Origin of the sequence: Streptomyces sp. NPDC060232 (genome assembly GCF_042726555.1) — a bacterium.
Classification (GTDB): domain Bacteria; phylum Actinomycetota; class Actinomycetes; order Streptomycetales; family Streptomycetaceae; genus Streptomyces.
In genome coordinates this window covers 2,846-44,963 of record NZ_JBHXAG010000009.1, presented here as the reverse complement: position 1 = coordinate 44,963, position 42,118 = coordinate 2,846, and the positions used below count along the sequence as shown (strand labels likewise).

Genomic DNA, 42,118 nt, shown 5'->3' with positions numbered 1-42,118 from the left:
GCGGCGGGCCCCGGCGGCCGCGCTGGGCGGGGCGGGGGCGGTGGGGGGGGGGGGGGGTTGGGGGGGGGGGGGGGGCCGGGGGGCGCCGGGGGGGGGGGGGGGGGGGGGGGGGGGGGGGGGGGGCCCCCCCCCCCCCCACCCCCGGCGCCGTCACCTCCGCGGCACCTCCACGGGAAGCCCCCGGGACATCTCTGATCCTGCCCGACGCGGACGCCGCCTCGCGAAGCTCCCGCCGCGCCCTTCCGGGCCCGCCCGAGTGCCTCCCGCCGTCCGGAGCCGCCCCGCGCCTCCCGTGCCCGCCCCCCCCCGCGTCTCCCGCTCTCCGAAGCCCCACCCCGAAGCCCCGCCGCTGCGTGCCCTCCTGTCAGGCCGTGCCGGAAGGCTGGCCCCCGTAGGTGATTCTGACGTACCGTCATATCCGCCCGCGCCGCCCCATGCCAACCCCCGTGCCTGCCGCCCATGTCAGCCGCCCCGGAGGTCCGCCGTGCCCGTAGACCGGCCCGTCGCACTTGACGAATACCCCATCCACCAGGCTCCCTTGTCGATGAAGCACCTCGTCAGCGGCGACCGGAACGCCTACGACCGGTGCATCTTCCACGTCTTCGACCACGCCGGGCGCGCGCTCCTGGTCCTCGGCCTCGGCGTCTACCCCAACGCCGGCGTCATCGACGCCTACGCCACCCTCCGCATCGGAGACGAGCTCCTCGCGGTCCGTGCCTCCGACGCCCTCACCGACGACCGGATGAACCTCTCGGTCGGACCCCTCTCGATCGTCGTCGACGTGCCGCTCAAGCAGCTCACGCTGCGCTGCGCCCCCGACTCCGACGACCCGCACGGGCTCTCGTACGACATCACCTGGACCGCGGAGTTCCCCGCAGTGTGGGAGCCCCACCACATCCAGCGGCGCGGCGACCGCCTCATGCTGGAAGGGCGCCGCTTCGTCCAGGCCGGCAACGTCACCGGCACGATCCGCGCCAAGGGTGAGGACTCCACCCTGACGGCGGGGGAGTGGACCGGTACGCGGGACCGGAGTTGGGGCGTACGGCCGATCCCCGGTGAGGAAGGCGGCCGGGCGGCCGAGGAGTACCGCCCCGACGGCTTCCACTGGCTCTGGATACCGGTCCGGTTCGCGGACCGCTTCGTCATGGTCATCGCACAGGAGGACGCCGACGGCCACCGCACCCTGAACGAGGCCGTGCAGGTCTTCCCCGAGGACAGCGGACGCGCGGACGTCCAACTCGGCTGGCCGCACACCGAGATCCGCTACCGCCCCGGCAGTCGGCACCCCCAGAGCGCCGTCGTCCACCTCACCGACCCGTCCCGCAAACCCCTCGAACTGGGCGTGGAGATACTGAACTCCTCCCCGCTCGCCGTCGGCGCCGGCTACCCGCCCGCCGGCGACTGGCAGCACGGCACCTGGCAGGGCCGCGGCTGGAGCGACCGGCGCGTCTACGACCTCTCCCACCCCGCCGCCCACCCCATGGCCGCCTTCGGGGTCACCGACCACTCGGCCCGCTTCACGCTCGACGGGCAGACCGGGCACGGCATCTTCGAACACGGCAGCTTCGGCCGCCACGACCCGAGCGGCTTCGCCGACCACTCCTCCGTCGCCCCGTAAAGCCCCGTCGGTCAGTCCCCGCCGGTCAGTCCCCGCAGGTCCAGGTCCGAGCGAAGGGGTATCCATGGCAGCCGCACCACGTCCGCGCACCTCCACCCGAGAGCCCGAGGAGCTCGTCCGCCGCCTTGCCGCATGGCTCGACACCCGGCTCCCCGGGGCGAAGGTCACCAACGTCGCCGTCCCCGGCTCGAACGGGATGTCCAGCGAGACCCTGCTTTTCGACATAGAGCACCCGGACACCCCGCTGCGTGCCTGCGCGCTGCGGCTCGCCGCCGACCCGGCGGCCTACACCGTCTTCCCGACGTACGACATGCCGCGCCAGCACCGCGTGATGAGCCTCGTCGCCGAGCACACCGACCTGCCCGTCCCGCGCGTGCAGTGGCTGGAGGAGGACCCCGGGCCGCTGGGGGCGCCGTTCTTCGTGATGGCCCGCGCAGAGGGCCGGGTCCCGCCCGACGTCATGCCCTACACCTACGAGGGCAACTGGCTGCACGCGGCGACGGACGCCCAACGCCGTGCGCTGCAGGAGGCGAGCATCTCGCTGCTGGCCCGGCTGCACGACCAGTTCCCCGCCAAGGAGGCCGAGTTCCTTCTGCCCGAGGGTGAGGGCGGCCCGCTGCGCCGGCACGTGGACGCCCAACGCGCCTACTACGCCTGGGTGGTGGACCGACTCGCGCCGTCCCCGCTGATCGAGCGGGCCTTCGCCCGCCTGGAGGAGCTGTGGCCCGCCGACGAGGGCCCCGCCGTCCTGAACTGGGGCGACGCCCGCATCGGCAACGTCGTCTACGACGGCTTCACACCGGTGGCGGTCCTGGACTGGGAGATGGCGGCGTACGCCCCGCGCGAGGTGGACCTCGGCTGGAGCGTCTACCTCCACCGGTTCTTCCAGGACCTCACCGTGAGTTTCGGCCAGCCCGGCCTGCCGGACTTCCTGCGCCGCGACGACCTGGAGCGCCGCTACGCCGAACTGACCGGCCATACCCCGCGGGACATGGAGTTCCACACCCTCTACGCCGCTCTGCGGCACGCGATCGTGATGCTGCGCATCGCCTACCGGCAGGTCCACTTCGGCGAGGTCGAGGTCCCGGGGGATTCGGACGGCCTGATCCTGCACCACGCCAGCCTGGCCGCCATGGTGCAGGGAACGTACTGGTAGCGGAGCAGGGCCGCGGGAAGCGGACGGGCGGCGCGGGACCGGCGGAGCGCTGAGGCGCTCCCGGTGCTCAGGCCGCCTGCGCGTGTTGCTGGCGCGTCTGCGCCTGCGGCTGCGGCAGGACCGGGCGCACGACACCGATCGGGCGCGAGCCAGGCCCGCCGACGTGCGAGAACGGCTGCGTACGCCAGTCCAGGCCCTGGGGCAGGGCCGACAGGGCGATGGGGTCGAGTTCCTGCGCCTCGGACGGCTGGAGCGTGCCGACGGAGGGGAGGGCGTCGGCGGCGGGCCGGCCGGTACCGGCGCACACGGTGAGCCCGAAGGGGTTCCACGGGGTCAGGCAGAGCGCGTGCTGCGGCAGGTACTCCTCGTCGGCGACGAGGGCGATCGACTGGCCGCAGTCGGGGCAGATCGCGTGGTGGATCTCGAACCCCCCGCTGTCGTCGAGGTATTCGCCGTCCCCGGGGTAGGCGTCGTCCCCGGAGTCGAGCTGTTCGAGAGGCTCCGGTTCGGTGCGACCGGCGCGCTTGCTGTTCGGCATGGATGTACTCCCCCTTGGGTGGGCCGGGCGGGCTGGTACTTCGGCCTCGGCCACAGCAACCATTTCCCGTCGAGCGTCACGAGTAACCACAAGAGACCGGCCTCCCCCTGCATACCCCTGTGGCCTTGGTCACATGCCTGGCGCAGATGCCTCCAGTGGGCGGACAGCACTGGGCCTGGAGTGCCTTTGGCCGTAAGTTGAGCGGCTATGAGCGCAATGGAGGAGCTGGACCGCCAGATCGTTGATCTGCTCGTGCGGGACGGGCGGATGAGCTACACGGATCTGGGCAAGGCCACGGGACTGTCGACGTCGGCGGTCCATCAGCGGGTACGCCGTCTGGAACAGCGCGGGGTGATCCGCGGCTACGCGGCCGTGGTCGACCCGGAGGCCGTCGGCCTGCCGCTGACCGCATTCATCTCGGTCAAGCCCTTCGACCCGAGCGCCCCGGACGACATCGCCGACCGGCTGGCCGGCGTACCCGAGATCGAGGCGTGCCACAGCGTCGCGGGCGACGAGAACTACATCCTCAAGGTGCGCGTCGCCACGCCCCTGGAGCTGGAGGACCTCCTGGGCCGGCTGCGCGCCCTCGCCCACGTCGCGACCCGGACGACCGTGGTCCTCTCCACCCCCTACGAGGCGCGCCCGCCCCGCGTGTAACCCCGCGGTGGTGTCCCCGGGGGTACCCGGCGGTCGGGAGGGGTGGGGCGACGCGGGACACTGGTCGGCATGACTGACCGCACCGCCCACTCCGCCGAAGCCGCCGGAGCACCGACCAGAACCGTCCTCCTGCGCGGGGGCGAGGTACACAGCCCCGCCGACCCCTTCGCCACGGCGATGGTCGTCGAACGCGGCCACATCGCCTGGGTCGGCTCCGAAGGCGCGGCCGACGCCTTCGCGCAGGGTGTCGACGAGGTCGTCGATCTCGGCGGCGCGCTCGTCACGCCCGCTTTCACCGACGCCCACGTCCACACGACCTCCGCGGGTCTGGCCCTGACCGGGCTGGACCTCACCGGAGCGGGCTCGCTGGCCGCCGCGCTGGACCTGGTACGGGCGTACGCCGCGAGGCGGCCCGGCGACCGGGTGCTGCTCGGGCACGGCTGGGACGCCGCCCGCTGGCCCGAGCGCCGCGCCCCGCGCCGCGCCGAGCTCGACGAGGCCGCCGGCGGCCGTCCCCTCTATCTCAGCCGCATCGACGTCCACTCGGCCGTGGTCACCACCGCCCTGCTCGACCTGGTCCCCGGGGTGCGCCCCGACGGGGACCGGCCGCTGACCGCCGGCGACCACCACGCCGTACGGCGTGCCGCGCTCGCCGCGGTCACCCCCGCCCAGCGCGCCGAGGCGCAGCGGGCCGCGCTGGACCGGGCGGCCTCCCTGGGTATCGGTGCCCTGCACGAGTGCGGCGGGCCCGACATCTCCTCCGCCGAGGACTTCACGAGCCTGCTCGCCCTGGCGGCCGAGCGCCCCGGGCCGCGCGTGTTCGGCTACTGGGCCGACCGGGACCTGGACCTGGCCAGGGAGCTGGGGGCCGTCGGGGCCGCGGGCGACCTGTTCGTGGACGGCGCCCTCGGTTCGCACACCGCCTGCCTGCACGCCCCGTACGCCGACGCCTCGCACACCGGTACGGAGTACCTGGACGCGGCCGCCGTCGCCGAGCACGTGGCGGCCTGCACCGAGGAGGGGCTCCAGGCGGGCTTCCACGCCATCGGCGACGCGGCGATCACCGCGGTGGTCGAGGGTGTCCGGGCGGCCGCCGAGAAGGTCGGCCTGGCCCGGGTCCGAGCGGCCCGGCACCGGGTCGAGCACGCCGAGATGATGACCCCGGCCACCATCGCCGCCTTCGCGGAGCTGGGGCTCACCGCCTCCGTGCAGCCCGCGTTCGACGCGGCCTGGGGCGGCGAGGACGGGATGTACGCCGACCGGCTCGGGGCCGACCGCGCCCGCACGCTCAATCCGTACGCGGCCATGCTGAAGGCGGGGGTGCCGCTGGCCTTCGGTTCGGACGCGCCGGTGACCCCGCTCGACCCGTGGGGCACCGTCCGTGCGGCCGCCTTCCACCGGACCGCGGAGCACCGGGTGTCGGTGCGGGCCGCCTTCACCGCCCACACCCGGGGCGGCTGGCGGGCGCTGGGCCGCGACGACGCGGGGATCCTCGTCCCGGGCGCCCCGGCCGACTACGCGGTCTGGCAGACCGGCGAACTGGTCGTCCAGGCACCGGACGACCGGGTGGCGCGCTGGTCCACCGACCCCCGCTCGGGCACCCCGGGACTGCCCGATCTGACCCCCGGATCCGAACTGCCGGTGTGCCTCGCCACGGTCGTCGGCGGGCGGGAGGTATTCGTACGCCCACAGGGGTGATCCGGTCGGCCTCGGTTCGGTGCGGGCACTCAGACCCGGATAGGTTCGGCCGGGTCCACCACAGGACGTCGTGCCGGACGGATCCGTCTGCTCAGCGCGCCCGCGCCTCGGGGGCGAGGGAAGGTTCGCCGGGCGGCGGGTGGCCCCAGGTCGGGGTCCGGCGGTCCAGTAGACAACGGTCACGGCGGCCCGCAGCCAGCGGGAGTCTGATCGGCCCGAAGGACCGCGGGCCCCGATCACCCGACCGGGCCCGCCGGGGAGGCCCACCGCCACCGCACCGCCGGGGCGGGCCGCGCCCGATGTTCTAAAGTCATCCTCTGCGACCAGACGTACAGGACGTGCCACGAGCACAAAAGGGGACTCAGTGAGCGACGGCGGACAGCGGGCCTACGGGCCGCTCGGTACAGCCTTGGTGATCATTCCGACCTACAACGAGGCGGAGAACATCGGGCTGATCGTCGGCCGTGTCCGGGCGGCGGTGCCCGAGGCCCACATCCTGGTCGCCGACGACAACAGCCCCGACGGCACCGGCAAGCTCGCCGACGAGCTCGCGGCCGGTGACGACCACGTGCACGTCCTGCACCGCAAGGGCAAGGAGGGCCTGGGCGCCGCCTACCTCGCGGGCTTCGTGTGGGGCCTGGAGGAGGGCTACGGCGTCATCGTCGAGATGGACGCCGACGGCTCGCACCAGCCCGAGGAGCTGCCCCGCCTGCTGACCGCGCTGGCCGGCGCGGACCTGGTCCTGGGCTCCCGCTGGGTGCCGGGCGGCCGTGTCGTCAACTGGCCCAAGACGCGGGAGTTCCTCTCGCGCGGCGGTTCCACGTACTCCCGGCTGATGCTGGACGTCCCGATCAGGGACGTGACCGGCGGCTACCGCGCCTTCCGGCGCGAGACCCTGGAGGGCCTGGGCCTGGAGGAGGTGGCCTCCGCGGGCTACTGCTTCCAGGTGGACCTGGCCCGCAGGGCCGTGCAGAAGGGTTTCCGCGTGGTGGAGGTCCCCATCACGTTCGTCGAGCGTGAGTTCGGCGACAGCAAGATGAGCAAGGACATCGTCGTGGAGGCCCTGTGGCGGGTCACCCAGTGGGGCCTCAAGACCCAGGCGGCCAAGCTCCTCGGCAAGGACCCCGGCAAGCGCGGCGGCACGGCCTGATCCGCGCCCGGTCGGGCCCGGCCGCCCCTTGGGGGGGCCGGCGGATCGAGGCCGGGCCCGGGTCGTCCGGTGCGCCGGGCCCCCTACGGTCTGTATCGAGTTGCCCCGCGGCGTCGCGACGCCCGGCACGCACTCTCGGCGCACGAGCCATGCCCTAGTAGCTCCGCTACGAGGACATTCGTCCCGCACGCCGAGGGCACGCACCGAACGCCGCTCCTTGCTGCACGGGGCAACCCGATACAGACCCTAGGGGGTGTCCCGTCCCTCCGGCTGAGGACACTTTTATCCGGCCCCAGGCACACTGGGTGCTATGACGACCGGCACTGGATCCCTGCGAACGGGCACCCCGACGGCTCCCCGTCGGCGCTCGCCCGCCCGAACCTTCCTCCCCCTGGCCCTCGCCGCCTGGCTGATCCTGGAGATCTGGCTGCTCGGCGTGGTCGCCGAAGCGGCCGGCGGTCTGGCCGTGGCCGCGCTGATCGTCGGCGGACTGGTGCTGGGCGCGGTGGTCATCAAGCGCGCCGGGCGCCGGGCCTTCAAGAACCTGACGGACACCTTCCAGCAGGCGCAGCAGGGCGTGCAGCCCACCCCGCAGCAGCCGGGCCAGGGCAACGGCCTGACCATGCTGGCCGGGCTCCTCCTGATGCTGCCGGGCCTGCTCTCCGACGTGGCGGGCCTGCTCCTGCTGCTGCCGCCCGTCCGGGCCCTGGTCGGCCGCAGGGCCTCGCGTTCCCTGGAGCGGAAGATGGCCTCGGCCTCCGCAGGCAGCTTCGGCGGCGCCTTCCAGCAGGCCCGTATCCACTACCCCGACGGCAAGGTCGTCCAGGGTGAGGTCATCCGGGACGACCGGCCGGGCCCGCAGCCCGGCCCGGACAGCACATACCGCCCGCCCCTGGCGCCGTAGGGGGGCAGGGAGCACGCCGAGGGGCCCCGCCACACGATGTGTGGCGGGGCCCCTCGGCTTGTGCGTTCGTCCGGCTGTCAGGCGGACTTGCGGCTGTCCCGCGGATGCACGGCAATGTTCATGGCGCCGGAGCGCAGGACCGCCAGCCTTTCGGCCAGCACTTCCTCCAGCTCCTCGCGAGTGCGTCGCTCCATGAGCATGTCCCAGTGCGTTCGCGCAGGCTTGCCCTTCTTCTCTTCGGGCCCGTCCCCGTCAACCAGGAGTGCCATGGCGCCGCACGCCTTGCACTCCCACTCCGGCGGAATCTCTGCCTCAACCGAGAACGGCATCTCAAAACGATGTCCGTTCTGGCATGCGTACTCCACCGCCTGGCGCGGGGCCAGATCGATGCCGCGGTCCGTCTCGTAGCTGGTAACCACGAGGCGCGTACCGCGGAGAGCTCGCTCACTCATGAATCGTGCCTCCCGGGCTTTGTCGCCCACAGGACAGGTGTCGCTGTCGTCGTCATCCGGTCAACGTCCGGTCGGCGGTATAGATTCCCGCTCCGGGTGATGCGTCGCCCGTCGTACCGCCCCTTGTTGTACCCACCAGTGCCCGTTTTGTCACATCTGGCAGCAGATGTCACCCAACGTCTAGACTTCTTTGGCGCGCAGTAACGGTCCGCCTGGCAGGCCAAAGGCGTACACTACCGGCCCTTTGCCGCAACGTCTAAATCCGTTCGGAATTCGTTCGTGGATCCGGACCGGGAGCGGGTGCGCACCCGGCTCAGATCCGCTCCGGTACAGGATTGCCCGCCGCCTCCACCGCGCGCCGCACCGGCACTCGGGCGAGCAGCAGGAACCCCAGTGCGAAGAAGGCCACCAGCGAGATGATCGCGTCCCGATAGCTGCCCGTCACCTGGTAGGTCAGGCCGAAGACGAGCGGCCCCACCCAGCTCAGACCGCGGTCGCTCATCTCGTACGCCGAGAAGTACTCGGCCTCCTTGCCCGCGGGCACCAGGTGCGAGAAGAGCGAGCGCGACAGCGCCTGGCTGCCGCCCAGCACCAGGCCGATCATGGCGGCGAGGACGAAGAACCACACCGGCGTCCGGGCGGGCAGGAAGTAGCCGACCCCCAGTGTCACCGCCCACGCGGCCAGCGAGCCCAGGATCGTCCGCTTGGCGCCGTAGATCCGGGCCAGCCGCCCCATGCCCAGCGCCCCGCCGACCGCCAGGACCTGCACCAGCAGCACCGCCCCGATGAGGGTGCCCTGGTCCAGCTCCAGCTCTTCCGAGCCGTAGATGGAGGCCTGGGAGATCACCGTCTGCACGCCGTCGTTGTAGATCAGGTACGCCAGCAGGAACGACAGGGTCAGCGGATAGCGCCGCATGTCCTTGAAGGTGGCGACCAGCTGCCTCCAGCCGCTGACGGCCACGCCCGCCCCCGGCTCCCGGACCACGGCCCGGTCCCGCAGCCGGCGCAGCGGGATCAGCGCGAAGGCGCCCCACCACAGGCCCGACGCCGCGAGGCAGATCCGCACCGCGGTCCCCTCGGAGACGCCGAAGGAGTCGTGTCCCAGGTAGAGGGCCAGGTTCGCGATCAGCATCAGAGAGCCGGCGGTGTAGCCGAAGGCCCAGCCGCGCGAGGACACGGTGTCCCGCTCGTCCGGGGTGGAGATCTGTGGCAGGTAGGCGTTGTAGAGCACCATCGACACCGACAGCGAGGCGTTCGCCACGACCAGCAGGAACCCGCCCAGCAGGTAGCGCTCGCCGCCCAGGAGGAACATCGCGGTCGTCGCCGCGGCCCCGGTGTACGCGGCCACCGCCAGCAGCGGCTTCTTGCGGCCCGTCCGGTCCGCGATCGCGCCCGCGATCGGCATCAGCAGGACGGCCAGGATCACCGAGGCCGAGACCGAGTAGGCGAAGAAGGACCCGGCCCGCACGGGTATCCCCAGCGGGTGCACGAAGCCCTCGGCGTCCGCGGCGGCCTTGGCCACCGAGGTGAGGTACGGCCCGAGGAACACCGTCAGCACGCTCGCCGAGTACACCGACACGGCGAAGTCGTAGAAGTACCAGCCGCGCTGCTCGCGCTTGCGCTCGGCGGCCGAAGGCGCCGGGGCCTTCTCGGCCGCGGTGGATCTGCCGTCCTCCGCTCCCGGTTCCGCTTCCCCGGCCCGGCTGCTTTTGTCCACGCTCACTCGTCGTCCCCCTAGGTGGTCCCGTACCGCAACGGCCGCCGCGCCCGCCGCGGCGGCCGGGAGCGGGTCAGGCCCAGGCGCCGCGCCGGTCCAGCACCGCGCGCAACAAGTCGATGTGGTCGGTCATGATGCCATCGACACCCAGGTCGAGGAGAGCCTCCATACGTTCCGGTTCGTTCACGGTCCACACGTGGACCTGCAGGCCCCGCTCATGCGCGGTCCGGACGAAGCGCCGGTCGACCACGCGGATGCCCGCCTGGGTCTCCGGCACCTGGGCCGCCACCGCGCCGACGCGCAGCGCCGCCGGGATGGCATACGAGCGCAGCCGCAGCCCGACCACCCCGCGCACGCCGTACGAGGTCGCCAGTCGCGGGCCGGCGATCTTCTGGGCGCGGGCCACCCGGCCCTCAGAGAAGGACCCCACGCAGACCCGGTCCCAGATCCCGGACCGCGAGATCAGGTCGACCAGCGGGTACAGCGCCGACTCGGCCTTGACGTCGATGTTCCACCGGGCGTCCGGGAACTCCTCCAGCAGTTCCGCGAAGAGCGGCAGGGGCTCGGTGCCGCCCACCCGGGCCTCGCGGACCTGCGCCCACGGCAGCTCGGCGATCCGCCCCCGGCCGTCGGTGACCCGGTCCAGCGTGGAGTCGTGGAAGGCGACGAGCTTGCCGTCGGCCGTGGCGTGCACATCGGTCTCGAAGTACCGGTAGCCCGCCTCGGCGGCCCGGCGGAACGCCGCGGCCGTGTTCTCCAGCCCGTCCGCGGCACCTCCCCGGTGCGCGAAGGGGATCGGAGCCGGGTGGTCCAGATACGGATGGCGAAGGCGTACGTGCGTCACGGCGGCAGTATCCCCCGTGACGTCAGGGACTGGTGGTATGCGAGATGAACGGGATGCGGGAGGGCCGCGTACGCCCCTGGTGCGAGTGGACTGACTCGTGGCACGCTGTGCCCCAGAGAACAATCCAATCCAGGCTTCCTTCGAGGCCAATCGGACGAAAGTGGACCGACGCCATGGCCGAATGGACCTCAGCGGTCGGTGCCGCACAGCTCGCCCGTCTCATCACCTCGCAGCAGGAGCGGACCGCCGTGCCCGGCGCCCGCAAGCCGCCCGCCTACCGCACCCTCGCCGACGGGATCCGGCTGCTCGTCCTCGAAGGGCGCATCCCGGTCGCCGCCCGGCTGCCCGCCGAGCGGGAACTCGCCGTCGCACTGTCGCTCAGCCGCACCACCGTCGCCGCCGCCTACGAGGCGCTGCGCGGGGAGGGCTTCCTGGAATCCCGCCGGGGCGCCGGCAGCTGGACCTCCGTCCCCGCGGGGAACCCGCTGCCCGCCCGGGGCCTGGAGCCGCTGCCGCCCGAGTCCCTCGGCTCGATGATCGACCTCGGCTGCGCCGCCCTGCCCGCCCCCGAACCGTGGCTCACCAGGGCCGTCCAGGGCGCCCTGGAGGAACTGCCCCCGTACGCGCACACGCACGGGGACTACCCGGCGGGGCTGCCGGCGCTGCGCCGGATGCTCGCCGACCGCTACACCGAGCAGGGCATCCCCACCATGCCCGAGCAGATCATGGTGACCACCGGGGCGATGGGCGCCATCGACGCCATCTGCAGCCTGTTCGCCGGGCGCGGCGAGCGCATCGCCGTCGAGTCCCCCTCCTACGCCAACATCCTCCAGCTGATGCGCGCCGCCGGGGTCCGGCTCGTACCGGTGGCCATGGCCGACGGACTGGCCGGCTGGGACATGGACGTCTGGCGCCAGGTCCTGCGGGACTCCGCGCCGCGCCTCGCCTATGTCGTCGCCGACTTCCACAACCCCACCGGAGCCCTCGCCTCCGAGGACCAGCGCCGCGCGATGGTCGAGGCGGCCCGCTCCGCGGGAACCGTCCTCGTCGCCGACGAGACCATGCTCGAACTCCAGCTGGAGCCGGAGCTGGAGATGCCCCGCCCGGTCTGCTCCTTCGACCCGGCCGGCAGCACGGTGATCACCGTGGGCTCCGCCAGCAAGGCCTTCTGGGCGGGCATGCGGATCGGCTGGGTCCGGGCGGCCCCCGACGTGATCCGCAGCCTGGTCGCGGCCCGCGCCTACGCCGACCTGGGCACCCCGGTGCTGGAACAGCTGGCCGTGAACTGGCTGATGCGGACAGGCGGCTGGCAGGAGGCGGTGGAGATCCGCAGGCAGCAGGCCCGCGAGAACCGCGACGCGCTGGTCTCGGCGGTCCGGCGGGAGCTCCCGGACTGGGAGTTCGAGGTCCCCGCCGGCGGCCTGACGCTGTGGGCCCGCGCGGGCGGACTCTCCGGCTCCCGCCTGGCCGAGGTGGGCGAGCGCGTCGGCGTACGGGTCCCCTCGGGCCCGAGGTTCGGCGTGGACGGAGCCTTCGAGGGCTACGTCCGACTGCCGTTCACGGTGGGCGGCCCGGTGGCGGAGGAAGCCGCCGCCCGCCTGGCAGCGGCGGCCCGTCTGGTGGGCAAGGGCGCGGGCGACAGCACGGGGGAACCCCCGCGCACGTTCGTGGCGTAGGTCCTGTCGTCGAAGGAGCGCCGGTGAGGCCCGCGGTGTCCGGCGCCGTGCAGCGCAAGGCGGAGGGGCGCCCGCGTACTGGACGTACGGGGCGCCCCGACAACGCGGCGAGGTGCGGTGCCGGACACCGCGGGCCAGGCAGGACCTGGACGACAGGACCTTAAGACGGCACCGCCCCGGCGCTACGACGGTTCCGGAGCGTCGAGGACCTTGACCAGCGCCGGGCCGGCCGGCCCCACCGCCCCCGCCGGAGCCGCAGTCGCGGACGCCGCCCCCGCGGGCCCCTGCTGCCGCTCCGGGAGCAGTTCCAGCACGGCCTGCCGGTACGCCGGATGCGTCGCCTCGTCGTACGGGTCCGGCGTGGCCGGCACCTGGAGCCGGTGCACGGAGCCGGTCCCGAGCCGCGCGTACCCCCGCCCCGGCGGCACCTGGCTCGTGGGCGTGGTGTGCGGCGGCAGTCCGAGGACGTCGGTGATCTGCTGGAGCCCGGCGGGCCCGAGCACGATCCGCGCCCGGGTGTGCTGCCACACCGCGTCGTGCAGCAGCTCCAGGTGGTCGAGGTGTTCGGCGACGACCACCGTGACGTGCGCGGGCCGCCCGTGCCGCAGCGGCACCTGCAGGTGGGCCATGGGGTCGGGCCCGCCCTCGGCGACCGCGAGGTGCGCGAGCACGCTCGGCTGGTCCAGCAGGATCCACAGCGGGCGCCGGGTGTCCTGCGGCGCGGGCCGTCCGGCCTCGCGGGCCCGGTGGGTGGAGATGAGCCGCCGTTCCGTCTCCTGCGCGGCCCACTCCAGGGTGGCCACCGCGCCGACCGGCCCGCACTCCACGGCCAGGACGCCGGCCCGGCCGGTCAGGCAGGCGTACTCGCCGCTGCCGCCGCCGTCGACGATCAGTACGTCGGCGCCGTGCCGCAGGGCCTGGAGGGCAAGGGAGCGCAGCAGGGTGGAGGTGCCGCTGCCGGGCTGCCCGACGGCGAGCAGGTGGGGTTCGGTGGAGCGGGGCCCGGTGCGCCAGATGACCGGCGGGACGTCGCGGGGCTGCTCGCCGTCCAGCACGGGCAGGGTGCGCTGCACGCTCGCGGAGTCGGTGAAGCCGAGCACGCTCTCGCCGGGGGAGGTGACGAACGGCTGGGCGGCGATGCCCGTCGGCAGCGCCGCCAGCACGCTCAGGTCGAGCTGGTTGCCCTCCTCGTCCCAGTCGAAGAGGTACTCCCGTCCGCGCCCGGACTTGGCGTGCAGCAGTGCCTCGATCCGGGCCCGTGAGGCGGCCTCGCCGTCGGTGAAGTAGGCCGGGTAGCGGATGTGGAGCCGGGTGAGCCGGCCCGCCTCGTCGAACTCGTAGCCGCTGAAGGCCTTGTCCCACTCGCCGCCGTGGGCGAAGAGCGGACTCGGATCCTCCGGGATGGAGAAGTACGGCACGAGGGCTTCGTAGAGGGCACCGAGCCGTTCGGCCTCGGCATCGCTGGGTCCGGTCCTCACCGGCGTGCGGTCGCGTCCCCGCCAGGCCGCCGCCGCCATGAGGGAGATCAGGGCGAGGAGCGGGCCGTAGGGGACGAGCGCGACCACGAGGACGCAGGCCGCGCCCAGGAACAGGGCGGGGCCGCGCTTGTCCTTGGGCGTCTCGGACCATCTGCGCCGCCCGGCCGCGGCCAGGAGGCGCACGCCGCGTCCGATGACGAGGAGCGGATGGAGGACGTCCGTGGCGCTGTCGGCGGCCGTGCGAGCGAGGTCGCGGCCCCGGGCCAGCGACGTGGTGCCGCTGCTGAGGATGCGGGGGAGTGGGCGCCGGGCCACGGGCGTCTCCTGGAGTTGTGGTGAGCGTGTTCCGGGTGGGGCTGGTGTTGCTGCTCGGCGGCGGCTAGAGCTTGATCCCGCCGAGCAGGCTGGCAAGGCTCGCGGTGCTCGCCGTGATGCTCGGCGCGATGGCGGAGCCGGCGAGGAAGAAGCCGAAGAGCGAGCAGACGAACGCGTGCGTCAGCTTCATCCCGTCCTTCTTGAAGAACAGGAAGCAGATGATGCCGAGCAGGACCACGCCTGAGATGGACAGGACCATGAGAGGTTCTCCTGGTTGGTGGGGACAGTCACCATCAGTTGTTCCAGGCTCACAGGAAGTATCAATGCGAAAAAAGGTGCATACGGGTGAATCTGGTGTTTTTTCACTTGACCGGCTCAGCCCGGCTGGCGCGGCCGCCCCACACCGGTCCCGGGTGATCCCTGCCTCGGCCCGACCCGGACATGCCCAGGCCAGGGCGCTACTCTGGCGATTCACCCGTACGGACGCAGCGCCGTGCGCACCCCTGCCCCGCACGGCCTGGGGAAGCTTCATGCCAGCAGCGAGTGAAAGGCGGTACGCACGATGAGCGAGCACCCCGAAGGCGCCTCCCCGGAAGGGCCCGACGAGGACGTCATCGAACTGGCGACCAAGATCTTCGACCTCGCCCGCCAGGGTGAGAGCGCCCGGCTCGCCGCGTACCTCGACGCCGGGGTCCCGGCGAACCTCACCAACGACCGCGGCGACACCCTCGTCATGCTCGCGGCCTACCACGGCCACGCCGGCACCGTCACGGCCCTGCTGGCCCGCGGCGCCGAGGCCGACCGCGCCAACGACCGCGGCCAGACCCCGCTCGCCGGCGCGGTCTTCAAGGGGGAGGAGGCGGTGATCCGCGCGCTGCTCGCCGGAGGGGCCGACCCGAACGCCGGAACCCCCTCCGCCGTGGACACGGCGCGCATGTTCAACAAGGCCGACCTGCTGGAACTCTTCGGAGCCAAGTAGTCCGCTTTTTGCCGGGCGGAGACCGGTACAGACCTCACAGGTTGATCACGGCGGCCGTAAATGTGGTCGCGGTGCACAAACCGGCTGGGCCATCATGGCGTCGGATTCGATTCGCGAGCACGGGGGACGGGCAGACGGCCAGGACACGAAGCGTGTCCCGGCCCGGTCCGGCCAACCCTGGTCACGAACCACCGACGAGAGTGAGAAGGCAATGGTCTACATCGAGCGGAACAAGACGGCGGACGTCCTCACATGCTGTTACGCGGCCCTGTGAATCCCGATTCCCGGTTGCGTCCCCAGCTTGATTTGAGGCCATTCCCATGTTCGAACCAGTCATAGCGCCGAGCGGTACCCTGCTCGGCCTCCTCCAGCGGGGCCGTGGCGACGGCACGCTGCACGCACTCGCGGCGCCCAGGGCGGAGGCCCTCGCGGCCCTCAACCAGTGCGTGCTCCGCGATCCGCGCCAGGACTGGCAGGTCGAGAACCGCTCGCTGTACTACGCCAGGCTCTACCTCGACCTCGACGGCCCCCTCGGCGAGATCGAGAGCCACCTCTTCGGCGCCGACGACCTCGTCGACGACACCGACCACCGCACGGGCCTCGCCCTGTCCGTCCTGGGCCACCTGGCCTCGTACGGCCGCGACGACGCGCTCATGCTGCTGCGCCGCTACGCCGCCTCCGGGGCGAACTGGTCCTGGGCCCTCGACGAGCTCGCCCTGCGCGACGACGACGAGGGACTGCGGTCCCTGGCCGCACCCGTCCTCGCCCGATTCCCCGCCACCGCGGAGGGCGAGGCGCGGCTGGCCGCCGCCGTCCGCGACGCCTACGAACCCCGGCCGTGGTGCCTGTGGGAGGAGTCGCCGCTGTACGGGGAGCGCCTGAGCGCCGCCCGCCGGCAGGGCTCCTTCGACCGCTGGCAGCGCCAGCTGACCCCGAGCGGCCCCCAGCCCGGCTGGGGCGTCCAGGCCGTCTTCGACTGGGCCGCCGACGGCCTGCGCCGCGGCACCCCCCTGCACGTGCCCGCCGCCCGCTGTCTCGCCGCCGTGGCCCAGCCCGAGGACCGCTCCGCCATCCTCGCGGCCGCCGCCGGCGCGGACGGCGAGGCCGCCCGGGCCACCGCCCTGCACCACCTGGCCCTCGCCGAACCGGACAACCCGGCCGTGCTGGACCTCATCGAAGCCGCCGCCGATGAGCCCGCCGTGGCCGCGTACGAGCGCATGTGCGGCCCGGACGCCGTCGAACGCGCCCGGCGCTGGGTCCACCGGCCCGACGCCCTCGGCGAGGCCGCCGCGGCCACCCTGGCCGCCCGTGGCGGAGCCGAGGACGCACCCCTGGTCCTGAGCGCGCTGCGCTCCACCGTCCGCGGCTCGGGCCCCGACACGCAGCGACTGTTCGCCCTGGTCGACGGAGCCGGCCGGCTCGCCATCGGCTGCGCGGCCCCTGTCCTGCGCCACATCTACCGCGAGACGTCCTCGTCCCATCTGCGCGGCCGGGCCGCGCGGGCCCTCGCCAGCACCGACCCCTCCTTCGCGGCCGGCTTCGCGGTCGAATGCCTCTGGGACTGCGAGGAGACCACCCGCGAGGTGGCCGCCCGCCACGCCGAGACGGCCGACGCCCGCGTGGCCCCACGCCTGCGCCGCCTGGCGGCGGACCCGGCGGAGGAGGAGGACGTCCAGTCCGCCGTCCGCAGCCGCATCGCCCCGGAGTCGGCGGTGTAGCGCCCCCGGAACGCCGACATCGACGCGCCCGGGCCCCGCGACGACGGAGCCCGGGCGCGTGGCGTTCCCGCCCGTGGACACCGGTCCGCCCCGGCCTCCGCGCTGGGGCCGGGCGGAAGGACCGTCCCGCCGGGTCCGGCGCGAAGGCGGTCGGCGCAGCGTCGGGGGAGGGCCGACGAGTGGTCGATCTCGCAGGGCGTGGCCTTCCCCTCCGACACCGGTAGGTCCGGCCGAACCCATCGCCGCGGGGAAGGTGTCGCCGTCAGACCGGCCGCCCGCTGCGGATCGGCGACCCGGTGGGTGACGAAGCCAGGTGGCGTCGAGGTGGTTATTGCAGAACGTCCCGAATCCCTCGGCCGTCGTGAGATCCGGCGGCCCGGTCTCGTGTCGTGGGCTGCGCACCCGGTTCCTCCCCTGCACAGGGGACCCGGTCGGTCCCCTCACCCGGTACGTGGCGGCAGCCCCGGAAAACGTTTCATCGGGCCCGCACGAACCTGACCGGAGTCCCCGGCCGGGCCTGCGCCGCCGCGTCCAGGGCCGGGCCCGGCCCGACCACGCCCACCACCGGGTAGCCGCCGGTCACCGGATGGTCGGCCAGGAACACCACCGGCAGCCCGTCCGGGGGCACCTGGACCGCGCCCAGCACCATGCCCTCGCTCGGCAGCTCCCCCGCCCGGGCGCGGACCAGCGCGGGACCGCCCTCCGTGCGCAGCCCGATCCGGTTGGACCTCGGCGACACCCGGAACGCCGAGCGCCACAACCCGGCCAGGGACGCCGCCGTGAACCAGCCCGCCCGCGGCCCCGGACGCAGCGGGAGCAACAGTTCCGTCGGCGCCGCGGGCAGCCCGTACGCGTCCGCCCCGGGCACCGGGTCCGGCCCGGCCGGACCCACCGGCAGCGTCATCCCGGCCGACAGGGCCGGCGGCCCGAGGCCCGACAGCAGGTCCGTGGAGCGACTGCCCAGGACCGGCGGGACGGCCAGGCCTCCCCGCACCGCGACGTAGCTGCGCAGCCCCGACCCCGCCCGGCCCACCTCCAGCTCCGCCCCGGCCGGCAGCCCGACCGGCGCCCCCCAGGCCACCGGGCGCCCGGATATCCGCACCGGACAGGGCGCGCCCGTGACCGCCACGACCACCGGGGCCGCCGCGCGCAGCGACACCCCGTCCAGGGTCGTCTCCAGGACGGCGGCGTCCGGCGGGTTGCCGAGCAGGCGGTTCGCCAGCGCGTACGCCGCCGTGTCCAGCGCCCCCGAGCGGGGGACCCCCAGGTGCGCGTGCCCGGGGCGGCCCAGGTCCTGGACCGTGGTCAGCGCCCCCGGCCGCACCACCAGCAGCTCAGTCACGGCCGGCCTCCGTGAACCGCACCCGGACGCCCGGGGAGAACAGCGCCGCCGACTGCCGCTGCGGGTCCCAGAGCACCGCGTCGGTGGAGCCGATCAGCTGCCAGCCGCCGGGGGAGGAGCGCGGGTACACCCCCGCGTACTCGCCGGCCAGCGCCAGCGAGCCCGCGGGAACGGCCGTGCGCGGCGTGTCCCGGCGCGGGACGCGGAGACGCTCCGGCAGGCCCGTCAGATAGCCGAAGCCCGGCGCGAACCCGCAGAACGCCACCCGGAAGCGGGTGGCGCCGACGATGCCCGGCACCTCCCCGGGGTCCACCCCCCACAGCCGGGCCACCTCCGCCAGGTCCGGCCCGTCGTACCGCACCGGGACGGTGACCTGCGGCCCCTCGGCGGCCGCGAGCGGCGGTACCTCCCAGCCGGCGATCCGTGCGCCGAGCGCGGCCGGATCCCGTACACCGTCCAGCAGTACGGTCCGCGCCGCGGGCACCAGGTCCCGTACGGGGCCCAGCGCGCCCGCGTCCCGGCGGCGCAGCAGCTCGGCGTGGAGCGCGGCGACCTCGTCCGCCGAGTCCACCTCGATCAGCAGCGCCCGCGAGCCCACCACCAGCGTCCTCACGCGAAGGACTCCACCCGCACCCCGGCGGCGCCCAGCGCCTCCCTGACGCGCAGGGCCAGCCCGGCCGCCCCGGGGGTGTCCCCGTGCAGGCAGAGCGAGCGCGCGGCCACGGGCACGGCGGAGCCGTCGGCGGCCGTCACCGTGCCGCCGGCCGCCATCCCGACGGCCCGCGCCACCACCGCGTCTGGGTCGTGCACGACCGATCCGGACTCGGCGCGCGGCACCAGCGTCCCGGCCGGGGTGTAGGCGCGGTCGGCGAACGCCTCCGGTACGGGAGCCAGCCCGGCCTCCTCGGCGGCGGCGAGCAGGAGCGAGCCGGGCAGCCCCAGGACGGGCAGGCCGCCGGTCGCCCCGGAACCGGCCGCCAGCCGGACGCCCGCGACGACGGCGGCGGCCTGGCAGGCGTCGTGCACGGTCCGGTTGTAGAGCGCGCCGTGCGGTTTCACGTAGGACACCCGGGAGCCGGCCGCCCGCGCGAAGACCTCCAACGCGCCGATCTGGTAGGCCACCTCGTCGGCGAGCTCGCCGGGCGGCACGTCCATGGAGCGCCGGCCGAAGCCGGCCAGGTCGCGGTAGGAGACCTGCGCGCCGATCCGTACGCCCCGCTCGGCGGCCAGTTCGCAGACCTGGCGCATGATGGACGGGTCCCCGGCGTGGAAGCCGCAGGCGACGTTGGCGCTCGTGACGACGGAGAGCAGGGCCTCGTCGTCGGTGAGCGTCCAGCGCCCGAATCCCTCGCCGAGATCGGCGTTGAGGTCGATCACCGCAGTGGATGCGATCATGGAATCCATGCGCTGAGCGTAGAGCAGGCGACCGGACCGGATGCCGAAACGGAATCCCGTGCGGAATCCCGTGCGGAAGCCGGTGTGCACGCCGGCGCGGATGCCGGGACGATCCGGCCGAACCATGCCGTTTGGGATGTTGTCCGGGTCAGCGCCTAGTCTTTGCCCGTGACTCTCCCAGCCCCGGCGAAGACCCTTCCCTCCCCGGCGCCGGGCCCGGCTGCCGACGAGGGCCTGGCCCGGCGGCTGCGCGCCCTCGCCTGCACCGCCCCGCTGCACGACCTCGACGTACGCAAGGCCAACCTGGCGGGCGAGTACGGGATCTACGCCATGGCGGAGGTCGCGCTCGCCGCGATCGACCTCGTCACCCTCAACATGGACTTCGACACGGGCGCCGACCACGAGCAGATAGTGGCCAGGCTGCTGCCGCGCGTCGCGGCCCAGGCCCCCTCCCGCCCGGCGGCCGAGCACGAGCGGGTGGCCCGCTGGGTGCTGGAGAACCTGATCAACGTCGGAAGCGTGGACCGCGGCTTCCGCGCGATCTACGGCACCTTCGGCCCGGACGGCGTCTACGTGCGCCGCGACTACGACTTCAAGCTGATCGAAGAGGTCCCCTACGGCGGCGCGGTCTACCTGCGCACCACCGACGAGGCCGTCAACGTCCTCGTCGGCGCCCTCGACACCGATGTCACCAGCGCCCAGATCGCCGCCGAGGTCAAGCTGGAGGTGCTGATCAGCCGCGGGCGGCTGGCGGACGCCCAGCTGGCCGCCGAGCAGGCCCGCTACCGGACCGTGCAGTACGCCGAGACCCTGCGCCGCACCCTGGACGCGACCCGGCGCAACGTCCGGGCGGTGGACTGGCTCCAGGCCGTCCCCGACATGATCGCCGAGGCCCTCGACCACGTCGCCGACCGCTACCGTCACGAGAACGCGATCCTGACCAACATCCGCAAGGCGCGCGACGAGGCCGAGGAGCCTGAGAACAAACGCCGCGCCGCCGAGCTCGTCGACATCGTCAAGGACTGCATCCGCCGCCACACCCAGCTGCAGTCCCGACTGCTGGACGCGGGCCCGCTCTTCCGTGCCGAGCAGGACCGCCAGGCCTTCGCCGCCCCCGCGCCGCGCACCGGCATCGACCTGTACGGCCAGCTGGTCGCCCCGCTGCTGCCGCTGCCCGTGGAGCAGGCACGCCGGGTGACCGACGCCTTCTTCGCCGCCGGAGCGGGGCTGCGCACGCCCGTCTCGGTGCGGGTGGCCGACCTCGTCGAGATCCTGCTCACCCCGCCGGTGGAGCGCGAGCACCTCGGCGCGCAGATGCCGGAGCCGGACCTGATCGCCACCCCGGACGACAGCCGCTTCACCGAGGAGCAGCTCGCCGCCGCGATGGGGCTCCTGGACCTGCCGCACGACGCCCCGCGCCGGCTGTCCGGGCTGCTCGCGGAGGCCCGCCGCAGCGATCCCGACCTGCCGTACCTGGTGGCCCTGCTGGCCGTGCACGCCGCGAGCCCGGCTGTGGGCACCGCGTACCGCCAGGGCGAGGAGCGCCTGCTCTTCGCCGTGGACGACGGCACGCAGCTCGACGACCCCGAGTTCGGCGGCGCCGACCTCATCGTCGGCACCGCCCTCCTCGACGCCGCCGGCATGGCCGCCGACCGCGCGGAGGCGTCGTGACGGCGCTCGCCATGACCGGCCTCGCGCATCAGGCTCCGCCGGCCCCACATCCAGCCCCGCCGGCGTTTGAGGCGCGGGGTCCGGGGCGGAGCCCCGGGGAACCCGGCTCCGCCGGACACCCGGCCCTGCCCGGCTACCCCGCGGTGCACCCCGCTGTCACGCCCGCGCAGCCCAACCGCATCACCCGTACGCCCCGTACCACCCGCACCGCCGAGGAGACCCACCCGTGAGCGACCACCACGCCGAGCACCCCGCGTGGAGCGAAGCGGCGCAGGCGGTGCCGGCCGCCCCGGTCCAGGCCGCCGCGCCCGTGACGCCCGCGGACGCCGCCGACGCGGCCCGGCTCGTGGCCTTCGGGCTCCAGCCCAAGCTGGCGCCCGCCCGTGACGCCGAGTACGCCGAACTGCTGCGCCGCTACCGCGAGGAGCCCGCCTTCGGCCGTCTCGCCGATGCCGTGGCGACCGGACTGGGCCTCGTCGTCCTGGAAGTGTCCCCGCGCGCCGGGATGGCCGTGGCCGCCGACGAGGACTCCGTCTTCGCCGTCCGGATGGGCGACTACGCCCGCCGCACCGCCGCGGACTCCGCCGACCGGTTCCTGCACGGGCTCGCCCACCTCGCCGTCGCCGCCCTCGCCTTCCCGCGCCCCGAGGACCTCGCGGACGACGGCTACATCGGCCGCGTCACCGTCAACGGCGTCGACGCCTTCGTCCGGCAGACCTGCCGCCGCCTGGAGGAGCGCGCCGAGGAGCTCGGTGAGAACACCGACCCGGCGTCCCACGCCCCCGGCCTGGAGGCCGCCTGGCGCGTCTACGCCCGCCGCAGCGCGACCGGCGCCACCAAGGACGCCCGCCGCCTCGCCGGGTCCACCACAGGCATCGTCGGCAAGGCCGCCGCCTTCCTCACCGACTCCGGTTTCCTCCAGCGCACCGGCGACGAGGCCGGCGGCACCTACCGCACCACCCCCCGCTACCAGCTCCAGGTCCGCGACATGGCGGGCAGTTCGGCCATGGCCGAACTCCTGGAACTCGGCGTGGTCCCCGTGAGCGACGGCTCCGCCACCCTCCTGCCGCCGCCCGAGGGCGACGACCTGGAGCTGGCTGCCGACGCCGGGCTGCCCTTCCACGCCTGAGTCCTCAAACCCGTAGACCCTGCCTCACCCAGACACCACGAGAGTCCGCCGCCATGTACGAGCTGTCCCGGATCCGCCTCTACTCCATCGGGCCCGCCGGCGCGCGCTACGCCGACACCGTGCTCGACCTGCGCGGAGTCGGCGAGCCGGTGCCCCATCCGGCGCCGGCCCAGGCGGAGTTCTTCGAGGAGGAGCCGACCGGACCGCCGCGCCGCCCCGCGCCCGCCGGCGTGCTCTTCCTGGAGAACGGCGGCGGCAAGTCCGTCCTCCTCAAGCTGATCTTCTCGGTGATGCTCCCCGGCCACCGCAACACCCTCGGCGGCGCCAGCTCCGGCGTCCTGCGCAAGTTCCTGCTCGCCGACGACTGCGGACACGTCGCCCTGGAGTGGCAGCACACCCAGACCGGCGAGTGCGTGGTCGTCGGCAAGGTCAGCGAATGGCGCGGCCGACAGGTCTCCAACGACCCCCGCAAGTTCGCCGAGGCCTGGTACTCCTTCCGCCCCGGCCCCGGTCTGAGCCTCGACAGCCTGCCTGTCGCCGAGTCGACCGCCGTGCGCCCGCCCGTCGAAGGCGCCTCCGGTGCCCAGGGCCGCCGCCGCACGATGAAGGGCTTCCGCGACGCCCTCACCGACGCGGGCAAGGCGTACCCGCACCTGGAGGTCTGCTTCGAGGAGATCCACGACCGCTGGAACGAGCACCTCACCGAGCTGGGCCTGGATCCCGAACTCTTCCGCTACCAGCGCGAGATGAACGCCGACGAGGGCGAGGCGGCCGGTCTCTTCGCGGTCAAGAAGGACTCCGACTTCACCGACCTGCTGCTGCGCGCCGTCACCGACACCCGCGACACGGACGGCCTCGCCGACCTCGTCCACGGCTTCGGCAACAAGCTCGGCCGCCGCGCCGAGCTCATGGCCGAACGCGACTTCACCGCCGGCTCGGTGGACCTCCTCACCAGGATCGTCGAAGCCGCCGCGACCCGCTCCCGGCTGCGCGACGTCCACGCGGGCGCCGAACGCCGCACGCGCACCCTCGCCCGCAGGCTGTCCGCCCGCGCCGCCGAGGAGCGCGGCCGGGCCGCCGACCTCGCCCAGCGCGTCACCGCCGCCGCCCACGACGTCACCACCGCCGAGTCCGCCCGCACCCGCAGCGCGGCCGTCTCCGCCGAACTCGCCTACCGGCACGCCTCCCTGGCACTGGCCGTCGCCGACAAGGCCGCCGCCGCCCAGCGCCGCGAACTCCTCGAAGCCCGCACCCTGCACTCCGCCTGGCAGGCCGCCGAGACCGTGCTGCGCCACCGCGCGGCCGCCGACCGCTCCGCCCGCGTCGCCGCCGCGATCCTGGAGGCCGAGCGCGACGCCGCCCCGGCCCTGGCCGCCCGCGCCACGGCCGCGGGCGAACTCGTACGGGCCCTGCACACCGCCGCCGAGGAGGGGGAGCGGCTCGCCAATGAGGAGGAGGAGCGTTCCGCGGCGCTCCAGGCCGTCGGCGAGGACTCCCATCGCGACGCCACCGCCGCGGCCACGGCCGCCCAGCGGGCCCGCAGTGAGGCCGAACACCTCAGGGCCAGGCTCAGCGAGGTCCAGCAGGAGACCGCCGAGGCCGTCCGCGCCGGCTGGCTCGACGACTCCGCCCCCGACGCCGACCCGGCCCGCGCCGCCCTCGCCGCCGCCGACGCCGAGAAGGCCGCCGTGGCCGCCTGGGACGAGTCCCGCGAGGCCGCCCGTGCCGCCACCGAAGCCGCCCGTGAGGCCGCCGCAGCGGAATCCAGGGCCGAGCTGACCGCCGCCCGCGCCGCGGACGCCGCCGAGGCCGCGGAAGCCGCCCACGACGCCGAGCACCGCGCCGCCGTCTCGCTCGCCGCGTCCCCGCGCCTCGCCGAACTCCTCGGGCTGCCCTCGGCCGCGGACCCCGCCGACGTGTCCGTCCCCTCGCCCCGCACGGGCGACGGCTCCACCGGCCCGTCCGCCGCCGGCGGCACGTCCGCCGCCGGCGGCCCGCACGGCGAAGCGCAGGGGCCCTCCCGCGTCGCGGTGGCCACCGCCGTCGGCCAGCTCACCGCCGATGACCTCGACCGGGGCGCCGACGACCTGCGCGCACTGCTCGCCGACGGCGTCGCCTCGGCCGAGCGCCAGCTGTTCGAGCTGCGCACCGCCGCGGCCGACGACTCCCGCATCCTCGGCGCGCTCGGCGACGGCGGGCTGCTCCCGCCCGGCCCGGACGTCCTCGCCACCGTCGAGTACCTCGGCGAACACGGCATCCCCGCACTCCCCGGCTGGCGCTACCTCGCCCAGGCCGTGGACCCCGCCGACCACGCCGCTGTCCTCGCGGCCCGCCCCGAGCTCGTCGACGGCGTCGTCATCACCGACCCCGACACCCACAGCAGGGCCCGCGAGGTCCTTTCCGGCGCCGCCCTGCTGCCGCGCTCCACCGTCGCCGTGGGCACGGCCGCCGCCCTGCTCGCGCCGGCCGCGCCCGTGGACGCCGATTCCGCCGTCTCCAGCGTCTTCATCGTTTCGCCGAACCCGGCCATGCACGACGAGCACGCCGCCGACGAGGAGCGACAGGCGCTGCGCGCCCGCGCCGGTGCCCGTGACACCGAGATCCGCGACCTGGCCGCCCGCCTCGCGGGCGACCGCGAGCTCTCCGCCCGGCTCGCCTCCTGGCGCACCGGCTGCCCGCCCGGCCGGCTCACCGAGCTCGCCCAGGCGGCCGCCGCCGCCCGGATGTTCGCCGAGGAGACCGACGCCGAACTCGCGGAGGCCCGTACCGTCCGCGCCGAGGCCGACGAGGCCGCCGCCGACGCGGCGCGCGTCCGCGAGGAGCGCCAGGACACCGCCCAGCGCGCCCGCCGCGCCGCCGACGCCCTCGCGGGCCTCGCCTTCCGACTGCGCGAGCGCGTCGGCTGGCAGGCCCGCGTCCGTGAACTCGCCGACGAGGCCGCCGAGTCCGAGGCCCGCGCCGAGGTCTGCCTCGACCGGGCCCGCGCCGCCGACGAGGACCGCCGCGCCGCCCAGCGCGCCGCCGACGACGCCCGCCGCACCGCCCGGGCCCTGCGCGCCGAACGCGCGGAGATCGCCGGCGCACCCGACCAGCTGCCCGACGGCGCCGACGGCCCGCGTGTGCCGCTCCCCGACCTGCGCGAGGCCTACCGCGCCGCCTCCCAGCTCTACGAGAAGGTCGGCGTCGGCGCCGACCTGCGCGCCGAACAGGCCCGCGCCGAGAGCGACGAGAGCGCCGCCCTCGCCGAACTCGACCGCCTCACCAACAAGGTCCGCACCCGCGCCGCCCAGCTCCTGGAGGGCACCGACGGCGCCGACGGCCCCTCCCGCCAGGCCGCGGCCGCCCGCGCCGAGTCCCTCGTACAGATGCTGGAGACCCGGGCGTCGGCCGCCAGCGAGCAGCTCGGCCGCCTGCGCGGCGAGGCCGAACGGCACGCCCCCGCCGAGGGCGAGGCGCACACCGACCTGCCCGAGGAACTGGTCCCCGGGGACGTCGACCAGGCGCAGGCCCTGCTGCGTACGGCCACCGCACAGCTCGCCGCCCACACCGCGGCCGTGGAGGGCGCCCGCGCCGCCCACGCGGACCTCCTGCGCGCCCACCGCACCGCCGAGGACGGCGCCGGCGGCTTCGACGAGACCGCGGCGCTCCTGCGGGACCTGCTGCGCGACCACACCCACCACGACGACGAGCAGGAGCCGGCGGCGTATCCCGGCACGCTGGAGGAGGCCCGCCAATCGGCCACCGAGGCCCGCCGCTCCCTGCGCGGCTGCTCCGCCGACCTGTCGGCCGCGGAGTCCGCGGTGCGCGAGGCGAGCGACGTCCTGGTCCGGCACGCCAACGCCACCCGCTACGAGCAGGTACGCACCCCCGCGCGCCAGCAGATCCGCGAACTGCCCGCCTCCGCCCTGCCCGAGCACGCGGCGGCCTGGGCGGCGGCCTTCGCCCCCCGGCTGCGCGTCCTGACCGACGAGCTGGCGCAGCTGGAGCGCAACCGCGACAGCATCGTCGACCGGCTGCGCGGCCTGGTCGAGTCCGCCCTGGCCACGCTCCGCTCCGCGCAGCGCCTCTCGCAACTCCCCGAAGGCCTCGGTGAATGGTCCGGGCAGGAGTTCCTGAGGATCCGCTTCGAGGAGCCCGACCAGGCCACCCTCACGGAGCGGCTCGGCGAGGTCATCGACGAGGCCACGCGCACGGCCGTGAAGAAGAACAGCGGCGCCGCCTTCGGCGAGGGCCGCCGCGACGGCATGTCCCTGCTGCTGCGGGGCGTCCAGGCGGCCCTGGAGCCCAAGGGCATCTCCGTGGAGATCCTCAAGCCGGACGCCGTGCTGCGCGCCGAACGGGTGCCGGTGGGACAGATGGGCGACGTGTTCTCCGGCGGGCAGCTGCTGACCGCGGCCATCGCCCTGTACTGCACGATGGCGGCGCTGCGCAGCAACGACCGGGGCCGGGACAAGCACCGGCACGCGGGCACGCTGTTCCTCGACAACCCGATCGGCCGCGCGAACGCCACCTACCTGCTGGAGCTCCAGCGGGCCGTGTCCGACGCGCTCGGCGTCCAGCTGCTGTACACGACCGGACTGTTCGACACCACCGCCCTCGCCGAGTTCCCGCTGGTGATCCGCCTGCGCAACGACGCGGACCTGCGGGCGGGCCTGAAGTACATCAGCGTCGAGGAACACCTGCGCCCGGGCCTGCCGCAGCAGTCCCCGGAGGGGGAGGCCGTCCACGGCGAGATCACGGCCACCCGGATGTTCCGCCGCAGCGCCGCGCCGACCGCCTGACGGGGCCGTACACGCGCCGTCCGGGCGCGGGGCCCGCGTCCCGCCCGGCCCGGGCCCTGCCGCCCTGCCGCCGTGCAGGACGCTCAGCGGCGGCCGAAGCCGGCGAGGGGCCCGTCCTCGCGGGCTATTCGGGCGGGCCCGGCTAGCCTGTGCGCCGCCCGCGCGGCCTTGGCCGCCCGGCGGGCCTCGCGGCGGCGCAGCCGCGCCGTGCTGCTCGGCTCCGAGACGACCCCGTAGCGCTGGTTCCACGTCTGCCGGGTGATCCACACGTCCAGCACGGCCCAGGTGGCCACGACGGTCGCGGCGACGGCGCCCAGCACCATCGGGAAGGCCAGCCAGGAGCCGGTCAGGCTCAGGAAGAACGCGATCGTCGCCTGGGTCAGCGTGACGGCCACCACCAGCACCGACCGCACCGCCGAATCCCGCACTGGGTCCGGCATCCGGCGCCGGCGCGCCGGCTCCTCCACCCACAGGCCGCGCCGCGCCCCACCGGCGCCGCCGCCCTCGTCCATGCTCATGGTCCGCTCACTCCCCACGCGGTCCGCCACGCCTACCCCGACACGTCTACCCCGACATGTCCCTCATACAGACAGACGTCCGGCAGCGCCGGGAGATTCCCCAACACCGGGATGCCTTCACAGGTTTGGAAGATCGCGGAACGAATAATTCCAGCCATCCATCAGGCAGCGCGAACTGACACCTCACCAAGTGTCATCTGCCACATATCGGGCTGCACTTGACCGGAAGTGTCCGACAACTGGTGATCTTCCTCGGGGGGTCAGGCCGAAAACGTCCGGACACGTCTTCGAACCTACTCCCCAGCAGTAGTAGGCTCACGCCGTTTAAATGACGGAACACCGACCCCCGGCAACGGGGTTGACCTGGGGGAGGCTGGGGAGGCCATGCGCTTTCGCGGGAAGTCCATCCGCCGGAAGATCGTGGCGTTGCTCCTTGTGCCGCTCGTCTCCCTGACCGCCCTCTGGGGCTTCGCCACGGTCATCACCGGCCGTGAGGCCCTCCAACTCTTCGACGTGGCCTACGTCATCGACAAGGTCGGCTACCCCGTCGAGGACGTCGCCCGCGTCATCCAGAAGGAGCGGCGCCAGACCCTCGTCGTCATCGGAGACCCCCGGGCCGCCACCGCCACCGCCGAACTCGCCAAGCGCCGCGCCGAGACCGACCAGGCCGTCGAGAAGATCAGCGTGAGCGCCCGCGACCCCAAGGTCGTCGACGAGCTCAGCCCGCAGAGCGCCGAGCGCCTGCGCTCGATCGTCTCCGCCTTCCACGGCATCGGCTCCATGCGCCGCTCCGTCGACCAGAACGCCCTCGACCCCGGCCAGGCCCTGGAGCTCTACAACCGGCTCGTCGACCCCTGCTACGACTTCCTCATGAACCTCCACGGCCTCGACAACGTCGAGGTCGACAAGGAAGGCCGCGCGCTCGTCGGCATCAGCCGCGCCCGCGAGCTGCTCTCCCGCGAGGACGCCGTGATCGCCTCCGCCCTCGCCGCGCGCAACATCACCGCCGGCGACGTCCGCCGCGTGTCCGACTTCGCCGCCAACCGCACGCTGCTCTACGACTTCAACCTCGTCACCCTCCCCGCCGGCGACCGCGAGCGCTTCGAGCAGTTCTGGAAGGACCCCCAGACCCAGCCGCTGCGCGACGCCGAGGAACGCTTCATCTCCGGCGGCGCGGTCAACAAGCCGCGCAACCTCACCGCCGCCCAGTGGGACGAGGCCTCCAGCAAGGTCCTCGACGACCTCGCGGCCATGAACACCGAAGCCGGCGACCGCTACCAGCAGCGCATCGAGCCCGTCGCCACGGACGTCATGATCCAGGCCGCCGCCGCCGGCATCCTCGGATTCCTCGCCCTCGTCGTGTCCCTCGTCCTCTCCGTGCGCATCGGCCGCGACCTGGTCCGCGACCTCTCCCGGCTGCGCAAGGAGGCCCACGAGGCCTCCGGCGTCCGGCTCCCGAGCGTCATGCGGCGCCTCGCCGCAGGCGAACACGTCGACGTCGAGACCGAGGCGCCCCACCTCGAATACGAGAAGGACGAGGTCGGCCAGGTCGGCCAGGCCCTCAACACCCTCCAGCGCGCCGCCGTCGAGGCCGCCGTCAAGCAGGCCGACCTGCGCCGCGGCGTCTCGGAGGTCTTCGTCAACCTGGCCCGCCGCAACCAGGTGCTGCTGCACCGCCAGCTGACCCTCCTCGACACCATGGAGCGCCGCACCGAGGACACCGAGGAGCTCGCCGACCTCTTCCGCCTCGACCACATGACCACCCGCATGCGCCGCCACGCGGAGGGCCTGGTGATCCTCTCCGGAGCCGCCCCCTCCCGCCAGTGGCGCAAACCCGTCCAGCTCATGGACGTCGTACGGGCCGCCGTCGCGGAGGTCGAGGACTACGAGCGCATAGAGGTGCGCCGCCTCACCCGCCTGGGCATCGTCGGCCCGGCCGTCGCCGACGTCACCCACCTCATCGCCGAACTCCTGGAGAACGCAACCGTGTTCTCCCCGCCGCACACCGCCGTCCAGGTGCACGGCGAGCGCGTGGCCAACGGCTTCACCCTGGAGATCCACGACCGGGGCCTCGGCATGACCCCGGAGGCGCTGCTCGACGCGAACCTCCGGCTCGCCGAGACCCCCGAGTTCGAACTCTCCGACACCGACCGGCTGGGCCTGTTCGTCGTCAGCCGCCTCGCGCAGCGCCACAGCGTCAAGGTCGTCCTCCAGCCCAGCCCGTACGGAGGCACCACCGCGGTGCTCTTCCTCCCGTCGGCCCTGCTGACCGACGCCCCCGAGACCAGCGGCAGCGGCGTACGGCTGGACGGCCCCCGGGCGGCCAAGTCCGGCAGGGCCGCGAAGGCCGGCCAGATCGGCAGGACGCACTCCGAGCGGCCCGTCGCCTCCGCCGTGGAGCGCGTGTCCTCCGGCCGCCCGCTGCCCACCGCCGAACTGCGCGGCCCGGTCGAGCTGGAGGCCCCGCTCGGCGGCCGCGGCCTGGACCCCCTCGAAGACACCGCCGTCCTCGACGAGGACCCGGCCGCCGTCGCGGGCCGGTCCGGCGCCGGCCGCCCGGCCATGGCGACCCTCGACGACGAGACCCCGCCGAACGGCACCCCGCGCAGCGCCCTGCTCGGCCTGCGCCCGGCGGACCGGCCGCACACCGACCGGCACGCCGAGCGCAACGGCTCCTCCCGCAACGGTTCCGCCCGCAACGGCGCTCCCCGCAATGGCGACCGCGACGGGGAACGCCAGCCGCTCGCCCCCACCGGACCGGTCCGGCTGGACACCCAGCGCCTGGAGGCCCCCCGTACCGACGGCCTCCGCTCCCCGGGAGCCGTGCCGCTGCCGCGCCGCCGTCCCACCCCGACCCTGGTCGCCGAACACGGCCGCCGGGTGGATTCCCGACCGGTGTCCGTGGTCCCGCAGCACGCCCCCGCGGCCGGATCCGACGACGCGGTACCCGCCGTCGGCCCCGACACCGGCGGTCTGCCCCGCCGCATCCGCCAGGCCAGCCTGGCCCCGCAGCTCAAGAAGTCCGCGTCCTCCGCGCCCGCCGAAGCCGCCCCCGACCAGGTGGCAGACCGCGACGCGGACGACGTACGCACGCGCATGTCCGCCCTCCAGCGTGGCTGGACGGCGGGCCGCAACCGGCACGCACAGCAGCAGTCCGAGACCGAGACGGGCACATTCCCCGCCGGCGGTCCCGCGAACGAGAACGAAGGGGACGGTCGATGACCGCACCGCAGACCGGCAACGACACCAGGGGCCGCGGCTCCGCCCCGCTCAACTGGCTCCTCGACGAGCTCGTCGACCGGGTCGGGTCCATCCGCAAAGCGGTGGTCCTCTCCGGCGACGGCCTGCCCACGGGCAGCTCCAAGGACTTGACCCGCGAGGACAGTGAGCACCTGGCGGCGGTCGCGTCCGGGTTCCACAGCCTGGCCAAGGGCGTCGGTCGGCACTTCGACTCCGGCCGGGTCCGCCAGACCGTGGTCGAGCTGGACGAGGCGTTCCTCTTCGTCATGGCCGCGGGCGACGGCAGCTGCCTGGCCGTCCTGGCCGACGCCGACTCCGACGTGGGCCAGGTCGCGTACGAGATGACGCTGATGGTGAAGCGGGTGGGGGACCACCTGGCGACCGCCCCACGCACCGGGCTGCCAGCCGGAGGGTGAGTCGGAAGGCATGAGCGACCCAGGCCAGGACCATCTCGCCGACACTCCCGCCGGCATGCCCTTCGACCCGTCCGCCCCAGACCACGCACACTGGTTCGACGACGACGCGGGTCCCGTCGTACGCCCCTACGCCATGACCCGCGGCCGGACCAGCCACGCCGGCCAGCACCGCCTCGACCTGATCGCCCTCGTCGTCGCCGAACCGGCGGCCGACGATCCGGTCTGGGACATGACCCTCTCCCCGGAACACGCCCACATCCTCGGGCTGTGCCGGGAAAGACCCCAGTCGGTCGCCGAACTCGCGGCCGACCTCGACCTCGCGGTCGGGGTCGTCCGCGTCCTCATCGGCGACCTGGTCGATGAGGAACTGGTCCACGTGACCAGGCCGGTACCCCCGGCAGAACTGCCCGATGAATCCATTCTGCGTGAGGTGATCGATGGCCTTCGGGCGCTTTAGCCGCACCGGTGCCATGCACGCGGTGTCGCCGGTCGAGCCGCTGACCTTGAAGATCCTGGTCGCGGGCGGCTTCGGGGTGGGCAAGACCACCCTGGTCAGCGCGGTCAGCGAGATCAGACCGCTCCGGACCGAGGAACGGCTCTCCGAGCCCGGCGTCGGCGTCGACGACACCGGGGGAGTGGAGGGCAAGAGCACCACGACCGTGGCCATGGACTTCGGCCGCATCACGCTCCGCGAGGACCTGGTGCTGTACCTGTTCGGCACGCCCGGACAGGACCGCTTCTGGTTCCTGTGGGACGAGCTGGCCCAGGGCTCGCTCGGCGCCGTGGTCCTGGCCGACACCCGCCGGCTGGCCGACTGCTTCGCGGCCATCGACTACTTCGAGCGGCGCGCGATCCCGTTCGTCGTCGCGGTGAACTGCTTCGACGGCGCGGACCGCCACCCCGTGGTGACCGTACGGACGGCACTCGACCTCGACCCCGGGGTTCCGGTGCTGCTGTGCGACGCACGGGACCGGGAGTCCGTGAAGGACGTGCTGGTGGGGGTCGTGGAACACGCGATGTCCCTGGCCCGCGAGCGGCGCCGGAGCCTGTCCGCGGGAGCCTGAAGGGGCGGGTCCGCGCGACGACACGGGCGCGGCCCGTACCCCCGCCGACTGGGGTACGGGCCGCAGCTCTCACGGGGGGTCTCGTCGGCCCGGAGGCGGTGCGGGACTGTGGAGCGAGTGTGAACCCGCCGCCGGGGGCCGTCAAGCGGCAGGACGACGCGAGCCTTTCAGCGCACGGCGACGACGGCCGACCCGTGCCCGAACAGCCCCTGGTTGGCGGTGATCCCCGCCCGTGCACCGGGCACCTGCCGTTCCCCGGCCGTACCGCGCAACTGCCACGTCAGCTCGCACACCTGGGCGATGGCCTGGGCCGGCACCGCCTCCCCGAAGGAGGCCAGCCCGCCACTGGTGTTGACGGGGACCCGCCCGCCCAGGGCCGTCGCCCCCTCCCGCAGCAGCTTCGCCCCCTCACCCTCGGCGCACAGCCCGATGTCCTCGTACCACTCCAGCTCCAGGGCGGTGGACAGGTCGTACACCTCGGCGAGCGAGAGGTCCTCCGGCCCGAGACCGGCCTCCTCGTACGCCGCGCGCGCGATCGAGGAGCGGAAGGATCCGGCCGCCGGCTCCACGGCCGTCGTCGAGTCGGTGGCGATGTCCGGCAGGTCCAGCACCCTCCGCGGATAGGTGGGCGTCACCGTGGACACGGCCCGGATCCGCACCGGATCGGCCACCCCGCGCGAGCGCGCGAAGTCCAGGCTGGAGAGCACCAGCGCCGCGCCCCCGTCGGAGGTCGCGCAGATGTCGAGCAGCCGGAGCGGATCGGCGACCACCGCCGAGGCGGCTACCTCGTCGGCGGTGACGGCCTTGCGGTAGCGGGCGTGCGGATTGAGCCGTCCGGCCGCCGCGTTCTTCACCTTGACCTGCGCGAAGTCCTCCAGGGTGTCCCCGTGGACGGCCATCCGGCGGCGGGCGTAGAGCGCGAAGTACGCCGGGTTGGTCGCGCCCAGCACACGGAAGCGCAGCCAGTCCGGATCGTCCGGCCGGTCGCCTCCCGCCGGCGCGAAGAACCCCTTGGGCGCGGCGTCCGCGCCGACCACGAGCACCACGTCGGCCAGGCCTGCCAGGATCTGCGCGCGGGCCGCCCCGATCGCCTGGGCGCCGGACGCGCAGGCCGCGTACACGCTGGTCACCCGGGCGCCCTGCCAGCCGAGGGCCCGGGCGAAGGTGGCTCCGGCCACATACCCCGGATACCCGCAACGCACGGTGTCGGCGCCGACGACCGACCCCACGTCCGTCCAGTCCAGGCCCGCGTCCGCGAGGGCCGCCCGCGCCGCGCTCCGCCCGTATTCGACGAAGCTGCGGCCCCATTTGCCCCACGGGTGCATGCCGGCCCCCAGGACGGCCACCTCGGCGCTCACGCGGCCCCTCCCACCGGCTTGAACAGCCAGGTGGTCCAGACGGTCCCGGCATCCTCGTCCAGCACGCCGCCGACCACCTCGACCTCCATGCCCACCGCCAGGTCGGCGACCCCGACCCCGGGCGCGGCCTGCCCCAGTACGACCATCCCCTCCGCCTCCAGCTCGACCGCGACCAGGGTGTACGGCTCCCAGGGCGCGGCCGGGTCGGACACGTACGGGGCGGGCGGCCGGTAGCGCCCGTCGGTGTAGGACCAGACCCGGCCCCGCGGGGAGAGCGGAACCTCGGCCAGCTCCCCGCCGCCGGGACACCGCGGGTTGCGGCACCAGGCGTCCTCGCGGGGGAAGAACACCGCGGTACAGGCGGAGCACCGGGTGCCGAGCAGCCGGAAGCCGCCCCCGTCCGGCGCGTTCTCGGTGAACCACCCGCTCACGACGGGTGTACGTGTAAGTGCCAAGACCCCTCCCATGCCATAGAGCTGACGCATCGTCAGGAGTGAGGAGTCTGCCACGGCCGGCCGGCCGGGTCACCGGTTCTCGGCGAGCCACTTCCGGGCGATCTCGTCCAGCTCCGCGTCCCGCCCGGCCAGCATCATCCGGATCATCCGCGCGTCCCCGCGCAGCGACCACGCCGGATGCCCGAAGGTGGCCGGGTTGTTCCCCTCGATCAGGAAGTGCGCCGGCCAGGCGGTCCCGTACCCGACGAGGGGAAGGGCGGCGAGCCAGCGCCTGCGGCCGCGCGCCATTCCGTAGGCGGTCAGCGCCAGACCGGTGAGCGTGCCGGTGAGATGCACCCAGCGCGTGGCGGCGCGCGAGTGCATCGCGACGTAGTACGGCCAGAATTCCTCGTACGAGCTGAAAGTCATGCGGGCAAGGTACTCACGGCCGGACCTCGGCGACAGCGACGGGGAAGTCGAAATACGTATCCGGGTAGGCCTCGGGCCTGTAGGTGAAATGCCACCACTCCTCAGGAAGGTTCACGAACCCCTGCCCGCCCAGCACCCGCTTCAGCAGCCGCCGGTTGGCGCGGGCCGCACCCGTCACCCGCGGATCGTCCGTGTGCGACAGCGGATCGAAGAAGTCGAAGGCGGTCCCCATGTCGACCTCCCGGCCCGAGAGTTCCACGAGCGTCACGTCGACCGTGCTCCCACGGCTGTGTCCGGACCTCTCCGCGATGTACCCGTCGGGAATCAGCCGGCCCCGCTCCACCCGCGGATAGAACTCCGCCTTCCGCGCCAGGTCGTCCGGACCGTCCTCCTCCCGGGCCCACCGCACGAACCGGTCGACCGCCCGCTGCGGCCGGTAGCAGTCGTACACCCGCAGCGAGTATCCCCGCCGCAGCAGCACCCGCTGCGCCCGCCGCAGCGCCTCCGCGGCCGGCCGCGCCAGCAGGCACTCCGGCTCCTCGTAGCCGTCGACCACGCCCCCGGTGAAATTCCGCTCGCCGGCGTACCGCATGTCCTGCCCGATGCCCGGATCCACCTCCCGCAGCGCCGTGAACCCGGGCGGCGCGCCCGCCCCGCCCGCCAGCACCCCGACCAGCCCCACAACAGCCGTCATCCGCATACCCCTTGGCATACCATCACGGCATGCCGGCACATCTGAGGGACTCGCACTGCTCCACCTGCGGAGCGCCGTACGGTACGACCACCTGGCCCCGCAGGTGCCCGTCGTGCGGTGCGACGGCCTACCGCAACCCCCTCCCCGTCGCCGTCACCCTCCTCCCCGTCGAGGACGCCGACGGCACCGGCCTCGTGGTCATCACCAGGACGATCGAACCGGCCTTCGGCGGCGTCGCCCTCCCCGGCGGCTTCATCGACTTCGGCGAGGACTGGCGCGAGGCGGTCGTCCGCGAGCTGCGTGAGGAGACCGGCATCACGGCCCCCGCCGCGGACGTCACCCTGGCCGACGCCCTCAGCTCCCCGGCCGGCCACCTCCTCCTCTTCGGCCTCCTCCCGCCCCGCCCCGCGCACACCCTCCCTGCCTCGAAGCCGACGGACGAGACCACGGGCTGGCACGTCCTGCGCGCCCCCACGGAACTGGCCTTCCCCCTCCACACCCAGGCGGCGTCCTCCTGGTTCGCGGGCCGCTACGCCTGACGGCTCCACCCGAACTCGGCCCCGCCGCCGATCGAGGTGCGGGCCACTTCCAGCCCGGCCGGCCTGTGAGGCGCGGGGCCAGGGGGCCCGGGGCGGAGCCCCCTTGTCGAAGCACCCCCCACAACCCTAGGGAGTGTCCGGCGGATCACGGCCGGGCCCGGGTCGTCCGACCCTGATCCGCCGGACACCCCCTAGGGTCTGTATCGAGTTGCCCCGCGGCGTCGCGACGCCCGGCACGCACCCTCGGCGCACGAGCCACATGCCCTGGTAGCTCCGCTACGAGGACATGCGTCCCGCACGCCGAGGGCACGCACCGAACGCCGCTCCTTGCTCCACGGGGCAACTCGATACAGACCCTAGAGCCCCCGCACCACCACCCCCTCCACCGCCGCACCCGCCTCGTCCTCCACCACCACCGCCTCCCCGGCCCACCGCGAGGTGTACCGCTCGACCACGCCCGCCCCGAAGCCCGGCCCCGGGTCCCGGACCACCACCCCGCCGCCCCTACGGCCCGGCGCCGGCGCCCAGACCTCCAGCCCCACCCCGTCCCCCGACGCCGAGGCCGCCCCGGACCGCACCGGCAGCACCGCACCCGCCCGCGCCAGCACCGGGATCCGGCCCTGCGGGGCGTCCAGCAGGATCTGGCCCGGCCCCTCGTACGCGGCCCCGGTCGCGGTGTCGTACCACCGGCCGCGCGGCAGCCGTACCGCCCGCCGGTCCGCCCCGCACTCCAGCACCGGCGCGACCAGCAGCGCGTCACCCAGCAGGAAGGAGTCCTCGCAGTCCCGCAGCCGCCGGTCCTCCGGCGCCCCCCACCACACCGGCCGCACGTACGGAGCGCCCGTCCGCCGCGCCATGTGCGCCAGCGTCACGAAGTACGGCCGCAGCCGCTCCCGTTCCGCCATCACCACGCGCGCCTGGTCCTCCACCTCAGCCCCGAACTCCCACGGCTCCCGCCGCCCGGCCCAGATCGCCGAATGCGTGCGGAACAACGGCAGGTAGGACCCGAGTTGCAGCCACCGCACGTACAACTCCGGTGTCGGCGAGCCGCCGAACCCGCCCACGTCCGGCCCCGAGTACGGCACCCCGCACAGGCCGAGCCCCAGCACCAGCGCCAGCGAGGCGCGCAGCCCCTCCCAGCTGGTCTCCACATCGCCCGACCAGGTGCCCCCGTACCGCTGCATCCCCGCCCAGCCCGACCTGGAGAACAGGAACGGCCGCTCCTCGGGCCGCAGTCGGACCAGGCCCTCCCACCCCGCCCGCGCCATCCCCAGCGCGTACACGTTGTGCCCCTCGCGATGGTCGCCGCCCGCACCGTCCATCGCGTGCCGCGCCGACCGCGGCAGCGTGGAGTCCCCGAACGCCGCGAAGGACACCGGCTCGTTCATGTCGTGCCAGAAGCCGGAGAAGCCCTGCGCGAGCCGCTCCTCGTACAGCCCGCCCCACCACTCCCGCACCGCCGGATCCGTGAAGTCTGGATAGGCGCACTCTCCCGGCCAGACCTCCCCGCGCACCTCCCGGCCGCGAGCGTCCCGTACGAACGCGCCCCCCGGCCCCACCGTCAGCCCGGCCGCGTGCACCGCGTCACCCGCCTTGACCGCCGGATCCACGATCGAGACCAGCCGCACCCCCTGCCCCCGCAACTCCCGTGCCAGCCCCTGCAGGTCCGGGAACCGCTCCGCGTCCACCGTGAACACCCGGTGACCGTCGTAGTGGTCGATGTCCAGGTGTACGGCCGACAGCGCGAACCCGCGCGACGCGTACCCGGCGACCACCCGCCGTACCTCGGCCGCGCTCCCGAACCCCCACCGTGCGTGCTGGTACCCCAGCGCCCACTCCGGCGGCACCGCGGCCGAGCCGGTCAGCCCCGACCAGCCCTGGAGCACCCGGGCCGGCGTCCCCACCAGCACCCAGCAGCGCAGCGGCCCGCCCTCCATGCGCAGTTCGCTCACCCCCGGACGGTCCGGCCCCGACCCCACGCCCTCCTCACCCTCGCGGAGCACCACCCGGCCGTCCCAGCTGTTGTCGTGGAACACCAGGTGCGTCCCCGCGTCCGCCACGACCATCTGCACCGGCATGGTGAGGTAGAGCGGATCGACGCCGGGCCCGAAGCCCCCCTTCGGATCCGCGTTCCACAGCCGGTACACCCCGTCGCGCAGCCTCGGCCCCGCGGCCCGCCCGCCGAGCCCGAAGAAGCGCGCGTCCGCGGGCACCTCACTCCGCACCACCCACCGCCTTCCGCCGTCGCCCGCCAGGCGGGCACCGGAGCCCGCCCGCAGGGGACGGTCTCCGGCGAGCCCGGGACGGTCCCCGGCGGGAGCCCCGTCCCCGCCTGCCGGCGCCGAGCCCCCGGCGGAGCCGGCCTCGTCCGCGGGCTCCCCGGCGAGGGGAACGGGCTCCCACCACCGCGGCGGCGACTCCCGGCGCAGCACCGTCCCGCCCGGTGTGCGCACCTCGACCGCCCCGTGCCGGGACACCGCCACCGTCACCCGCTCCGACACCACCCGCCAGCCGCCACCGGTGTCCGGTTCCAGCGCGGCCCGCGGGTCCGGCTCGGGCCCGCTCCCCACCACCGCGTACGAGGGGCCCGCCCCGGCCCCGTCCCATGCCCAGAACACCACCCCGCCCGCCATCACCCGCACCACCAGTTCCGAGCGCGCGAACCGCAGCACCCCACCGCCCGGCAGCGGCTCCGTGCCGATCAGCAGACCCGGCACCCGGGCCCGCTCCGCGCCCCGGCGCGGGAGCCCCACCGCGTCCGCACGCCGCCGGCGCCACGCCGAGAGCCAGGCGCGCCGACCGCGCTCCGTACCGATGTCCTTCACCGCACGCACCAGATCGTGACCGTCCATGCCGATCACCCTGCCACCGGCCCCCGGCCGAGGGGAGGGCGTTCAACTGCCGTTCACCCACCGGCGCGGCCCGGCGGCCACCGGCGGCGTCGTCCCCGGCCGGTCACCCGACCGGCCAAGGCCGCCCTGGTGCAGCCGTCGATCACATGGCATCGTCCCTGTGAGCCGCCGCGCGCACCCCCCGCGCGACGGCACCGTACGCACACGCACACGAAGCGCGAGCCGCAGACTTGACCGGGAGCCGACCCATGACCTCAGCCACCCAGCCGGAACCGCTCTGGGCGCCGGGCCCCGACCGGATCTCCGCGGCCCGGATCACCGCCTTCCAGGCCTGGGCCGCACCGCGCTTCGGAGCCCCGGCGGAAGGCGGCTACCCCGCCCTGCACCGCTGGTCCGTCGACGAGCTCGACACCTTCTGGCAGGCCGTCGCGGAATGGTTCGACGTCCGCTTCACCACCCCGTACGCGTCCGTCCTCGCCGACCGGTCCATGCCCGGCGCCCAGTGGTTCACCGGAGCCACCCTCAACTACGCCGAGCACGCGCTGCGGGCCGCCGAGGACCCGGCCCGCGCCGACGACCCCGCCCTGCTGTACGTCGACGAGACCCACGAGCCCGTCCCCGTCACCTGGGCCGAACTCCGCCGACAGGTCGGCTCCCTCGCCGCCGAGCTGCGAGCCCTCGGCGTGCGCCCCGGCGACCGCGTCAGCGGCTACCTCCCCAACATCCCCGAGGCGGCCGTCGCCCTCCTCGCCACCGCCGCGGTCGGCGGCGTGTGGACCTCCTGCGCCCCCGACTTCGGCGCCCGCAGCGTCCTCGACCGCTTCCAGCAGGTCGAGCCCGTCGTCCTGTTCACCGTGGACGGCTACCGCTACGGCGGCAAGGAGCACGACCGCCGCGAGGCGGTCGCCGAGCTCCGCGCGGAGCTCCCCTCCCTGCGTGCCGTCGTCCACATCCCGCTCCTCGGTACGCCCGCCCCGGAGGGCGCCCTCGACTGGTCCGCCCTCACCGCGGCGGCCACCGAGCCCGTCTTCGAGGCGGTCCCCTTCGACCACCCCCTGTGGGTGCTCTACTCCTCCGGCACGACCGGCCTGCCCAAGGCCATCGTCCAGTCCCAGGGCGGCATCCTCCTCGAACACCTCAAGCAGCTCGGCCTGCACTGCGACCTCGGCCCCGAGGACCGGTTCTTCTGGTACACCTCCACCGGCTGGATGATGTGGAACTTCCTCGTCTCCGGACTCCTCACCGGCACCACCGTCGTCCTCTACGACGGCAGCCCCGGCTACCCGGACACGGGCGCCCAGTGGCGCATCGCCGAACGCACCCGCGCCACCCTCTACGGCACCTCCGCGGCGTACGTCATGGCCTGCCGCAAGGCCGAGGTCCACCCGTCCCGCGACTTCGACCTCTCCGCCGTGAAGTGCGTGGCCACCACCGGTTCCCCGCTGCCGCCCGACGGCTTCCGCTGGCTCCACGACGAGGTCGCCGAGGACCTCTGGATCGCCTCCGTAAGCGGCGGTACCGACGTCTGCAGCTGCTTCGCGGGCGCCGTCCCCACCCTCCCCGTGCACATCGGCGAGCTCCAGGCGGCCTGCCTCGGCACGGACCTCCAGTCCTGGGACCCCTCGGGCAAGCCGCTCGTCGGCGAGGTCGGCGAACTCGTCGTCACCAACCCCATGCCGTCCATGCCGATCCACTTCTGGAACGACCCCGACGGCAGCCGCTACCGCGACAGCTACTTCGAGATGTTCCCCGGCGTCTGGCGCCACGGGGACTGGATCACGATCACCGACCACGGATCGGTGATCATCCACGGCCGCTCTGACTCCACGCTCAACCGCCAGGGCGTCCGGATGGGCTCCGCCGACATCTACGAGGCCGTCGAGCGGCTCCCCGAGATCAAGGAGTCCCTGGTCATCGGCCTGGAGGAACCGAACGGCGGCTACTGGATGCCGCTCTTCGTCCACCTCGCCCCCGGCGCAGCCCTGGACGACGACCTGCGCTCCCGGATCAAGGCGACGATTCGCGAGGAACTCTCCCCGCGCCACGTCCCCGACGAGATCATCGAGGTTCCGGCCATCCCGCACACCCTCACCGGCAAGCGCATCGAGGTCCCGGTCAAGCGGCTCCTCCAGGGCACGCCGCTGGCCAAGGCGGTCAATCCCGGCTCCGTCGACAACATCGACCTCCTCGGCTTCTACGAGGACCTGGCCCGCACCCGCACCCGCGACTGAGGTCACTGTCAGTGGTCATGGTTACGCTGAGTGAGCAAGTGTTCGTACTCAGGGGGAGCCAGCCATGCCACGCAAGAACGACACCGGTACCCACCGGCCCCGTAGCACCCACCGGCGCCGCGCGCTGCGCCGTGAGGTCCCCGGCACCGTCGGCCTCCTGGCCGACGCCGGGGACTTCGCGGCCATGTGCGGATACCGCAGCTTCGGCTTCGACCGCCAGGCCGACTACGCCGACTACCTCCACCACGTCGACGGCCTGCTGCGGTCCTTCGCGGCCCGGGGCATCCACACCACCGTCGCGCTCTTCGACCCCGACGAGTACGCCGAGTACTGCGGGGAACACGGACTGGACCCGGACACGTCCGAGACCCGTACGCGCTTCACGGCGGAGCTCGCCGGCAGCGGGACCGTCCTGCCCTACACCGGCCAGCCCATCGACGAACTGGTGCCGCTCCTCGTCGACGAGGCCGTCCGCCACGCCACCTGGGAGTACGCCACCGCCGTCCTCGCCGGAGTGGGCCGCTGCGCGGACTGCGGCGAGGACATCGGCCACGCCTCCTTCGACCGCGCAGCCGACGCTCTCAAACGCCTGGTGGCCGGCGCCGGCCCCGGCCACCACCACTTCGTCTGCAGCGTCCCGACCGAGGACGAGCAGCTCGTCGCGGTCCTCCACGCCGACACCACCGGCGACCCGGACACCCCGCCGCGCATCGAGGGCCGCGAGAGCCTCGACTTCGTGACGGTGCTCGCCGCGGGCCTCGCCCTCGGCGGCCCCGGCGGACTGGTCGTGCGCTGCACCACCGAGGGCCATCGCGACCGGGTCCACGGCTGGCGCCTGGACCGCGGCCGCCTCACAGCACTCTCGGCGGCGGCCGTCTTCAACGCCTATTGCACCGACGCCGACACCGGAGACCTCGTCGCCCCCGAACCGGGCGTCGAGTACTGCCCGGGCTACGAGGTCGACGCCCCCGGGCCGCACCACTGAAAACCGTGGGGCCCCCCCCCCCCCCGGGGGGCCCCCCCCCCCCCCCGCCCCCCCCCCCCCGCCACGCCCGGGGGCACCCCCAGGGGGGCCCCCCCGGGCGCATACGGGCCGTCCCCCGCCCCGGCCCCCCCCGCGCCCCC

The 42,118-nt window shown here is 74.2% G+C and carries 34 protein-coding genes; 19 read left to right on the top strand and 15 right to left on the bottom strand.

Annotated elements, in window-relative coordinates:
• The first annotated feature begins 544 nt into the window (after positions 1–544).
• Positions 545–1,618 (top strand): hypothetical protein, encoded by a 1,074-nt coding sequence (locus ACFWFZ_RS15170; protein WP_387122112.1) that lies wholly within the window; start codon positions 545–547, stop codon positions 1,616–1,618.
• Between the two features lie 64 nt (positions 1,619–1,682).
• Positions 1,683–2,774, top strand: coding sequence for a phosphotransferase family protein (locus ACFWFZ_RS15165; protein ID WP_387122109.1), 1,092 nt, complete (start codon positions 1,683–1,685; stop codon positions 2,772–2,774).
• A 67-nt stretch (positions 2,775–2,841) separates the two neighbouring features.
• Here the strand turns inward: ACFWFZ_RS15165 and ACFWFZ_RS15160 are convergent, their stop codons facing one another.
• Positions 2,842–3,312, bottom strand: a complete 471-nt coding sequence (locus tag ACFWFZ_RS15160; RefSeq protein ID WP_387122106.1) for a hypothetical protein — start codon at positions 3,310–3,312, stop codon at positions 2,842–2,844.
• Positions 3,313–3,528: 216 nt separating this feature from the next.
• Here ACFWFZ_RS15160 and ACFWFZ_RS15155 point away from each other — a divergent pair, with 216 nt between their 5' ends.
• The 4 genes from ACFWFZ_RS15155 to fxsA all read left to right on the top strand — a co-directional run bounded on the left by ACFWFZ_RS15155 (position 3,529) and on the right by fxsA (position 7,721).
• The gene (locus ACFWFZ_RS15155; protein ID WP_030030904.1) at positions 3,529–3,969 is read left to right on the top strand and encodes an Lrp/AsnC family transcriptional regulator; all 441 of its coding nucleotides are present in this window, start codon (positions 3,529–3,531) and stop codon (positions 3,967–3,969) included.
• A gap of 69 nt (positions 3,970–4,038) precedes the next feature.
• On the top strand, positions 4,039–5,667 hold the full coding sequence (locus ACFWFZ_RS15150; RefSeq protein WP_387122103.1) for an amidohydrolase: 1,629 nt from the start codon (positions 4,039–4,041) through the stop codon (positions 5,665–5,667).
• Between the two features lie 364 nt (positions 5,668–6,031).
• Positions 6,032–6,817 carry a polyprenol monophosphomannose synthase gene (locus tag ACFWFZ_RS15145; RefSeq protein ID WP_387122100.1) on the top strand — a complete coding sequence of 262 codons (786 nt, stop codon included), beginning with the start codon at positions 6,032–6,034 and terminating at the stop codon, positions 6,815–6,817.
• A gap of 310 nt (positions 6,818–7,127) precedes the next feature.
• Positions 7,128–7,721: an FxsA family membrane protein gene (gene fxsA, locus ACFWFZ_RS15140; RefSeq protein WP_387122097.1), complete on the top strand. Its 594-nt coding sequence runs from the start codon at positions 7,128–7,130 to the stop codon at positions 7,719–7,721.
• Positions 7,722–7,798: 77 nt separating this feature from the next.
• Here the strand turns inward: fxsA and ACFWFZ_RS15135 are convergent, their stop codons facing one another.
• The 3 genes from ACFWFZ_RS15135 to ACFWFZ_RS15125 form a co-directional block, all read right to left on the bottom strand.
• Positions 7,799–8,173 (bottom strand): RNA polymerase-binding protein RbpA, encoded by a 375-nt coding sequence (locus ACFWFZ_RS15135; protein ID WP_007262928.1) that lies wholly within the window; start codon positions 8,171–8,173, stop codon positions 7,799–7,801.
• A 313-nt stretch (positions 8,174–8,486) separates the two neighbouring features.
• Entirely contained in the window at positions 8,487–9,896 is a 1,410-nt protein-coding gene (locus tag ACFWFZ_RS15130; protein WP_387122095.1) for an MFS transporter, read from the bottom strand.
• A 67-nt stretch (positions 9,897–9,963) separates the two neighbouring features.
• Positions 9,964–10,734 (bottom strand): glycerophosphodiester phosphodiesterase, encoded by a 771-nt coding sequence (locus ACFWFZ_RS15125; RefSeq protein ID WP_387122092.1) that lies wholly within the window; start codon positions 10,732–10,734, stop codon positions 9,964–9,966.
• Positions 10,735–10,907: 173 nt separating this feature from the next.
• Between ACFWFZ_RS15125 and ACFWFZ_RS15120 the strand changes: the two genes are divergently transcribed.
• On the top strand, positions 10,908–12,410 hold the full coding sequence (locus tag ACFWFZ_RS15120) for a PLP-dependent aminotransferase family protein (RefSeq protein ID WP_387122089.1): 1,503 nt from the start codon (positions 10,908–10,910) through the stop codon (positions 12,408–12,410).
• A gap of 182 nt (positions 12,411–12,592) precedes the next feature.
• Here ACFWFZ_RS15120 and ACFWFZ_RS15115 read toward each other — a convergent pair whose 3' ends face one another.
• Positions 12,593–14,203 (bottom strand): hypothetical protein, encoded by a 1,611-nt coding sequence (locus ACFWFZ_RS15115; protein WP_387122086.1) that lies wholly within the window; start codon positions 14,201–14,203, stop codon positions 12,593–12,595.
• Positions 14,204–14,267: 64 nt separating this feature from the next.
• Entirely contained in the window at positions 14,268–14,462 is a 195-nt protein-coding gene (locus tag ACFWFZ_RS15110; RefSeq protein ID WP_030031218.1) for a hypothetical protein, read from the bottom strand.
• A gap of 303 nt (positions 14,463–14,765) precedes the next feature.
• On the opposite strand from ACFWFZ_RS15110, the gene ACFWFZ_RS15105 reads away from it, so the two are divergent.
• Entirely contained in the window at positions 14,766–15,182 is a 417-nt protein-coding gene (locus ACFWFZ_RS15105) for an ankyrin repeat domain-containing protein (RefSeq protein WP_387122082.1), read from the top strand.
• Positions 15,183–15,502: 320 nt separating this feature from the next.
• Positions 15,503–16,900 carry a HEAT repeat domain-containing protein gene (locus ACFWFZ_RS15100; protein ID WP_387122079.1) on the top strand — a complete coding sequence of 466 codons (1,398 nt, stop codon included), beginning with the start codon at positions 15,503–15,505 and terminating at the stop codon, positions 16,898–16,900.
• Positions 16,901–17,375: 475 nt separating this feature from the next.
• On the opposite strand, the gene ACFWFZ_RS15095 is transcribed toward ACFWFZ_RS15100, so the two are convergent.
• Genes ACFWFZ_RS15095 through ACFWFZ_RS15085 form a run of 3 tightly spaced genes read right to left on the bottom strand, consistent with a single transcriptional unit; the run spans position 17,376 to position 19,619 of the window.
• A complete protein-coding gene (locus tag ACFWFZ_RS15095; RefSeq protein WP_387122076.1) occupies positions 17,376–18,242 on the bottom strand; it encodes a biotin-dependent carboxyltransferase family protein in 867 nt (288 codons plus the stop codon).
• Entirely contained in the window at positions 18,235–18,855 is a 621-nt protein-coding gene (locus ACFWFZ_RS15090) for an allophanate hydrolase subunit 1 (RefSeq protein ID WP_387122073.1), read from the bottom strand. The genes ACFWFZ_RS15095 and ACFWFZ_RS15090 overlap by 8 nt, the downstream gene beginning before the upstream one ends.
• On the bottom strand, positions 18,852–19,619 hold the full coding sequence (locus ACFWFZ_RS15085) for a LamB/YcsF family protein (protein ID WP_387122674.1): 768 nt from the start codon (positions 19,617–19,619) through the stop codon (positions 18,852–18,854). Before ACFWFZ_RS15085 ends, ACFWFZ_RS15090 begins: the two co-directional genes overlap by 4 nt.
• Positions 19,620–19,805: 186 nt before the next feature.
• Between ACFWFZ_RS15085 and ACFWFZ_RS15080 the strand changes: the two genes are divergently transcribed.
• From ACFWFZ_RS15080 to ACFWFZ_RS15070, 3 genes are all read left to right on the top strand, one after another.
• The gene (locus tag ACFWFZ_RS15080) at positions 19,806–21,308 is read left to right on the top strand and encodes a hypothetical protein (protein ID WP_387122070.1); all 1,503 of its coding nucleotides are present in this window, start codon (positions 19,806–19,808) and stop codon (positions 21,306–21,308) included.
• Positions 21,309–21,534: 226 nt separating this feature from the next.
• Entirely contained in the window at positions 21,535–22,437 is a 903-nt protein-coding gene (locus ACFWFZ_RS15075; RefSeq protein WP_387122067.1) for a hypothetical protein, read from the top strand.
• Between the two features lie 53 nt (positions 22,438–22,490).
• Positions 22,491–27,218: a hypothetical protein gene (locus tag ACFWFZ_RS15070; protein ID WP_387122065.1), complete on the top strand. Its 4,728-nt coding sequence runs from the start codon at positions 22,491–22,493 to the stop codon at positions 27,216–27,218.
• A gap of 83 nt (positions 27,219–27,301) precedes the next feature.
• Here ACFWFZ_RS15070 and ACFWFZ_RS15065 read toward each other — a convergent pair whose 3' ends face one another.
• Positions 27,302–27,736, bottom strand: coding sequence for a hypothetical protein (locus tag ACFWFZ_RS15065; protein WP_387122062.1), 435 nt, complete (start codon positions 27,734–27,736; stop codon positions 27,302–27,304).
• Between the two features lie 420 nt (positions 27,737–28,156).
• Between ACFWFZ_RS15065 and ACFWFZ_RS15060 the strand changes: the two genes are divergently transcribed.
• From ACFWFZ_RS15060 to ACFWFZ_RS15045, 4 genes are read left to right on the top strand one after another with little or no spacing between them, the layout of a single operon-like run.
• Positions 28,157–30,958, top strand: coding sequence for a nitrate- and nitrite sensing domain-containing protein (locus tag ACFWFZ_RS15060; protein WP_387122671.1), 2,802 nt, complete (start codon positions 28,157–28,159; stop codon positions 30,956–30,958).
• A complete protein-coding gene (locus ACFWFZ_RS15055) occupies positions 30,955–31,392 on the top strand; it encodes a roadblock/LC7 domain-containing protein (protein WP_387122059.1) in 438 nt (145 codons plus the stop codon). Before ACFWFZ_RS15060 ends, ACFWFZ_RS15055 begins: the two co-directional genes overlap by 4 nt.
• 55 nt (positions 31,393–31,447) lie before the next feature.
• Entirely contained in the window at positions 31,448–31,849 is a 402-nt protein-coding gene (locus ACFWFZ_RS15050) for a DUF742 domain-containing protein (RefSeq protein WP_030832442.1), read from the top strand.
• On the top strand, positions 31,830–32,456 hold the full coding sequence (locus ACFWFZ_RS15045; protein ID WP_030016310.1) for an ATP/GTP-binding protein: 627 nt from the start codon (positions 31,830–31,832) through the stop codon (positions 32,454–32,456). The genes ACFWFZ_RS15050 and ACFWFZ_RS15045 overlap by 20 nt, the downstream gene beginning before the upstream one ends.
• Positions 32,457–32,623: 167 nt before the next feature.
• Here ACFWFZ_RS15045 and ACFWFZ_RS15040 read toward each other — a convergent pair whose 3' ends face one another.
• The 4 genes from ACFWFZ_RS15040 to ACFWFZ_RS15025 form a co-directional block, all read right to left on the bottom strand.
• A complete protein-coding gene (locus ACFWFZ_RS15040; protein ID WP_387122055.1) occupies positions 32,624–33,814 on the bottom strand; it encodes a lipid-transfer protein in 1,191 nt (396 codons plus the stop codon).
• Positions 33,811–34,269: a Zn-ribbon domain-containing OB-fold protein gene (locus tag ACFWFZ_RS15035; protein WP_387122052.1), complete on the bottom strand. Its 459-nt coding sequence runs from the start codon at positions 34,267–34,269 to the stop codon at positions 33,811–33,813. Before ACFWFZ_RS15035 ends, ACFWFZ_RS15040 begins: the two co-directional genes overlap by 4 nt.
• Positions 34,270–34,338: 69 nt before the next feature.
• The gene (locus ACFWFZ_RS15030; protein WP_387122049.1) at positions 34,339–34,677 is read right to left on the bottom strand and encodes an Mpo1-like protein; all 339 of its coding nucleotides are present in this window, start codon (positions 34,675–34,677) and stop codon (positions 34,339–34,341) included.
• 13 nt (positions 34,678–34,690) lie between these two features.
• On the bottom strand, positions 34,691–35,371 hold the full coding sequence (locus ACFWFZ_RS15025) for a M15 family metallopeptidase (protein ID WP_387122046.1): 681 nt from the start codon (positions 35,369–35,371) through the stop codon (positions 34,691–34,693).
• A 29-nt stretch (positions 35,372–35,400) separates the two neighbouring features.
• Between ACFWFZ_RS15025 and ACFWFZ_RS15020 the strand changes: the two genes are divergently transcribed.
• On the top strand, positions 35,401–35,910 hold the full coding sequence (locus ACFWFZ_RS15020; protein WP_387122044.1) for an NUDIX domain-containing protein: 510 nt from the start codon (positions 35,401–35,403) through the stop codon (positions 35,908–35,910).
• A gap of 356 nt (positions 35,911–36,266) precedes the next feature.
• Here ACFWFZ_RS15020 and ACFWFZ_RS15015 read toward each other — a convergent pair whose 3' ends face one another.
• Positions 36,267–38,762 carry a glycoside hydrolase family 31 protein gene (locus ACFWFZ_RS15015; protein ID WP_387122041.1) on the bottom strand — a complete coding sequence of 832 codons (2,496 nt, stop codon included), beginning with the start codon at positions 38,760–38,762 and terminating at the stop codon, positions 36,267–36,269.
• A 248-nt stretch (positions 38,763–39,010) separates the two neighbouring features.
• Between ACFWFZ_RS15015 and ACFWFZ_RS15010 the strand changes: the two genes are divergently transcribed.
• Both ACFWFZ_RS15010 and ACFWFZ_RS15005 read left to right on the top strand, forming a co-directional pair.
• Positions 39,011–40,993, top strand: coding sequence for an acetoacetate--CoA ligase (locus ACFWFZ_RS15010; protein ID WP_387122038.1), 1,983 nt, complete (start codon positions 39,011–39,013; stop codon positions 40,991–40,993).
• A gap of 64 nt (positions 40,994–41,057) precedes the next feature.
• The gene (locus tag ACFWFZ_RS15005) at positions 41,058–41,978 is read left to right on the top strand and encodes a hypothetical protein (protein WP_387122035.1); all 921 of its coding nucleotides are present in this window, start codon (positions 41,058–41,060) and stop codon (positions 41,976–41,978) included.
• Positions 41,979–42,118 lie beyond the last annotated feature (140 nt).

Bases quoted from the DNA above. Each gene is read 5' to 3' on its own strand.
- ACFWFZ_RS15170 (WP_387122112.1), top strand. From the start codon at position 545: ATGAAGCACCTCGTCAGCGGCGACCGGAACGCCTACGACCGGTGCATC.
- ACFWFZ_RS15165 (WP_387122109.1), top strand. From the start codon at position 1,683: ATGGCAGCCGCACCACGTCCGCGCACCTCCACCCGAGAGCCCGAGGAG.
- ACFWFZ_RS15160 (WP_387122106.1), bottom strand. From the start codon at position 3,312: ATGCCGAACAGCAAGCGCGCCGGTCGCACCGAACCGGAGCCTCTCGAA.
- ACFWFZ_RS15155 (WP_030030904.1), top strand. From the start codon at position 3,529: ATGGAGGAGCTGGACCGCCAGATCGTTGATCTGCTCGTGCGGGACGGG.
- ACFWFZ_RS15150 (WP_387122103.1), top strand. From the start codon at position 4,039: ATGACTGACCGCACCGCCCACTCCGCCGAAGCCGCCGGAGCACCGACC.
- fxsA (WP_387122097.1), top strand. From the start codon at position 7,128: ATGACGACCGGCACTGGATCCCTGCGAACGGGCACCCCGACGGCTCCC.
- ACFWFZ_RS15135 (WP_007262928.1), bottom strand. From the start codon at position 8,173: ATGAGTGAGCGAGCTCTCCGCGGTACGCGCCTCGTGGTTACCAGCTAC.
- ACFWFZ_RS15120 (WP_387122089.1), top strand. From the start codon at position 10,908: ATGGCCGAATGGACCTCAGCGGTCGGTGCCGCACAGCTCGCCCGTCTC.
- ACFWFZ_RS15110 (WP_030031218.1), bottom strand. From the start codon at position 14,462: ATGGTCCTGTCCATCTCAGGCGTGGTCCTGCTCGGCATCATCTGCTTC.
- ACFWFZ_RS15105 (WP_387122082.1), top strand. From the start codon at position 14,766: ATGAGCGAGCACCCCGAAGGCGCCTCCCCGGAAGGGCCCGACGAGGAC.
- ACFWFZ_RS15100 (WP_387122079.1), top strand. From the start codon at position 15,503: ATGTTCGAACCAGTCATAGCGCCGAGCGGTACCCTGCTCGGCCTCCTC.
- ACFWFZ_RS15070 (WP_387122065.1), top strand. From the start codon at position 22,491: ATGTACGAGCTGTCCCGGATCCGCCTCTACTCCATCGGGCCCGCCGGC.
- ACFWFZ_RS15065 (WP_387122062.1), bottom strand. From the start codon at position 27,736: ATGAGCATGGACGAGGGCGGCGGCGCCGGTGGGGCGCGGCGCGGCCTG.
- ACFWFZ_RS15055 (WP_387122059.1), top strand. From the start codon at position 30,955: ATGACCGCACCGCAGACCGGCAACGACACCAGGGGCCGCGGCTCCGCC.
- ACFWFZ_RS15050 (WP_030832442.1), top strand. From the start codon at position 31,448: ATGCCCTTCGACCCGTCCGCCCCAGACCACGCACACTGGTTCGACGAC.
- ACFWFZ_RS15045 (WP_030016310.1), top strand. From the start codon at position 31,830: ATGGCCTTCGGGCGCTTTAGCCGCACCGGTGCCATGCACGCGGTGTCG.
- ACFWFZ_RS15030 (WP_387122049.1), bottom strand. From the start codon at position 34,677: ATGACTTTCAGCTCGTACGAGGAATTCTGGCCGTACTACGTCGCGATG.
- ACFWFZ_RS15025 (WP_387122046.1), bottom strand. From the start codon at position 35,371: ATGACGGCTGTTGTGGGGCTGGTCGGGGTGCTGGCGGGCGGGGCGGGC.
- ACFWFZ_RS15020 (WP_387122044.1), top strand. From the start codon at position 35,401: ATGCCGGCACATCTGAGGGACTCGCACTGCTCCACCTGCGGAGCGCCG.
- ACFWFZ_RS15015 (WP_387122041.1), bottom strand. From the start codon at position 38,762: ATGGACGGTCACGATCTGGTGCGTGCGGTGAAGGACATCGGTACGGAG.
- ACFWFZ_RS15010 (WP_387122038.1), top strand. From the start codon at position 39,011: ATGACCTCAGCCACCCAGCCGGAACCGCTCTGGGCGCCGGGCCCCGAC.
- ACFWFZ_RS15005 (WP_387122035.1), top strand. From the start codon at position 41,058: ATGCCACGCAAGAACGACACCGGTACCCACCGGCCCCGTAGCACCCAC.